At 56.0% G+C, this 57671-nt stretch carries 47 protein-coding genes (1 of these 47 running past the window's edge); 16 read left to right on the top strand and 31 right to left on the bottom strand.

Going from position 1 to position 57671, the window contains the following annotated elements:
- The 4 genes from fabF to IC37_RS21000 all read right to left on the bottom strand — a co-directional run.
- Window positions 1-687, bottom strand: the 5' portion of a protein-coding gene (gene fabF, locus IC37_RS21015) for a beta-ketoacyl-ACP synthase II (protein ID WP_030128718.1). It extends 588 nt beyond the left edge of the window; 687 of the gene's 1275 nt are visible here — the first part of the coding sequence; its start codon is at window positions 685-687; its stop codon lies beyond the left edge, outside the window.
- Between the two features lie 32 nt (window positions 688-719).
- The gene (locus IC37_RS21010; RefSeq protein WP_030128719.1) at window positions 720-1514 is read right to left on the bottom strand and encodes an SDR family oxidoreductase; all 795 of its coding nucleotides are present in this window, start codon (window positions 1512-1514) and stop codon (window positions 720-722) included.
- A 207-nt stretch (window positions 1515-1721) separates the two neighbouring features.
- Complete coding sequence (locus IC37_RS21005; RefSeq protein WP_030128720.1) at window positions 1722-2057, bottom strand: helix-hairpin-helix domain-containing protein; 336 nt, start codon at window positions 2055-2057, stop codon at window positions 1722-1724.
- Window positions 2058-2169: 112 nt separating this feature from the next.
- Window positions 2170-4164, bottom strand: coding sequence for a nucleoside-diphosphate sugar epimerase/dehydratase (locus tag IC37_RS21000; RefSeq protein ID WP_030128721.1), 1995 nt, complete (start codon window positions 4162-4164; stop codon window positions 2170-2172).
- A 655-nt stretch (window positions 4165-4819) separates the two neighbouring features.
- Between IC37_RS21000 and IC37_RS20995 the strand changes: the two genes are divergently transcribed.
- The 8 genes from IC37_RS20995 to IC37_RS20960 all read left to right on the top strand — a co-directional run bounded on the left by IC37_RS20995 (window position 4820) and on the right by IC37_RS20960 (window position 16282).
- Entirely contained in the window at window positions 4820-5641 is an 822-nt protein-coding gene (locus IC37_RS20995; RefSeq protein WP_030128722.1) for an ABC transporter permease, read from the top strand.
- Complete coding sequence (locus IC37_RS20990) at window positions 5631-6911, top strand: ABC transporter ATP-binding protein (protein ID WP_033864842.1); 1281 nt, start codon at window positions 5631-5633, stop codon at window positions 6909-6911. Before IC37_RS20995 ends, IC37_RS20990 begins: the two co-directional genes overlap by 11 nt.
- Window positions 6908-9949, top strand: coding sequence for a glycosyltransferase (locus IC37_RS20985; protein ID WP_081729276.1), 3042 nt, complete (start codon window positions 6908-6910; stop codon window positions 9947-9949). The genes IC37_RS20990 and IC37_RS20985 overlap by 4 nt, the downstream gene beginning before the upstream one ends.
- A 163-nt stretch (window positions 9950-10112) precedes the next feature.
- Entirely contained in the window at window positions 10113-11207 is a 1095-nt protein-coding gene (gene wecB, locus IC37_RS20980) for a non-hydrolyzing UDP-N-acetylglucosamine 2-epimerase (protein WP_030128725.1), read from the top strand.
- Entirely contained in the window at window positions 11207-12313 is a 1107-nt protein-coding gene (locus IC37_RS20975; protein WP_030128726.1) for a glycosyl transferase, read from the top strand. The genes wecB and IC37_RS20975 overlap by 1 nt, the downstream gene beginning before the upstream one ends.
- Window positions 12314-12444: 131 nt before the next feature.
- Window positions 12445-13416: a glycosyltransferase family 2 protein gene (locus tag IC37_RS20970; protein ID WP_030128727.1), complete on the top strand. Its 972-nt coding sequence runs from the start codon at window positions 12445-12447 to the stop codon at window positions 13414-13416.
- Between the two features lie 22 nt (window positions 13417-13438).
- The gene (locus tag IC37_RS20965) at window positions 13439-13777 is read left to right on the top strand and encodes a hypothetical protein (RefSeq protein WP_030128728.1); all 339 of its coding nucleotides are present in this window, start codon (window positions 13439-13441) and stop codon (window positions 13775-13777) included.
- Window positions 13778-13813: 36 nt separating this feature from the next.
- Complete coding sequence (locus IC37_RS20960) at window positions 13814-16282, top strand: hypothetical protein (protein WP_030128729.1); 2469 nt, start codon at window positions 13814-13816, stop codon at window positions 16280-16282.
- A 48-nt stretch (window positions 16283-16330) separates the two neighbouring features.
- Here IC37_RS20960 and IC37_RS20955 read toward each other — a convergent pair whose 3' ends face one another.
- From IC37_RS20955 to mtnA, 17 genes are all read right to left on the bottom strand, one after another.
- A complete protein-coding gene (locus IC37_RS20955) occupies window positions 16331-17356 on the bottom strand; it encodes a glycosyltransferase family 4 protein (RefSeq protein WP_030128730.1) in 1026 nt (341 codons plus the stop codon).
- The gene (locus IC37_RS20950) at window positions 17353-18357 is read right to left on the bottom strand and encodes a UDP-glucose 4-epimerase family protein (RefSeq protein WP_371916343.1); all 1005 of its coding nucleotides are present in this window, start codon (window positions 18355-18357) and stop codon (window positions 17353-17355) included. The genes IC37_RS20955 and IC37_RS20950 overlap by 4 nt, the downstream gene beginning before the upstream one ends.
- Entirely contained in the window at window positions 18312-19235 is a 924-nt protein-coding gene (locus IC37_RS20945; RefSeq protein ID WP_030128732.1) for a glycosyltransferase, read from the bottom strand. The genes IC37_RS20950 and IC37_RS20945 overlap by 46 nt, the downstream gene beginning before the upstream one ends.
- Window positions 19236-19284: 49 nt before the next feature.
- Window positions 19285-20175, bottom strand: a complete 891-nt coding sequence (gene rfbA / locus IC37_RS20940) for a glucose-1-phosphate thymidylyltransferase RfbA (protein ID WP_030128733.1) — start codon at window positions 20173-20175, stop codon at window positions 19285-19287.
- Window positions 20172-21065, bottom strand: a complete 894-nt coding sequence (gene rfbD, locus IC37_RS20935) for a dTDP-4-dehydrorhamnose reductase (RefSeq protein ID WP_030128734.1) — start codon at window positions 21063-21065, stop codon at window positions 20172-20174. Before rfbD ends, rfbA begins: the two co-directional genes overlap by 4 nt.
- Window positions 21062-22138, bottom strand: coding sequence for a dTDP-glucose 4,6-dehydratase (gene rfbB, locus IC37_RS20930; RefSeq protein ID WP_030128735.1), 1077 nt, complete (start codon window positions 22136-22138; stop codon window positions 21062-21064). Before rfbB ends, rfbD begins: the two co-directional genes overlap by 4 nt.
- 210 nt (window positions 22139-22348) lie before the next feature.
- Window positions 22349-22588, bottom strand: a complete 240-nt coding sequence (locus tag IC37_RS20925; RefSeq protein WP_030128736.1) for a lipopolysaccharide assembly protein LapA domain-containing protein — start codon at window positions 22586-22588, stop codon at window positions 22349-22351.
- Window positions 22589-22615: 27 nt separating this feature from the next.
- A complete protein-coding gene (ihfB, locus tag IC37_RS20920) occupies window positions 22616-22912 on the bottom strand; it encodes an integration host factor subunit beta (protein WP_003369729.1) in 297 nt (98 codons plus the stop codon).
- A gap of 150 nt (window positions 22913-23062) precedes the next feature.
- Complete coding sequence (locus IC37_RS20915) at window positions 23063-23341, bottom strand: hypothetical protein (protein ID WP_030128737.1); 279 nt, start codon at window positions 23339-23341, stop codon at window positions 23063-23065.
- A gap of 254 nt (window positions 23342-23595) precedes the next feature.
- Window positions 23596-25287, bottom strand: a complete 1692-nt coding sequence (gene rpsA / locus IC37_RS20910) for a 30S ribosomal protein S1 (protein WP_030128738.1) — start codon at window positions 25285-25287, stop codon at window positions 23596-23598.
- 119 nt (window positions 25288-25406) lie between these two features.
- A complete protein-coding gene (gene cmk, locus IC37_RS20905) occupies window positions 25407-26096 on the bottom strand; it encodes a (d)CMP kinase (RefSeq protein WP_030128739.1) in 690 nt (229 codons plus the stop codon).
- Window positions 26093-28300 (bottom strand): bifunctional prephenate dehydrogenase/3-phosphoshikimate 1-carboxyvinyltransferase, encoded by a 2208-nt coding sequence (locus IC37_RS20900; protein WP_030128740.1) that lies wholly within the window; start codon window positions 28298-28300, stop codon window positions 26093-26095. Before IC37_RS20900 ends, cmk begins: the two co-directional genes overlap by 4 nt.
- A gap of 28 nt (window positions 28301-28328) precedes the next feature.
- Window positions 28329-29441, bottom strand: coding sequence for a histidinol-phosphate transaminase (gene hisC / locus IC37_RS20895; RefSeq protein ID WP_030128741.1), 1113 nt, complete (start codon window positions 29439-29441; stop codon window positions 28329-28331).
- A gap of 12 nt (window positions 29442-29453) precedes the next feature.
- Complete coding sequence (gene pheA / locus IC37_RS20890; RefSeq protein ID WP_030128742.1) at window positions 29454-30548, bottom strand: prephenate dehydratase; 1095 nt, start codon at window positions 30546-30548, stop codon at window positions 29454-29456.
- Complete coding sequence (gene serC, locus IC37_RS20885) at window positions 30548-31633, bottom strand: 3-phosphoserine/phosphohydroxythreonine transaminase (protein ID WP_030128743.1); 1086 nt, start codon at window positions 31631-31633, stop codon at window positions 30548-30550. Before serC ends, pheA begins: the two co-directional genes overlap by 1 nt.
- A 261-nt stretch (window positions 31634-31894) precedes the next feature.
- The gene (gene gyrA / locus IC37_RS20880) at window positions 31895-34564 is read right to left on the bottom strand and encodes a DNA gyrase subunit A (RefSeq protein WP_030128744.1); all 2670 of its coding nucleotides are present in this window, start codon (window positions 34562-34564) and stop codon (window positions 31895-31897) included.
- Window positions 34565-35010: 446 nt separating this feature from the next.
- On the bottom strand, window positions 35011-36087 hold the full coding sequence (mtnA, locus tag IC37_RS20875; protein ID WP_030128745.1) for an S-methyl-5-thioribose-1-phosphate isomerase: 1077 nt from the start codon (window positions 36085-36087) through the stop codon (window positions 35011-35013).
- A 107-nt stretch (window positions 36088-36194) separates the two neighbouring features.
- On the opposite strand from mtnA, the gene IC37_RS20870 reads away from it, so the two are divergent.
- The 5 genes from IC37_RS20870 to IC37_RS20850 all read left to right on the top strand — a co-directional run bounded on the left by IC37_RS20870 (window position 36195) and on the right by IC37_RS20850 (window position 41195).
- Window positions 36195-37529 carry a TRZ/ATZ family hydrolase gene (locus tag IC37_RS20870; RefSeq protein ID WP_030128746.1) on the top strand — a complete coding sequence of 445 codons (1335 nt, stop codon included), beginning with the start codon at window positions 36195-36197 and terminating at the stop codon, window positions 37527-37529.
- Window positions 37530-37600: 71 nt separating this feature from the next.
- Entirely contained in the window at window positions 37601-38299 is a 699-nt protein-coding gene (ubiG, locus tag IC37_RS20865; protein ID WP_008005938.1) for a bifunctional 2-polyprenyl-6-hydroxyphenol methylase/3-demethylubiquinol 3-O-methyltransferase UbiG, read from the top strand.
- Window positions 38300-38303: 4 nt separating this feature from the next.
- Window positions 38304-38975, top strand: a complete 672-nt coding sequence (mupP, locus tag IC37_RS20860) for an N-acetylmuramic acid 6-phosphate phosphatase MupP (RefSeq protein WP_030128747.1) — start codon at window positions 38304-38306, stop codon at window positions 38973-38975.
- 178 nt (window positions 38976-39153) lie between these two features.
- Window positions 39154-39894: a YciK family oxidoreductase gene (locus IC37_RS20855; protein WP_030128748.1), complete on the top strand. Its 741-nt coding sequence runs from the start codon at window positions 39154-39156 to the stop codon at window positions 39892-39894.
- A gap of 374 nt (window positions 39895-40268) precedes the next feature.
- Complete coding sequence (locus IC37_RS20850) at window positions 40269-41195, top strand: GGDEF domain-containing protein (RefSeq protein ID WP_030128749.1); 927 nt, start codon at window positions 40269-40271, stop codon at window positions 41193-41195.
- 140 nt (window positions 41196-41335) lie between these two features.
- On the opposite strand, the gene IC37_RS20845 is transcribed toward IC37_RS20850, so the two are convergent.
- Window positions 41336-42097, bottom strand: a complete 762-nt coding sequence (locus tag IC37_RS20845) for a TenA family transcriptional regulator (RefSeq protein WP_371916342.1) — start codon at window positions 42095-42097, stop codon at window positions 41336-41338.
- Between the two features lie 76 nt (window positions 42098-42173).
- Window positions 42174-44633 (bottom strand): EAL domain-containing protein, encoded by a 2460-nt coding sequence (locus tag IC37_RS20840; protein ID WP_030128751.1) that lies wholly within the window; start codon window positions 44631-44633, stop codon window positions 42174-42176.
- A gap of 208 nt (window positions 44634-44841) precedes the next feature.
- Between IC37_RS20840 and IC37_RS20835 the strand changes: the two genes are divergently transcribed.
- The gene (locus IC37_RS20835; protein ID WP_030128752.1) at window positions 44842-49014 is read left to right on the top strand and encodes a deaminase domain-containing protein; all 4173 of its coding nucleotides are present in this window, start codon (window positions 44842-44844) and stop codon (window positions 49012-49014) included.
- Window position 49015: 1 nt separating this feature from the next.
- Here the strand turns inward: IC37_RS20835 and IC37_RS20830 are convergent, their stop codons facing one another.
- The 5 genes from IC37_RS20830 to IC37_RS20810 all read right to left on the bottom strand — a co-directional run bounded on the left by IC37_RS20830 (window position 49016) and on the right by IC37_RS20810 (window position 53592).
- Window positions 49016-50833 (bottom strand): ABC transporter ATP-binding protein, encoded by a 1818-nt coding sequence (locus IC37_RS20830; RefSeq protein WP_030128753.1) that lies wholly within the window; start codon window positions 50831-50833, stop codon window positions 49016-49018.
- Complete coding sequence (locus IC37_RS20825; protein WP_177409420.1) at window positions 50826-51428, bottom strand: DsbA family protein; 603 nt, start codon at window positions 51426-51428, stop codon at window positions 50826-50828. The genes IC37_RS20830 and IC37_RS20825 overlap by 8 nt, the downstream gene beginning before the upstream one ends.
- A gap of 39 nt (window positions 51429-51467) precedes the next feature.
- On the bottom strand, window positions 51468-52409 hold the full coding sequence (locus IC37_RS20820; RefSeq protein WP_030128755.1) for a rhodanese-related sulfurtransferase: 942 nt from the start codon (window positions 52407-52409) through the stop codon (window positions 51468-51470).
- Window positions 52410-52758: 349 nt separating this feature from the next.
- On the bottom strand, window positions 52759-53058 hold the full coding sequence (locus IC37_RS20815) for a BolA family transcriptional regulator (RefSeq protein WP_008005913.1): 300 nt from the start codon (window positions 53056-53058) through the stop codon (window positions 52759-52761).
- A 12-nt stretch (window positions 53059-53070) separates the two neighbouring features.
- On the bottom strand, window positions 53071-53592 hold the full coding sequence (locus IC37_RS20810) for a DUF2059 domain-containing protein (protein ID WP_008071591.1): 522 nt from the start codon (window positions 53590-53592) through the stop codon (window positions 53071-53073).
- A gap of 192 nt (window positions 53593-53784) precedes the next feature.
- On the opposite strand from IC37_RS20810, the gene IC37_RS20805 reads away from it, so the two are divergent.
- Window positions 53785-55179: a class II fumarate hydratase gene (locus tag IC37_RS20805; RefSeq protein WP_030128756.1), complete on the top strand. Its 1395-nt coding sequence runs from the start codon at window positions 53785-53787 to the stop codon at window positions 55177-55179.
- A 131-nt stretch (window positions 55180-55310) separates the two neighbouring features.
- Here the strand turns inward: IC37_RS20805 and IC37_RS20800 are convergent, their stop codons facing one another.
- Window positions 55311-56270: a DMT family transporter gene (locus IC37_RS20800; protein WP_030128757.1), complete on the bottom strand. Its 960-nt coding sequence runs from the start codon at window positions 56268-56270 to the stop codon at window positions 55311-55313.
- A gap of 200 nt (window positions 56271-56470) precedes the next feature.
- Between IC37_RS20800 and IC37_RS20795 the strand changes: the two genes are divergently transcribed.
- Window positions 56471-56665: a DUF6316 family protein gene (locus IC37_RS20795; protein WP_030128758.1), complete on the top strand. Its 195-nt coding sequence runs from the start codon at window positions 56471-56473 to the stop codon at window positions 56663-56665.
- Window positions 56666-56923: 258 nt separating this feature from the next.
- Here IC37_RS20795 and IC37_RS20790 read toward each other — a convergent pair whose 3' ends face one another.
- Window positions 56924-57286 (bottom strand): Mor transcription activator family protein, encoded by a 363-nt coding sequence (locus tag IC37_RS20790; protein WP_030128759.1) that lies wholly within the window; start codon window positions 57284-57286, stop codon window positions 56924-56926.
- 31 nt (window positions 57287-57317) lie between these two features.
- Window positions 57318-57671: hypothetical protein (locus tag IC37_RS20785; RefSeq protein ID WP_371916341.1), on the bottom strand; the 354-nt coding region annotated here is incomplete at its 5' end.

The following is a 57671-nucleotide window of genomic DNA, read 5'->3' as shown; positions in this document are numbered from 1 at the left end:
AGAGCGCTCCGGCGTGTCGTTGTAACCGCTGGACAAGGCTCGAGCCGCCGCGAACCCGGCGAGACTGACACGATCGATCGCCGCCTCCGCCCCGCCACACACGGCAATGTCCGCCTCGCCACATCGAATCAGCCGCGCCGCGTCACCAATCGCCTGAACCCCGGCCGCACACGCCGTTACCGGAGCCCCCAAAGGGCCCTTGAAACCATGCTCGATTGACACATGGCCCGCGGCGAGGTTGACCAGAAACGAAGGAATGGTGAACGGCGACAAACGTCGCGGGCCACGGCTGTCGGTGGTGCGCACCGCATCGGCAATCGCGCCGAAACCACCCACGCCCGAGCCGATAATGGTGGCAGTGCGTTCCTGGGCGTTGGCGTCCTGCGGTTGCCAACCGGCCTGCTCCAGTGCCTGACGCGCTGCCTCCATGGCAAACATAATGAAACGATCCATCTTCTTCTGCTCTTTGGGCGGCGTCGCCCGATCCGGATCAAAACCCGCCTCGGGATCTTCCGCCAGGGACTGCACCGCGCCACCGACCTTGGTCGATAGGTCGGCAATCACATCGTCCGGCAACGCCCGCAACCCGGAGCGCCCGGCCAACAGACGCGCCCAAACCGTTTCGACGCCGCTACCCAACGGCGACACCAGGCCCATGCCCGTGACTACCACTCGACGATTACTCATAGCGCAAATACCTCAAGCCGATTCATGGCGCCTCACTTGTAACGCGTGGCGGCCGTGCTTCTGGACAGATTCGGCGCCATCGCATGACGCGCCGCCATAAAGGCCTCCCACTCGGAGGCATTCGGCAACGAAGGAATGGTGATCAACTCACCCTGATCCAGACCCGACAATGCCGCGTCAACCATCTCCCCCGCCTCCATGATCATGTCCGCCGGAATCTGGGACGCATCGATACCGGAGCGCTCCAAAATCTCGGTGCGTGTTACGCCCGGCAACACCGCTTGAACCTGGACGCCGGTGCCCGCAAGCTCCGCGTTCAACGACTGAGTCAGGCTCAACACGTAAGCTTTGCTTGCGCTGTACGTCGCATTGAACCGCTCCGGAAACAACGCCACCACGGAGGCGATGTTAATGATCGTCCCGCGACCCGCCTTGGAAAAACCGGCCGCCTCCGCCGAGGCCAACCGCGTCACTGTGGTGACGTTCAGTTGAATCAATCGCTCCAGCTGATCCATATTCGCATTGGCGAGCAAACCGTCCGCCGCGACACCGGCGTTGTTCAGCAACAGACTGATACTCGAATCGCTGCGCAGACGCTGCTCGAGTTTCAGCACATCATCCTTTAGCGTCAGATCCGCCTTCAGCACTTCCACCTGAACACCATGCGCGGCGCGCAACTTGCTCGCGGCGGCCTCCAGCCGTTCCAGATCACGGGCCACCAGCAACAAATCAAAACCACGCGCCGCCAACCGCTCCGCGTAAACCGCACCAATGCCGGAAGAAGCACCGGTGACGAGGGCCGTACCTTGGGTCTGGACAGAATTCATGACAATGCTCCATGGGGATGCTTGAGGAAGGCAAAGCGCCTGAATGTCAGAGCACTTCAGCAAATGATGAATTTATTATAGGCATAATTTAAGCGCCATATGATAGCCGTAATTTTTCACCCTCCGATGAAAGGCGTCACATCACCCTCTGCGGCAATAAGCAAAAAGGCCGGTCAATGACCGGCCTATTGGCATGGACTTACAAGCTTAGTTCACTTCCAGTTTCTCGCGATTCTTGTCCAGAATGGCTTTGCCGATCCCTTTCACTTCCAACAATTCGTCGACAGACGAAAATGGCCCATTACTCTCACGATACGCAACAATCGCCTTGGCCTTGGCCTCACCAATCCCGGACAACTCGCGCTGCAGAGTCGGCGCATCAGCCCCATTGAGATCGACCTTGGCAGTTTGAGCCTTGGCGGCAGCATCCAGCATCAAGGGTGCCTTGGCAGCCTGCGGCGCCGCTGTCGGTGCAGCAATGGCCGCAATAGAAGCGCTGGTGAGCAGGGCAAAAACCAGAGAGTAGAAATAGCCAGTACGCATAAATGAAGCTCCATGACATCGATTGAGAAAGCAGCTTTTCCGAAGCTGCCTCCTAAACTTAGGCGATGTGATGGAGCTGTCAAAAATGTGTCCGTTACAGGATGTGAAACAATCAGGGCTCGAGACGACGTTGCTGGTGGATCCAGTCGACAATTTCCCCATCAGGGGTGTAGCCGCTGACCGTTTCACGCAGGAGCTGGCGCACGCGGGAGTAATCATCCTGCTCGACAGCCAACAACAGCTCGGTCAAACGGCCCTTGAGCACGTCCCAGGGCAGGTGGTCTTCATTGGCGGTCATGATCATCGGATGCGGCGTCGCAGCAACGTTATCCCCGATCAGCAACTCTTCGTAGAGCTTCTCGCCCGGACGCAGGCCCGTGAACTCAATGGAAATGTCACCGTGCAGGTTCTTTTCCGAGCGGATGCTCAAACCGGACAGATGAATCATCTTCTCCGCCAGTTCGATGATCTTCACCGGTTCCCCCATGTCCAGCACGAACACATCACCGCCCTGCCCCATGGAACCGGCCTGGATCACCAGTTGCGCGGCTTCAGGGATAGTCATGAAATAACGGGTGATTTTCGGGTGCGTGACCGTCAGCGGACCACCGGACTTGATCTGGCTATGGAACAACGGAATCACCGAACCGGACGATCCCAACACATTGCCAAAACGCACCATGGTGAAACGGGTTTTATTGACCCGGGAAACATTGGCCTTGTCGCCAAACAGCACGGGGGCGATTTCACGACTGAGGGCCTGAAGGGTCAACTCCGCCAGACGCTTGGTGCTGCCCATGATGTTGGTCGGGCGTACGGCTTTATCGGTGGAGATCAGCACGAAGTTGGCCACACCCGACTGCAAGGCAGCCTGAGCGGTGTTCAACGTGCCGATGACATTGTTGAGCACGCCCTCAGCGATATTATGCTCGACCATTGGCACATGTTTATAAGCAGCCGCGTGATAGACAGTATCTACGCGCCAAGTCTTCATCACATCGAGCAGTTTGTGCGGGTGACGGATGGAACCGAGTATGGGCAACAACTTGACCGACACCGACTCACGGCAGCCGCGCTGCTCCAGTTCCGACAGGATGCTGTAAAGATTGAACTCACTGTGCTCAAACAGCAAAAGCGTGGTCGGGCCAAGCAAGAAGATCTGCCGGCACAGCTCCGAACCGATCGAACCGCCGGCGCCAGTCACCATCACTGTCTTGCCTTTGATACAACGTTCAAGCAAATCGGCCTGCGCTGGCACGGCGTCGCGGCCCAGCAAGTCCGCAATATCCACTTCCTGAATGTCCTCAACCTTGACCCGGCCGCTGGCCAGATCGGTGAAGTTCGGCACGCTTCGTACGTGAAGGGGATAAGCTTCCAGGAGATTGAGGATTTCCCGGCGTCGTGCGCGGGTGGATGACGGTAGGGCCAGGAGGATTTCCTGGGCGCCGGTGACATCGATCATCTGTTGAATGTGTTTGGGTTTGTAAACCTGGAGGCCAGAGATAGAGCGATCGGCGATGCTGGAGTCGTCGTCAATGAATGCCACGGGGCGCATCACCCGTCCCATGCGCAACGCAGCAACCAACTGATTGCCTGCCACGCCTGCGCCGTAGATTGCGACTTTGGTGACACCATCGTCGCGGCTGGTGAACGGCACGTGCTGGGCGGCGGTGAACCAGTCGCCCATGAAGTACTGGCGCATGCACAGGCGCAGGCCGCCGATGATGACGAGGCTTAGCCACCAGTAGTTGAAGATGATGGAACGCGGGACGACGGCTTGGTGGTTGCTGTACCAATAGACGACAACCGCGAGGATCAGCGATGACAGGCTAACCGCTTTGATAATTGCAATGAGCGCATCGTTACCGAAGTAACGCATAACGGCCCGATACATGCCAAAGCGTATGAAAAGCGGGATGGCAACCAGCGGCGCACAAACAAAAAGCCAGAAATGAACCCGTAGCGGGTTGTACATATCATCAATGCCAAGACGAACTATGAAGGCCAGCCAGAGCGCAATCCACACCAGAATGCAGTCAGTTGCCACTTGAAGCAGCCTTTTTTGCCGACGAGGCAGGCTCAGCAAAAAAACTCTAAAATTATCCATAAATATTCAGTCGTTTCCGACGACGCCCCCTCGCAAAATCCGATGCGTTATTGTACGTAATTGAAAATTCACAGCTACGGAAAATTTGATTGTCACGGCTTGAAACAATGAAGAGTTTTCAAGAATGGTTGCCATTTGCTGACCCGTCGATGCTTACCTGCATTAGTCTGACCAGGCACTGCCGATATCGTTGCGCAAGCACTTGTCCAGACAAAACTGCGATCCATGCCCCTCGCGCCGCAGTCGATGCCTGCCGGTTAAAAAGAATATAGTCGGATATCGCGAGGTCGAGGCAGTCTCTCTTCGGCACCCGCACACTCGCCGAAACCCTTGGCAAATGCTGCAAAGACGACAGGCAGAAGCCGGAGCGCCAATAAACAGAGGACTGGGCATTGAAAACGGCGATTACAGGGTGAAAAAGCATGGGCCAATACGATACCATGCGCGACACGGTTGAGACGTTGAGCTCACAGGCTTGGCCAAGCCGTTGAGCAGCATCCTCGTCCCTATCAAGGCGAAAAAACGCATGGATTGGCATAGTAAGCAACACTTTGGAGGCAGTTCCTAACCTTGCCCGACAAGTAATTGACATTCCCGCGCCGTCCAGATTCAACGTTTATCGGCCACCAGCACAAGAAGTCGAGTCAAACTACTGATGCAAAATTACTCAGCACATCCTATAGAAATGATAAGTAGCTTCTGGCGCAACAAACGCCTGATAATGCAGCTAAGTAAGCGCGAAGTGCTTGGCCGATACCGCGGTTCTACTTTGGGTTTGTCGTGGTCTTTCTTCAACCCTATATTGATGTTGATTATTTACACCTTTGTTTTTTCGGTAGTGTTCAAAGCCCGCTGGGGTGTATCAGAGACAGAAAGTAAAACCGACTTTGCAATTATTCTCTTTGTCGGGCTTTTCATTCATGGCCTGTTTGCCGAATGCATTAACAGATCCCCAGGACTGATAACGTCCAATGTCAGCTACGTCAAGAAGGTAGTGTTCCCCCTTGAGGTATTACCGTGGGTTGCCTTTACTTCGGCACTGTTCCATGCCGCCATCAGCCTGATCGTACTGTTGCTCGCCCAGCTCATCATTAATCACAGTATTCCGGTCACTGCACTGCTGCTGCCAATCGTCGTATTGCCGCTTTTTCTGGGCATTATGGGAATGAGTTGGCTGTTCGCCTCCTTGGGCGTTTACCTGCGAGACATCAGCCAGATAACGGTAATGTTTTCCACCGTCATGCTGTTCATGTCCGCTGTCTTCTTTCCGATAACCGCCCTGCCGGAAAAATATCAATTCTGGATTCGGATCAATCCATTGGCTTACATCATCGAACAAAGTCGCAATGTGCTGATATTCGGCGAGCTGCCAGACCTCAAGACCTGGATCGTTATGTTCATCATTGGCACCGTGGTTGCCTGGTGTGGCTTTGCCTGGTTTCAAAAAACACGCAAGGGGTTCGCCGATGTACTCTGAGTCTGCGATCAAGGTTGAAAACCTCAGCAAGTGCTATGAAGTCTATGACAAACCGCACAAACGACTTTTGCAAATGCTGTTCAGAGGAAAACGCAAATACTTTCACGAGTTCTGGGCCCTGAAAAGTGCCTCGTTCGAAGTAAAAGCGGGCGAAACCGTCGGTATTATTGGAAGCAATGGCTCCGGCAAGTCCACGCTTCTGCAAATGCTCTGCGGCACCTTGAACCCAAGCTCAGGTGAAATCAGCGTACGCGGCCGCGTCGCAGCGCTGCTGGAACTCGGCGCCGGTTTTAACCCGGAATTCACAGGTAAAGAAAACGTCTACCTGAATGCCGCGATTTTGGGTCTCACTCTCGAAGAAATCAATGCATCTTATGCGGCAATAGAAGAGTTCGCGGAAATTGGCGAGTTTATCAATCAGCCGGTTAAAACCTATTCATCGGGTATGTATGTTCGGCTCGCATTTTCCGTAGCCGTGCATACGAAGCCCAGTATCCTGGTGGTCGACGAAGCTCTGTCCGTCGGCGATGCACGGTTTCAGGCCAAATGCCTGGACCGTATCAAGCAGATGAAAGATTCCGGGGTCAGCATCCTTTTTGTGTCCCACGATGTGGCGGCTGTTCGCACACTATGTGATCGCGCATTGTGGCTGGACAAGGGGTGCGTCCGCGCACTGGGTGACGTGTTCCCCGTGACAGCCCAATACACCGAGCACCTGTTCAATCGCACGCCCGACAAAAGCGTCGAAGCAATCTCGATCGAGACAGTACCTCAGCCTCGAGAGGCGCAGCAGCCCATCAACCATTGGGGCTCGCATATTGGCATCATCGATTCTGCCGGGATTTATGACGCCGCGGGCGTGCGAAAGAATTTGTTCACTGACCACGAGAAGATGATTGTGAAAGTCAGATTTCACACCCATCAACTGAAGTCCACTGAAGGGCTATCGGTGTCGTTTTCCCTCAAGAACCTCTCGGGCAGCGACCTGATCGTTGGCAGTACCTGGAATGAAAGACTGACTTTTACCCAAGATAGTGGAGCCGGCCAAGAAGTGATTTTCGAGGTCGATAACTATTTGTGCTCGGGGGACTATCTGTTAGTGGCAGCGATCGAGAATAGAACTTCAGCGGCAATTCATTACTACGAATATCTGGAAGGTGCACAGTATTTCTCTTCATCCTTCATCAGTAATTCATCAGGGCAATTCATGCCCAGAATCTCGATTGCCATTGAAAATAATGCAGTGAGTAAAGGAGCACTTACACCATGAAAAAACCTACTGATAGCGCAATTGAACCTGGTGAAGTCAACTCCAAAACCTACTGGGATTATCGCTTCTCCAACGATTGGGAAGAAAATTTTGGCAGAGAACAGAGTATTTTCTTCAGTGATGTAGCGGCCAACAATATTCCGTCGTGGCTCATCACCTTGATCAGCACTCAGAATCTGACAATGTGCGACTGGGGTTGCGCCCAAGGCGATGGTACTCAGAATCTGGCAAAACGCCTGAATCTGCCAGGTCTTGTCGGTGTGGATTTTTCATCCGAGGCCATCGAAAAGGCAACAGCCGCCTATCCGCAATGCAAGTTCCTTTGCGATAACTTTCTGAGCGAAAGCTCCAGCGAAACCTGGGACGTACTGTTCTCGTCCAACACGCTTGAGCATTTCAACTCGCCTTGGGAAGTGCTGAGCCAGATTTCCTCGAAAGCGAAGCAATTCATTGTTCTTCTGCTTCCATTCAGAGAACAGGAACTGATCGACGAGCATTTTTATTCGTTCGATTTTGACAACGTGCCCGCTCATTTCGGTAGTTGGTCACTGACCCATAGCAGCATCGTCGACACTTCGAAAGACGAGCCCAATTACTGGCGCGGCGAGCAAATCCTTCTCGTCTACTCGAATCTGGATAATCAGCAGAGCGCAAAACTCTCGCTGAAAAACATTCACATCGAGACAAACAGCGCGCATTCGGAAGAACTGGCTATCCGGCTCGCAACCATGCAACAGCAAGTCGAAACACAATTAAATGAACTGGAAGAAGCCAGACAGGCGCTTGAGATCAACCAGGCAGAACTTGCCCGCAAAGAGGCAGCCCTGATTGCGAGCGAGGAAGCGAACCTGACCACAAATAAACAACTGCAGTTGGTAGAAACGCAGTACAGCACCGTGATCAATAGTCATTCGTGGAAAATCACCAAACCACTGAGACTGGCACTACGTATCGCTCGCCATGGAATTAAAGAAAGCGACAAACGCGCGCTGAAAAACAAGGCCCGAACCCTTTATCACAAACTGCCGTTACCGGACGCGATGAGAAAAGCCCTGCGCCGATCGTATTCGGCAGCCATTGAGGCGCCTATCTCCGCGGTAAAAGGACAACTGCTGAATGGCAGCCTGTTCGATCTGCCGGAGCTGCGACCCGCACCGCAGCAGAAGGGTCTTGCCGACTATATTTTTTGGGGTGTCATTGACTGGCACTTCCGCCACCAGCGACCACAGCAACTGGCTCAGGCGCTGGCGGGTGCCGGTCGCCGGGTGTTCTACATTTCGGTCAACCTGGTAGACGACCCGCGCTGCGGCTTCAACGTCGAACAACTCGATGCACACGGTCGCCTGTTCCAGATCAACCTCTATGTCAAAGGCGCGCCGGTGATCTACACCACCGCACCGGGCGTGGATATTGCTGAGCAACTCAAAGGCTCGATTGGCCAGGTGCTGGACTGGGCAAACACCAAACAAGTAGTGTCACTCATCCAGCATCCATTCTGGTATGAAACCTCGTCCATGCTTCCAGACAGCGAACTGGTTTACGACTGCATGGACCACCACGAAGGTTTCGGCAACGTATCCGAAGAGGTCCTGTCGATCGAACGAGCGCTGATGCGTAACGCCGACATCACCATTACCACGTCTACCTGGCTGGATGAAATCGTTGCACAACACACTGACAGCCGGGTTCTGATCAGGAACGCAGGTGAGTTCGACCACTTCGCCTTCAAACCGGCCAACGTGTATGTGGATCCTCTAAATCGCAAGATAATTGGCTATTACGGCGCTATCGCTGAATGGTTCGATCTGACACTTCTGGAAAACGTCGCCAAGGCCTTCCCGGAGCACTGCATTCTGATGATCGGTGCCGACACCGTGGGCGCCCGCACGCAGCTGGCACATCTAAGCAATGTAACCTTCACCGGCGAAATGCCTTATAGCGAACTGCCAAAGTACCTTCACGCGTTTGACGTTTGCCTGCTGCCTTTCCAGGTAATCCCATTGACGCTCGCAACTAACCCCGTCAAGGTTTATGAATATCTGAGCGCTGGCAAACCTGTCGTTTCTGTCGACCTGCCGGAAATCAAGCAATTCGAAAATCTGGTGCATGCCGCCCCGACGACCGATGCATTCATCAGCGCTATTAACGAAGAGCTGAATGCTGTCAACTCGACGGAGCGTATACAGGCACGCCAACAGTTCGCCAGAAACCAGACTTGGGGTCATCGCGCAGAACAAATGATCAAGCGGATCGAACTGGACCGCACAGTGCCTCGCGTCAGTGTCATCGTAGTAACGTATAACAACATTGAACTCACCAAGGCTTGCCTCGCCAGCCTGGACGAGCACTCCAACCATGAAAACCTGGAAATCATCGTCGTCGACAATGCGTCTGCCGATGGTACGCCGGATCTGTTGAGAGAATGGGTCACCCAGGCCCCGAACCGCGAAATCATTCTGAACGATGACAACACTGGATTTGCTGCCGGCAACAACCTCGGCCTTGCCAAGGCAACGGGCGAGTATCTGGTGCTGCTCAATAACGATACCTACGTCACTCCTGGCTGGATCCGCACGCTGTACCGTCATCTTCAGCGGAACAAGAATATCGGTATTATCGGCCCGGTGACTAACAACATTGGTAACGAAGCCAAGATCCAGATCAGCTACCAGAACATGGAAGAGATGCTTCTGGAGTCAGCCAAATACACCCACAGCCATATCGGGAAAGTGCAGAACATTCATACCGCAGCGTTTTTCTGTGTGATGTTTTCCCGCGAGATCTATGAAACTGTCGGCCCACTGGATGAAGCTTTTGGCCGAGGCTTTTTCGAAGACGATGATTACTGCAGAAGGGTCGAGCAACTCGGCCTGAGCATTGCCTGTGCCGAAGACGTGTTCATTCACCACCACCTGTCGGCGTCGTTCAATAAACTCAGAAGCGCTGACCGCCAGGCCCTCTTCGAGCAAAACAAAGCCACGTACGAAGCAAAATGGGGCACCTGGACACCTCATACCTACAAGAATGTTGAGAAATGAGTGAGTCAATTACTGTGCTTTCGTCTCTCGGGGCGGACTGGCTGATCTGGGCGGTATCGTCATCATTGTGACCATCCCCCTTACTTTCGTGCTGACCCGTTGGTTCCTGCGCCGCACGTAGGCCTTGTCACCACGCTAAATTTTTGCAAAGGAAATTCTGAATATGAAAATCATGTGCACTGTCGGCACACGGCCAGAAGCTATCAAAATGGCTCCGGTCATTCTGGCCTTGAAGCAACAACCCTGGGCAGAAGTTCGGGTTCTGGCGACCGCACAACATCGACACATGCTGGATCAGGTGATGACATTCTTCGGTATCGTGCCCGATATCGACCTGAACATCATGAAGCCTAACCAGACGCTGACCGAGTTGACCGCCCGGCTTTTGCTCGAACTGGATAAGGTGTTGCTTGAGGAGAAGCCCGACGTCGTTCTGGCTCAAGGTGACACGACAACAGTCTTCGCGATGGCCCTCGCCTGCTTCTACCGCCGTATACCATTTGGGCATGTGGAAGCCGGCCTGCGCACGTGGGATATGCAGAACCCCTTCCCGGAGGAGGCAAATCGCGTATTGGCCGGTCGACTGACCCGTTGGCATTTCGCTCCGACCGAAAGCTCGAAAGCCAACTTGCTACGCGAAGGCATCCCGGATCAGGACATTACCGTAACCGGCAACACCGTAATCGATGCATTGCTGATGACCGCCGCCAAGGACTTGACCCTGGGGATTGACCTGGACGACAGCAAACGCCTGATTCTGGTGACCTCTCACCGTAGAGAGAACTTCGGTGCACCATTCCGGGAGATTTGCCGGGCACTCAAGACGCTGGCAGAGAGCAACAGCGACGTGCAGATCCTTTATCCGGTGCACCCTAACCCGAACGTCAAGGACGTTGCATATGAGGTTTTGGGCAACACCCCGAACATTATTCTGTGCGAGCCACTCGATTACGCACCGTTCATTGCCGCCATGAAGAAGGCCTATCTAATCATCAGTGACTCTGGTGGCGTTCAGGAAGAAGCCCCGGCCCTGGGCATTCCGGTTCTGGTCCTGCGGGATGAAACGGAACGACCTGAAGCCGTGGACATGGGCGTCGTCAAGCTGGTAGGTCCTAATCACGACCCGATCCTGAAAGAAGCCCAAACCCTGCTGGATAACCCGGCTGCTTATAAAGCAATGGCCCGAGGTGTTTCTCCTTATGGTGATGGCAAGGGCGCAGAACGCATTGTGGCGGTGCTGAAAGAGTACTGCGTTTAATGCGTCTGGTTTATTTGTCACCTGTGCCGTGGGCAAGCTTTGCCCAACGGCCGCAAAAATTCGTTCGCTGGTTTCACCAGAAAACAGCGGGCGAAGTGTTGTGGCTTGATCCTTATCCAAGCCGTTTCCCACGCTTGAATGACTTCAAGAAAATTGGCGTCAGCGACAAAACCGAAAGCGATGATCTGGAACCCTGGTTAAGCGTATTGAAACCAAGGGCGTTACCTATCGAACCTTTACCGGCGTCCGGACTGATAAACGGACGACTTTATTGGTCCGAACTTCTAAAGACGGTGGAAGCATTCGCCCAGGATCAAGAAATTCTATTGGTCATCGGCAAACCAACAGCCCTTGCACTGCAAGTATTGAAGCTATTGAAAGGTCATCCATCGGTGTACGACGCCATGGATGACTTCCCGACGTTTTTTTCGGGAATATCGAAAGCGGCGATGGCTCGGCGAGAACGACAGATCGGCAGCAATACCACTGTCGTTCTCGCGTCCTCGACAAAACTGCGAAAAAAATGGGAGAGCCATAACCCAAACGTCAAGTTTGTGCCTAATGGACTCGACGTTGAGCTTTTGCCTCCCGCGAAGACCCAGTTTCACAGCAATCAAACAAAGATCTTCGGTTATCTGGGAACAGTGGGTGCCTGGTTCGATTGGCAATGGATGATTCATTTGGCCCAATCATGCCCCAACGACAGTGTTCATATCGTCGGCCCCGTGTTCAACCCTTGCAATGTGAAACTCCCCAGCAATCTGAAACTGTTTCCACCGTGCAGCCATAAAGATGCACTGCTGACAATGTTGTCGTTCGACGTCGCGGTCATCCCGTTCCTGAAGAATGAACTGACGTCATCCGTCGACCCGATAAAATATTACGAGTACCGGGCGCTGGGTTTACCCATCATCTCGACAGGTTTTGGTGAAATGGCCTACAGAGGTGAGCAGGAAGGGGTTTATCTGTGTGACAACGCAGAAGAAATGATCCCCGCGGTAGTCAAGGCGCTGGATTACACAACGACCAGCAGCTTCACTGACAGTTTCAAAGTAGAAAACAGTTGGGAATCCCGGTTTGACGCATCCGGCGTGATTTGTGTTTAGTCCGCTCAGCGACAACGGCTGGAGCGAACATCGGCTGTACTGTTTTACCCGGTAAACGAAGTCTGAAGGTTTCGCCTTAGACTTCCATTCAGTCAGGTACGGGGTCAATCAAAAATTCACAGGAGTTTAACGTGGCAGCACAACAAAAAATTGCAGTGGTTATCCCCTGCTTTAAAGTAAAAGCTCAAATATTGAATGTCATCTCAAATATTGGTCCTGAAGTTGATCGCATTTACGTTGTGGATGATTGCTGCCCACAAAACTCTGGCGCTTATGTTAAAGAGAATTGCAATGATGAGCGTGTAGTTGTGCTGTACAACCCTATAAATCTGGGTGTAGGCGGGGCAGTCATGAATGGCTATAGTTCCGCCATCCAAGACGATATATCAATCATTGTCAAAGTAGACGGTGACGGTCAGATGGACCCAAACCTGATCAAAAAGTTTGTCGCCCCTATTATAAATGGTGAAGCTGACTATACTAAAGGCAACCGTTTTTTTGACCTTGAAGAGATACATGCAATGCCAAAGATGCGCTTGTTTGGCAACGCGGTTTTATCATTCATGACCAAACTCTCTTCAGGCTATTGGGACCTATTCGATCCTACCAATGGCTTTACAGCGATCCATCGAGACGTCGCAAAGCATTTGCCATTCAGCAAGATAAGTAATCGTTATTTTTTTGAAACGGACATGCTTTTCAGACTTAATACCTTGCGAGCAGTCGTCATCGACATACCAATGGACGCAAAGTACGGCGATGAAGAAAGCAATCTGAAAATATCCAAGATCGTTGGCGAATTTCTACTTAAACATACAAGAAACCTGTCAAAACGGATTTTTTACAACTACTATCTTAGAAATATGTCACTCGCCTCGCTGGAGCTTCCCTTGGGACTTTTTATGTTGCTGACCGGAACTTTTTTCGGGATAAGTCATTGGATCACATCCATTGCATCAGGTGTACCTACTGCAGCAGGCACTGTAATGTTATCGGCACTCCCTATCATTCTCGGCACGCAACTAGTTCTAGCCTTTATCGGTCATGATATTTCATCGGTGCCCAAGCGACCATTTCACTTAAAAACGCAATTTCAGCGTTAATAAACTCAGGAACATCACGAATATGACTTACATAGTCGCCATGATTTGCGTTTTCGGCATCGCAGCTGGTCAGATTTTATTTAAAATGAGTGCATCATCACTTCATAAAACAGGCAGTTTCTTTGACATTACAACCGCCACTCTCATTTGTTCCGCATTCGCGCTTTACGGAATCACCACAATAGGCTGGATATGGGTATTGCAGAAATCCGACCTTGGACGAATCTACCCTCTAATGGCATTGGCGTTTGTTTTAGTACCTATCGGAAGTTATCTGTTCTTTCAAGAGAGATTCAATCCACAATATTTTGTCGGTGTCACTCTGATCATCGGCGGCATTATCGTCGCAGTAAAATCATGATACTCCCAACTCTTAAAAAGCCTTGGCAGTTTTCAGATGTCTAAAATTACATCACTTTCCTCACAATTAATCACTGGCGTGCTATTGATCTCCGCCTTAAGCATTCCCGCTTTGGTGGCACATTACTCGCCCACACTTCCTTTTTATTGGAACATACCACTACTTTTAGATGCCGCATGCTGGACACTTGGCGTACTTTTAATCTCTGCGCTCTTAAAATTCAAGAATTTTGGTTATTCGAACCTAGCCTTAGTAGCACTACTACTTTCATATTTTGCCGTAGGCATAGGTATCGCAAGTACACTGACAATCATTTACTTCATCATATCCTCTTACCTGCTCGGTAGACTGGCTCTACTATTGGTATCAACTGAAACACTGGCGGTAGCACTATTCGATCGTGCACTTCTTGTTGGGATTTGTCTCTACGTTTGCGTCTTCAGCGTATTAATCCATTTCCCGGTCAACCATCAGGTCATCTACCTCGCAATCCTAGGTATTCCTTTTCTATTTCTGAAGAAAAAAGACGCAAGAAGTTTACTACTGAGTGCGTTACGCGATACTGCCTCAACCACACTCGCCACGCTTCAGCAGATGTCCTTCCGAACGGTAGTTGCTCTGGTTTTATTCATCGGCTACGTTTCCAGATTTAGCTTTTTCCCCTCTATCGGATTTGACGATAACGTATTACATCTAAGGATGTGGACGGAACTGACTCAATACCATTTCTACAGTTTCGATATCGAACACCAGATCTGGTCTGTCGCTCCATTTGCCATCGACCTACTGCATTCGATCATTTCGCTGGCGTCAAACTCCGATGCGAGAGGGGCATTGAATATAGCAATGCTGGGGCTACTCCTCCGTGCAGTATGGATGATATCTTCCAGTTTTCTCGACAAACATTTCGACAAGACTCTCCTCCTGCTTCTGCTCTGCAGCACACCTATCCTCTCGACTCTCTTGACCTCGCTGCAAACTGAGTTACTTCTGGCACTGCTGGTGACCATGGGGGTAAAAGTACTGCTGGAAGAAAGCACAGGGGATGCCAGTACCAGATCGCTCTCCATTTTGGCTGCAGCATCATTATGCGCGGCAACCAAACTGCCCGGAATGGTTTTGGGTTTTATGCTACTAATAGCATACGTGCCATTATTTCTGCGTGAAAAAATACACTTTAAAGCTGACAACAGACATCATCAGCCTGCGCTTTATACACTATTGATACTTACACTAACTTTTACCGCAATTCAGTCATATATCTATTCTTGGTTCGCATCAGGCAACCCACTATTCCCTCTATATAACGAAATATTCAAATCACCGTATTTCGACATACGAAACTTTTCGGATCCGCTATATCAGAAAGGATTTTCAGTAAAGAGCTTCTGGTCGATTTTTTACAACACAAGCACTTACTATGAATCAAAAAATTTTGTTGCCGGCTTTCAATATCTATATCTGTTGCCAATCGGCCTGATCACACTGATTGCCAGCAAAAAAATAAACACGCAACTCAAATTGACCCTCATAGTACCTACACTGGGCTTTGGGCTTGTCATGTTTTCAGCCTCTCAGTATTGGCGTTATCTGTTCCCTATCGTGCCGCTTGCGAGCGTGATTGTAGGTTTTCTGCTTTATCGGCCCCGTAGTGTTTCCGACGGTTCGACGAATGCAACGTGGGTCATCAGAAGTGTTTTCATGTTTTTTATCGCAGCGAACATTTTCTTCTTTCCTGGCGTTACGTGGTTTTTTTCCCACCCCACACAGTTGTCCTATACAACACAAGGCAAGGCAACGATTACCGACATCGTCGCTCCTTCTAAGTCACTCACAACCTATCTTAGCAAAGATGCCAAAAACCCCACCGTGTTATATGATCCAAATGCAACGCTAGGAGCGACACTACTCGGAAAACCGATTTATACGAACTGGTACTCTCCGAAGCAGAGAGACGAATATGATCGAATCAAAACCAAGGCAGATATTGCTACCCTGTTTGAGCGCAATCACATTGAATATGTCGTCTGGGACTCTACCCTATCGGTTACTCTAGCAAATCGAAATGCAATGCTTGATTTTTTGACGCTGCACGGCCAGCCTATCTACCAAGTCGGCCCGCTCATCGCGTACAAAATTTCAACAGATGAGGTTAGCTACAAACCATTCTTTGATATGCGCACTCAGGCTCCCAATGCGACGCCCACGCATTCATTGATGGCTGATACCACTCCGAAAGTAATCGCAACAATATCGATCAGCAATGCGAGATCTGCAAAATATGACGTGACCTTCGAGTGCTCCGACTCAAGCGGTTCGTTTATTGCCCAAATCAACTGGAATGTGCCTCCCGTCTACTACAAGCTCATTCCGTGCGTGAAAGGTCGAGTAAACTTCACAGAAACCCTGCCTATTCCACAGGGTGCAACCAATGGCAATATTTATGTCACCGCCAGAGATCGAGAAAGTGTTGACGTAATAGATTTAAGTATTGGACTTAACTAAAAAAACGCCGCACCTATAAGGTGCGGCGCTTTTTTTTCTCAGTGAAATTCAGCTCTCATCACTATGCTCTATTACTCCTGCGGTGAATACATAGCATAGTGCAGCTAATGGCAGGTAAGCCAACAACAGGCCGGCAGCCCCAGGCATCCCCCCTTTAGCGACAATGATTGCTATAGGCGTCAGCCATAGCAAGTTAATAGCTACAACACACAGGGTAACAACCTTATGACTGGCGAAGCGACGCGATGCATACTGATATGCGTGGCTACGATGCGCCTGAGATACTTTATCGCCCCGAGCAAATCGTCTGATCAATGTCCATGTGGCGTCGACAATAAAAACCCCTAGCACTATCATCCAGCTCCAGAACAGCTCGGGCGCCGTCCAAGCCGCTTGTATCGCTAACGCGGCCAAAAGAAAACCGAGGAATCCACTTCCTGCATCCCCCATGAAAATTCGCGCAGGCGGAAAATTCCAGCATAGAAATCCAGCCACTGCGGCAGCTAATATCACTGGAGCCCAGACCAGTTCCATGTGGGCGCTGAACCAGTACGCCGCGCACATCCCCAAGCAGGCACAAATGGCTTCGGCACTGGCCAGACCGTCGATACCATCCATGAAGTTGTAAAGATTAAGCATCCAGACCAGGTAAACCAGAGCCAGGCCGTTGCCGATCCACCCCAAATCAACCGCAGTGCCAAAAAACGAAACAGCAGGCAACCCGTTCAACCAGAAGAGGGCCCACATGGCTGCGATAAAATGTCCTAACAATCGCCATCGAGCCGCAATATGTCCGTGATCATCTGCAAAGCCAATCACGGCCACCAGCAAACACGCGCCCAACACGCCGTAAAGGATGGCCGGGGCAAGCAGTCCAAGCCCGCCAAGGACCGGGAAAGCTAAAGCCAAAGATACGACGATGGCCACCCCTCCCCCCCGCGGTGTCGGAACACTGTGAGAACTGCGCTCATTGGGAATGTCCATCAAACTTCTGGCTAACGCATATCGACGCAAGATGAGCGTTAACCCCCAAGACACCACGAATACGACAAGTAACAACCACCAATAACTCATTTCGTCTGCTTTTCCAGAAAATGGCCAGCGGCCTGTCGCATGGCTTTATCCATGCTGATCGGGGGAGTCCAACCCAACAGCATTCGATTTTTACTGATATCGACCTGAAGCGAACCGCAGATACGTTCTGCGACGGACTGCCTGTTAAACATCAAGGCGGTGAACTTCAACAACCACATGGGCAATGGCAACAACCAGGTCTGCTTGTCCAAAGCAGTCGCCAGTCGCCGTAGTAATTGGGTCGTGGACAGATCTTCGCCATCGCTCACCAGAAATGTCTGGTTGGCAGCCTGCGGATGGTCAATACAGGTCACGACTAGATCCACCAGATTTCCTATCGACACCAGGCTACGCTGGTTATGGATGGCCCCCAATGGCAGCGGAATGCCCTTATTGAGCCAACTCAGCATGCTCTGGAAGTTGGCTTTCACCCCAGGGCCATAGACAAGCGGCGGGCGAACGATCACGATTTCCATACCGGTTTCCTGGCCCAGCCCCTTCAGCGCCTCCTCAGCCTCATATTTCGACAGACCATAGGGGTCGGTCGGGTGCACGGGGTCGTCCGCCTTGAAGGGCTCACCCAGAACAGTGCTTTCGCCATTGACCTTCACCGAACTGATAAAAATGAAACGCGTGACACCTGACTCAGCGGCAGAGCGGGCAAGCCTGAGCGTGCCTTCAACGTTGACCTTACGGTACTCGGCCAAGACATCTATAGCAGTCTCATTCATCACATGAACCCGAGCAGCCGCATGGATGACGACATCGACCTCACTCAGAGAGGGCAGCACCCCTCCATCAACAAGATTGAACGACTTGACCGGACATAGGCCATGTAACCGGGTGGTACCACGAACAGCGGCTATCGGGCTGAACTTTTTATCAATCAGCAGCCGGAAGACAAGTGCCTCGCCTACAAATCCGCTTGCCCCTGTAACCAGAACGCTTGGGACTCTCACTTGGCTTTGTTCCCTATTAATGCGGTCGTCCAGCAGATACAAAAGAAAAAAACTTTATCGCGCATCCGGCGCCGGCACCTCCAGGCATTCAAAGACAGTTTCATGAGTTGCCGACGGCCCAACTGCAACCAATCCTTCACGAAAGGCTCGCTGTCCTGCCCCACCAATTTGGTAATTAACTGAACCTGATTAAACCACCAACCGTCGTGAATCGTTTTGTAACGAGAAATCAATGGGCTCAAACCCTTGTTGGCACCTACCTGATTACGCTCATGCTGGCGATAGTCCATGGATGGCAACGGGTCGATATACCAGCGATAGCCATGACTGCGGGCAAAAGCGTAGCAATACCAGTCATGCAAAGTGACTTCCTGCAGATGCTGCCAATTTTCAAGCATCACCGCTTTCAAGGACTCTGCCAGCTTTTTGCTAAACACATAGGTACAACCCGGACCCGCCGCTTCGAACAGGTAGTCCCATTCAACCTGGGGTTGAGCCTTGTCTAACAAGTGGGTTCTGCCATCCGACCAAAAAGCCGTAACGTTGCTGGAGTAGGCATCGACTTGGCGAGTTTGAATGGCGTCGACTGCACGCTGCAGTTTGTCTTTGTGCCAAATGTCATCCTGGTCGGCAAAGGCAATAAAATCGAAGGAGCCGAAGTCGACATCACGAATCAATCGAAAGAAGTTACGCGAGGCCCCGCCGAATCTACCGGCGTCTGGTAGAACGACTACCTGGTGATGCTCTGCCGCATAAGCCGCGCACCAGGTTGCTGTACCGTCAGTGGAGGAGTCAATGCTGATGTGTACGGTAACGTCTACGTCAGACTGACCAAGGATCGAGGCCAGTTGCTCTTCGATCCAATGCATACCGTTGTAGGCAGCCAGTAAAACTGCAACCTTGGGAGATTTTACTGGCATGCCATTCCTGCTTGCATGATTTGAACACTGGAGAGAGATAGCTCTCGTGTTAGCGAGAAGGCGAGTCCAGCAGTTTCTGCAGGTACTGACCGTAGCCAGTCTTCTTCAGAGCGTCAGCTTGAGTACCCAGCTGCTCGGCACTAATCCAGCCATTGTGATAAGCAATCTCTTCCAGGCAAGCCACTTTCAGGCCCTGGCGCTGCTCAATGGTGTGCACGAAGTGACTCGCTTCCAGCAGCGAATCATGGGTACCGGTGTCCAGCCAGGCGAAGCCACGACCGAGCATTTCGACGTTGAGGGTCTTCTGCTCGAGATAGGCACGGTTAACGTCGGTAATTTCCAGCTCGCCACGTGGGGATGGCTTGATGTTCTTGGCGATCTCGACGACCTGATTGTCGTAGAAGTACAGGCCGGTCACCGCGTAGCTGGATTTCGGCTTCAGCGGCTTCTCTTCGATGCTAAGGGCACGGCCGGCAGCGTCGAATTCGACGACACCAAAACGCTCTGGATCCGATACGTGATAGCCGAATACGGTCGCACCATGCTCTTGAGTGCAGGCGGAACGCAGGTTCTCCGAGAAGTGCTGACCGTAGAAGATGTTGTCGCCGAGGATCAGGCAGCAAGGATCTTTGCCGATGAATTCTTCGCCAATGATGAAGGCTTGTGCCAGACCGTCTGGACTAGGCTGCTCAGCGTAAGTCAGCTTGATGCCGTATAGGCTGCCATCGCCCAGCAATTTGCGGAAGTTCGGCAGGTCTTCAGGGGTGGAGATAATCAGGATTTCGCGCATGCCGGCAAGCATCAGCACCGATAGCGGATAGAAGATCATCGGCTTGTCGTAGATCGGCAGCATCTGCTTGGACACGCCGAGGGTCAACGGGTGCAGACGAGTGCCCGAACCACCAGCGAGGATGATGCCTTTACGATTTGTCGTGGTCATTTATTCAGGACTTCCATAAGCATTCGGGTGACACCACTTTTCCAATCCGGCAAGTGTAGAGAAAAATTGTCGCGCAGCTTCTGCGTATTCAACCGTGAGTTCAGAGGACGACGCGCCGGTGTTGGGTAAGCAGTGGTGTCGATCGGATTGATCGCCGTAACGGCGAGTTCTTCGCCGTTGGCCTTGGCAAAACCGATCACATGGCTGGCATAGCCGTGCCAGGACACTTCGCCGCTGGCCGCCAAGTGATACAAGCCCGCCAGTTCAGGGCGCTGCAGGACTTGCTGAATGGCCAATGCCGTCACGTCGGCGATTAGGTCTGCACCGGTTGGGGCGCCGATCTGGTCGGCAATGACGCTCAGGGTGTCGCGGTCCTTGGCCAGGCGCAGCATGGTCTTGGCAAAATTATTGCCGCGAGCGCCATAGACCCAGCTAGTGCGGAAGATCAGGTGCTTGCAGCCCGAAGCGGTAATCGCCTGTTCGCCGGCCAGTTTGCTGGCGCCGTAGTGATTCACCGGGGCGACGGCATCTATCTCTTGCCATGGCTTCAGGCCTTCACCGCTGAATACGTAGTCCGTCGAATAGTGAATCAGCCAGGCACCCAGGGATGCAGCCTCTTCCGCCATGACCCCACTAGCCTGACCGTTCACACGGTCGGCCAGCTCAGTTTCGGACTCGGCCTTATCGACGGCGGTGTAGGCCGCAGCGTTGACGATGACGTCAGGCTTGACCTGGCGGATCGTCGCGCGCAGTGCGTCGAGGTTAGCCAAATCGCCGCTCAAACCATCGACCGGGTGACGGTCCAGGGCGATCAATTCGCCAAGCGGTGCAAGGGCGCGTTGCAGTTCCCAGCCCACTTGGCCGTTTTTTCCCAACAGAAGGATTTTCATGCTTTGTCCGTACGATCCGTGTAGTTCTGGTCGATCCATTGCTGGTAGCTGCCGCTCTTCACGTGAGCTACCCACTCAGTGTTGTTCAGGTACCACTCGACAGTCTTGCGGATACCGGTTTCAAAGGTTTCTTCCGGCGTCCAACCCAGCTCGCGCTGGATTTTGCTGGCGTCGATCGCGTAGCGCTGGTCGTGGCCCGGGCGATCCTGAACGTAGGTGATCAGGCTGGCATGTGGGCGATGAGCGGAGTCCGGACGCAGTTCGTCGAGCAGTGCGCACAGGGTATGCACCACTTCGATGTTTTGCTTCTCGTTGTGGCCGCCGATGTTGTAGGTCTCACCGATCACGCCTTCGGTCACGACTTTGTAAAGTGCGCGGGCGTGGTCTTCGACGTAGAGCCAATCGCGGACCTGATTGCCTTTGCCGTAAACCGGCAGCGGCTTGCCTTCCAGTGCGTTGAGGATGATCAGCGGGATCAACTTCTCAGGGAAGTGGCACGGGCCGTAGTTGTTCGAGCAGTTGGTGACCAGGGTTGGCAGGCCGTAAGTACGAGCCCAGGCGCGAACCAGGTGATCGGAGCTGGCCTTGCTGGCCGAGTACGGCGAGCTTGGCTGATACGGCGTGGTTTCGGTGAAGAGGTCTTCCGGACCTTCGAGGTCTCCGTAGACTTCGTCGGTGGAAATATGGTGGAAGCGGAAGTTGGCTTTGCGCGCATCATCCAGTGCCGCCCAATAGTGGCGTGCTGCTTCCAGCAAGGTGTAGGTGCCGATGATGTTGGTCTGGATGAATTCAGACGGACCGGAGATCGAGCGGTCAACGTGGGACTCTGCGGCCAGGTGCATGATGGCATCTGGTTGGTGTTCACGCAGGACACGGTCCACTTGATCACGGTCGCAGATGTCGACGCGCTCGAACACATAACGCGAGTTCTGGCTGACTTCAGCCAGCGATTCAAGGTTACCGGCATAAGTTAGTTTATCGACGTTAACGACAGAGTCGGTAGTGTTGGAGATGATATGACGAATGACTGCCGAGCCGATAAACCCGGCGCCGCCGGTTACTAGAATTTTCACGCGAAACCATACCCTTAAGTTGCTGACAGGGCCGCCAACCGCCGCACTGTCTAATCCATGAATGCAAAAGCCGTCAAATTCGCCGAGGTCTGAACCGTTTCGGGAATGCCCTATCGACCAAGCGCAGCATTTTACAGCTTAATGAAGGTTTTACTAATGGATATGGACAAGCTGTGCGCAAATCCGATGCGTGCAACGGGCTTGTCGCAATCAGACAAGGCGCTTGCGTGAGGCTCTGGACGTACGCCCCAGAAACCAGCCAAGAATCGGCCCGATCACCATTCCAATCAGCAGCGCAATCACCATGATCAGTGAAACTGGCAACTGTGGGCCTGCCCAGCCCAGAAACAACAGTGACACGCCTTGCTGGTTCTCAAGAACGAACGCCAGGATCGTTAGAACGAGAAACAGGACAAATACAGCGAGAAGTACGCGCTTGAGGTTATGCATCAGCGGTTCCTTGATGTGCAGCAGCTGTCAAAGCCCTTCCTCCTCATCCTCGTTCACACGATCACGCAGTTCTTTGCCTGGCTTGAAATGCGGAACGAACTTGCCGTCGAGGCTGACGGACTGACCGGTTTTAGGATTGCGACCAACGCGCGGCGCGCGATAGTGCAGAGAGAAGCTGCCAAACCCACGGATCTCGATTCGATCACCAGTGGCCAGACATTGGGACATTTGCTCAAGCATGGTCTTGATGGCCAGTTCCACATCCTTGGATGAGAGCAGCCCTTGATGGGTGACAATTCGTTCGATCAACTCCGACTTCGTCATATTTTTCCCTTCTTTTTCAAGCAGCTAGGAAAAGCGCTTCAAAGGTTTTAGCATGCCCGGAGAAATTTGAACAGCCCGAGTTTTGACATATCTTTCCCTGCAATGAGGTGCCCGATTTCAGAGCATCGGAACATTGCTCAAACCCAGCATTCATCTACAGATAACCAGCATTGTGCGCGTCAGATAACCCGCGGGATTGAAGCCGAAAGGGAACTCATCTTCCTCCTTAGCGTCATCGGACCTTACGACGACTTTATAGCCTGCGCCCTTGCATTCCCTGGCAGCTCGCTTGTGGCACTTTTCCCATCCGGAGCCCAATCCTGAACAATCGATTTCTATACCACTGACTCCGCGTACCGCATGAGTCTTGGCGCTAGTGGTACAACCTGCCAATGTCAGTACTGCTATCACGACAATGAGCTTGTTCATTCGCTTCCTTATGCCAGGCGCATTGCCCAGCGGTCGTTCACTTCAGCCTAAGCCTAGCCTTGAATAGACGATTGACCTGTATGAAGTTACAGACAGCTCATGTAGATCATTGGTTTCACGAAAGAAATAAGGCGGCGAACAAACCGCTTTTCGCAGGAGCCAGCGGTGGCGCCATCCCTACGCTTGGGATTCACCAAATCGCAGACACAAAAAAGGGCGACCGAAGTCGCCCTTTTTCTATGGTCTGACAGAACTTAGTTCTGTTTTTCCATTTGTGCACGCAACAGGTCGCCCAGAGTGGTAGGACCAGCAGCGATGCTATCCGAAGGCTTGTCTTTCAAGCTCTGGATGGCTTCTTTCTCGTCTTCAACGTCTTTCGACTTGATCGAGAGCTGGATTACACGGCTCTTGCGGTCAACGCTGATGATCTTGGCTTCTACTTCTTCGCCTTCTTTCAGAACGTTGCGCGCGTCTTCAACGCGGTCACGGCTGATTTCGGAGGCTTTCAGAGTCGCTTCGATATCGTCGGCCAGAGTGATGATGGCGCCTTTGGCGTCAACTTCTTTCACGATGCCTTTAACGATGGCGCCTTTGTCGTTCTCTTGAACGTACTCGGAGAACGGATCGCTTTCCAGTTGCTTGATACCCAGGGAGATGCGCTCGCGCTCTGGGTCAACCGACAGGATAACGGTGTCCAGCTCGTCGCCCTTCTTGAAGCGGCGAACGGCTTCTTCGCCCACTTCGTTCCAGGAGATGTCGGACAGGTGAACCAGACCGTCGATGCCGCCGTCCAGACCAATGAAGATACCGAAATCGGTGATCGACTTGATGGTGCCGGAGATTTTATCGCCCTTGTTGAACTGGCCAGAGAAGTCTTCCCATGGATTGGACTTGCACTGCTTGATGCCGAGGGAGATACGACGACGCTCTTCGTCGATGTCCAGAACCATGACTTCCACTTCGTCGCCGACTTGTACGACTTTCGAAGGGTGGATGTTCTTGTTGGTCCAGTCCATTTCGGAAACGTGTACCAGACCTTCAACGCCTTCTTCCAGCTCAGCGAAGCAGCCGTAGTCGGTCAGGTTGGTTACACGAGCGGTAACGCGAGTGCTTTCTGGGTAACGGGCTTTGATAGCAACCCATGGATCTTCGCCCAGTTGCTTCAGGCCCAGGGAAACACGATTGCGTTCGCGATCGTACTTCAGAACCTTGACATCGATCTCGTCGCCAACGTTGACGATTTCGGAAGGATGCTTGATGCGCTTCCAAGCCATGTCGGTAATGTGCAGCAGGCCATCGACGCCACCCAGATCGACGAATGCGCCGTAATCGGTGAGGTTCTTGACGATACCTTTGACTTGTTGGCCTTCCTGCAGGGATTCCAGCAGAGCTTCGCGCTCGGCGGAGTTCTCGGCTTCGAGGACGCTGCGACGGGAAACGACAACGTTGTTGCGTTTCTGGTCGAGTTTGATGACCTTGAATTCCAGCTCTTTGCCTTCCAGGTGCGTGGTATCGCGCACAGGACGGACGTCAACCAGGGAACCTGGCAGGAACGCACGGATGCCGTTAACGTCGACAGTGAAGCCGCCTTTAACCTTACCGTTGATAACGCCCTTGACCACTTCCTCGGCTGCGAAGGCAGCTTCCAGAACAATCCAGCATTCAGCGCGCTTGGCTTTTTCACGGGACAGCTTGGTTTCACCAAAGCCGTCTTCAACCGAATCCAGCGCTACGTGAACTTCGTCACCAACGTTGATGTTCAGTTCGCCAGCGTCGTTGTAGAACTGCTCAAGCGGGATGAGTGCTTCAGACTTCAGGCCAGCGTGAACGGTTACCCAGCGAGCCTGGTAATCGATATCAACGATAACACCGGTGATGATGGAGCCTGCCTGAAGGTTCAGGGTTTTTAGGCTTTCTTCAAAGAGTTCCGCAAAGCTTTCGCTCATTTTAATTCCTGAGTATAAGGGCGAAGAATACGCCCATCTCCACATCCCAGACGACGTGGGTTACGTTCATTTAAAGAAACACCGCAGGACTATGACTGGTCCCCTGAGGCGCTTCTTGGTCACCCGGCGATATCGCGGAGTGCGATCTCGCTCATGATGCGTTCCAGCACCTGATCGATGGATAATTCCGTGGAATCCAGCTGTATGGCGTCAGCCGCCGGTTTAAGCGGGGCTACCGCTCGCTGGGTGTCACGCTCATCGCGCGCACGTATCTCATCTAGCAGACTCGACAGACTAACACCATCGACTTTGCCCTTCAACTGCAAGTATCGACGGCGTGCACGCTCCTCGGCACTGGCAGTGAGGAATATCTTCAACGGCGCCCCGGGAAATACCACCGTGCCCATGTCGCGGCCATCGGCCACCAGACCCGGCGGTTCCTGAAAGGCCCGCTGGCGCTGGAGCAGCGCATCGCGCACGGCGGGCAACGCAGCGACCTGCGAGGCACCCGAGCCGATACTTTCGGTACGAATGACGTCGCTGACTTCGTCACCTTCCAGAATAATGCGCTGCAGTTGACCGTCGGTCGCCGCGATGAATTGCACATCCAGATGAGCGGCGAGCTTTTTGAGCAACTCCTCATTCGTCAGGTCGACGCCATGGTTATGCGCCGCGAACGCCAGCAATCGATAAAGCGCACCGGAATCCAGCAGATTCCAGCCCAGGCGCTTGGCCAGCATGCCGGCGACAGTCCCCTTGCCAGAGCCGCTTGGCCCATCAATGGTGATGACCGGTGCGATGTTGTTCACGACTGAGCCTCTTGTGCAACACGGATACCGACCTGCGCGCACAGCGCAAGGAAGTTCGGGAACGAGGTCGCGACGTTGGCGCAATCATGGATGCGGATCGGTGCAGTGGCGCGCAAAGAAGCCACGCTGAAGGCCATGGCAATCCGGTGATCACCGTGACCGTGCACTTCGCCGCCGCCGATCTGGCCGCCATCAATGATGAGGCCGTCCGGGGTTGGTTCGCACTTGACGCCCAGCGCCAGCAGACCGTCCGCCATGACCTGGATCCGGTCCGACTCTTTCACGCGCAGCTCTTCGGCGCCGCGCAGCACGGTGCGCCCTTCGGCACATGCAGCGGCCACAAATAGCACCGGGAACTCGTCGATCGCCAGTGGAACCAGCGCCTCAGGGATCTCGATACCTTTGAGTTTAGCTGCCCGTACGCGCAGATCCGCTACCGGCTCGCCGCCAACTTCACGCTGGTTTTCCAGGGTGATGTCAGCGCCCATCAGGCGCAGGATGTCGATCACGCCAGTGCGGGTCGGGTTGATGCCGACGTGTTCAAGCACCAGCTCCGAACCTTCGGCAATCGACGCCGCCACCAGGAAGAATGCCGACGACGAAATATCGCCCGGCACTTCAATGTGGGTCGCGGTCAGCTTGTGGCCGGACTCCACCGACGCGGTCGCGCCGTTGACGGTCACCGGGTAGCCGAAGCCGCGCAACATGCGCTCGGTGTGGTCGCGAGTCGGTGCCGGCTCGGTGACGGTGGTCTTGCCTTCGGCATACAGGCCCGCCAGCAACAGGCAGGATTTAACCTGCGCGCTGGCCATTGGCATGGTGTAAGTCAGACCTTTGAGCTTGTTGCCGCCACGAATGGTCATCGGAGGACGACCTTCAGCAGCAGTCTCGATCACGGCGCCCATTTCGCGCAGCGGATTGGCCACGCGATTCATCGGGCGCTTGGACAGCGAAGCGTCGCCGGTCAGCGTGCTGTCGAAGCTCTGCGCAGCCAAAAGGCCAGACAGCAGACGCATCGAAGTGCCGGAGTTGCCCAGATAGATCGGGCCCGGCGCAGGCTTCAGGCCATGCAGGCCGACGCCGTGGATGGTCACACGACCGTGGTGCGGACCTTCGATGACGACGCCCATGTCACGGAAAGCTTGCAGGGTCGCCAGAGCGTCTTCGCCCTCGAGGAAACCTTCCACTTCGGTGACGCCTTCGGCCAAGGAGCCGAGCATGATCGAACGGTGGGAAATCGATTTGTCGCCCGGTACACGAATCCGCCCAGTCAGGCGGCCACCAGGTTGTGCCAGGAAAATCAGATCGTTGGAATTCATAGCGTCCACATAGGCCCGGCGGGCCAGGATTTTACTGAAATGCTCGCGGGCAACCCGGGCGCGCGTGAACACGCCCAACAATTGGTGCCCATCCCCTGCATCGACCGCGTCGCGCAAGGCGTCGAGGTCGCTGCGAAATGTATCGAGTGTGCGCAGGACAGCTTCGCGGTTGGCGAGGAAGATGTCGTGCCACATGACCGGGTCGCTACCGGCGATTCTTGTGAAATCGCGGAAACCGCCCGCAGCGTAACGGAAGATCTCAAGATTTTCATTGCGTTTGGCCAACGAATCGACCAAACCAAACGCCAGCAAGTGCGGCAAATGGCTGGTCGCCGCCAACACTTCGTCGTGACGCTCGACCTGCATGTGCTCGACGTCGGCGCCCAATTCACGCCACAACCGGTCGACCACCGCCAGCGCGGCCGGATCGGTTTGATCCAGCGGTGTCAGAATCACTTTATGGCGACGGAACAGCTCGGCATTGGAGGCTTCCACCCCGCTCTGCTCGGAACCGGCAATCGGATGCCCCGGCACGAAACGCGCCGGCATGCCGCCAAACGCCTCGGTCGCCGCGCGCACCACATTGCCCTTGGCGCTGCCGACGTCGGTCAGAATCGCCTGCCCCAGATCCATGCCCGCCAACAGTGCGAGCAACTTCTCCATGGCCAGGATCGGCACCGCCAACTGAATCACGTCAGCGCCCTGGCAAGCAGCCGCCAGGTCTTCTTCGCAGCGATCCACCACGCCCAACTCGACCGCCAGCTTGCGCGACTGCGGGTCGAGATCGACCCCGACCACTTCGCGGCACAGACCACTTTCACGCAAGCCTTTGGCAAATGAACCGCCGATCAAGCCCAGGCCGACCACCACCAGGCGACCGATCATAGGTTGCGCAGATTGCAGTGCAGTGACATCAACCACGAGCCATAACCTTGGTCAGCGCCTCGAGGAAGCGGCTGTTTTCAGCCGGCAAACCGATGGTGATACGCAGGTGATTCGGCATGCCGTAGTTGGCCACCGGACGCACGATCACGCCTTCGCGCAGCAACCCCTCGAACACCGGAGCCGCAACGCGCCCCAGATCGACACAGATGAAGTTGCCTTTGGATGGGATCCAGCTCAGCCCCAACTCACGGAAACCCGTTTGCAGCTGCTGCATGCCGGATTCGTTCAGACGACGGCTTTCGGCCAGGTATTCGACGTCTTGCAGCGCTGCACAAGCGGCGGCCAGTGCGAGGCTGTTGACGTTGAACGGCTGACGCACGCGATTGAGCACATCGGCGACGATGGCCGAGGACAAACCATAGCCGACCCGCAGCGATGCCAGACCATAGGCCTTGGAGAAGGTGCGCGAGACCAGCAGGTTCGGGTAGGCCGCCAGATAGTCCAGGCCATCGGGCAAGTCGCTGCCTTCGGCGTATTCGATGTAGGCTTCGTCCAGCACCACCAGCACATGAGCCGGTACGTCCTGCAGGAAATCATCCAGCGCTTGGGCGTCGAACCAGGTCCCGGTCGGGTTGTTCGGGTTGGCAATGAACACCACGCGGGTATCGGCATCGATCGCAGCCAGCATGGCCGACAGATCGTGGCCCCAGTCTTTGGCCGGGATCACTTTGGCCTGGGCGCCAACGGCCTGGGTCACGATCGGATAGACCGCAAACGCATGCGCGCTGAACACCGCGTTCAGGCCTGGCGCCAGATAGGCACGCGCCACCAGCTCCAGAATGTCATTGGAGCCGTTGCCCAGCGTCACCTGGTTCAGCTCGACGCGACACTGATCGGCGAGCAGGGTCTTGAGCGCAAAACCGTTGCCGTCCGGATAACGGGTCAGCTCGGTCAGCGCTTCGCGAATCGCTGCCAGCGCCTTCGGACTGGCGCCCAACGGGTTTTCGTTGCTCGCCAGTTTGACGATATTGGCCGGATCGAGGTTCAGCTCACGGGCCAGTTCGTCCACGGGCTTGCCCGGAACGTAAGGCGAAAGTTGTTGCACGCCCGGCTGTGCCAGAGCGAGGAAGTTGCCACTCATTTGCTACCGCCCTTAGAGAACTGCTTTCGGGTAGGAACCCAGCACTTTGAGTGCCACTGCTTCCTGACTGATCTTTTCCAGCACACCTTTGATCAGAGGATCGCGATGGTGGCCGACGAAGTCGATGAAGAACACGTAGGTCCATTTACCGCTGCGCGACGGACGGGTCTCGATGCGCGTCAGGTCGATGCCGTTATCGTGGAACGGCACCAGCAGTTCGTGGAGCGCACCGGGTTTGTTGCTCATGGAGACGATGATCGAGGTCTTGTCGTCGCCGGTCGGCGGTACTTCCTGGCTGCCGATCATCAGGAATCGCGTGGAGTTATCCGGGCGATCCTCGATTTTCTCGGCCAGACGGGTCAACCCGTACAGGCCTGCCGCCATGTCGCCGGCAATCGCCGCCGAGTTCCACTCACCCTTGACCCGCTTGGCCGCTTCGGCGTTGCTCGAAACCGCCACGCGCTCGACATTCGGGTAATGGGCGTCCAGCCACTTGCGGCACTGAGCCAGGGACTGGGCGTGGGAATAGATACGGCTGATGCTGTCGGTCTTGGTGTTTTCACCGACCAACAGATGATGGTGAATCCGCAGTTCGACTTCGCCGCAGATCACCATGTCGTGTTCGAGGAAGCTGTCGAGGGTGTGGTTGACCGCGCCCTCGGTGGAGTTTTCCACCGGGACCACGCCGAAGTTCACCGCACCGGCCGCCACTTCACGGAACACTTCATCGATCGCCGCCATCGGCTTGCTGATCACTGCGTGGCCGAAGTGCTTCATGGCCGCGGCCTGGGTGAATGTCCCCTCAGGGCCGAGGTAAGCCACTTTCAGCGGCTGCTCGAGGGCCAGGCACGAGGACATGATTTCGCGGAACAGCCGCGCCATCTCTTCGTTGCCCAGTGGCCCCTGGTTACGCTCCATCACACGCTTGAGCACCTGAGCTTCACGCTCAGGACGATAGAACACCGGCACTTCGCCTTCGGCCAGCGAGGCCATCTTTACTCGCGCAACTTCCTGGGCGCAGCGTGCGCGCTCACTGATCAGCTCCAGGACTTTTTCGTCCAGAGCATCGATGCGCAGGCGCAGTGCCTTGAGTTCTTGCTCAGACATTAACCGTGTTCCTTCTCGAACTCTGCCATGTACGAAACCAGTGCGTTGACCGCAACGATATCGACGGCGTTATAGATGGAGGCACGCATGCCGCCCACAGAACGGTGGCCCTTGAGGTTCAGCAGGCCGCGTTCGTCGGCACCCACCAGGAACGGCTTGTCGAGACGATCGTCGGCCAGACGGAACGGCACGTTCATCCACGAGCGGTCCGACTTGTTGATCGGGTTGCTGTACAAGCCGCTGGCGTCGATGAAATCGTACAGCGTGCGCTGTTTCACTTCATTGAGCTTGCCGATGGCTTCGACGCCGCCCTGCTCTTTCAGCCACTCGAACACCAGGCCGGACAAGTACCAGGCCAGGGTTGGCGGGGTGTTGTACATCGAGCCGTTATCGGCCGCAACCTTGTAGTTGAGCATGGTCGGGCAAATGGAACGGGCGTGACCCAGCAGGTCTTCGCGAACGATGTTCACGACGACGCCGCTCGGGCCGATGTTTTTCTGGGCGCCGGCGTAGATCATGCCGAAGCGCGAGACATCCACCGGACGCGAGAGAATGTCCGAGGACATGTCGGCGACCAGCGGTACATCACCGGTTTCCGGGATCCATTGGAATTCCAGGCCGCCAATGGTTTCGTTCGGTGCGTAATGAACGTAGGCCGCGTCTTTCGACAGGTTCCATTCATTCTGACCGGGAATCGCGAAATAGTCGTAAGGCTTGGCGGTGGCGGCAACGTTGACGTGGCCGTAGCGCGAAGCTTCTTCGATGGCTTTCTGCGACCAGATACCGGTGTCGATATAGTCGGCGGTACCACTTTCCGGCAACAGGTTCAGAGGAATCTGAGCAAATTGCTGGCTCGCGCCACCTTGCAGAAACAGCACTTTATAGTTCGAGGGGATATTCAGCAGATCACGCAGATCCTGCTCGGCCTTGGTGGCAATGGACACGAACTCATCGCTGCGATGGCTCATTTCCATGACCGACAGGCCCTTGCCGTGCCAATCAAGGAGTTCACCCTGGGCGCGCTTCAGGACAGCTTCGGGAAGCGCCGCAGGACCGGCACAGAAGTTATAGGCTCTCTTGCTCACATCCAATCTCGCTCTGATTTGGTGGTATCACGCAATAAATCATCAGCCGACACAGACCTCATGGGGGTGACAGCCTTTGTGGGAGCTGGCTTGCCTGCGATGGCATCACCACGGTCTACAAGATACACCGCGGTGCCTGCATCGCGGGCAAGCCCGGCTCCCACAAAAGCCCTTCCACACAAAAATCTTCTTAGGTGTCGAATTTTCAAAAGGGACAAACAACAAGGGGGCGAATCTTCATCCGCCCCCCTGCTTGCCCGCTTACTCTTGCGGCTCTTCGTCAGCGGCGGCGTCGAGTTGCTGGTCTTCGGCAACGTCGTCAATCACGACTTCACCGTCGAACACCGCACCCTCTTCACCGTCGAGCCCTTCGCCTTCCAGCTCTTCGCCTTCGACTTCCGACGGCTCTTGAACCCGCTCCAGGCCCACCAGCGTTTCATCGCTGGCCAGCTTGATCAGGGTCACGCCTTGGGTGTTACGACCCAGGCTGGAGACTTCGTCGACACGGGTTCGAACCAAAGTACCCTGGTCGGAAATCAGCATGATTTCTTCGCCGTCGAGCACCTGGACTGCGCCGACCAGACGGCCGTTGCGCTCGTTGCTGACCATGGCAATAACGCCCTGACCGCCACGCTTGTACTCAGGGAACTCGGTGATCGCGGTGCGCTTGCCGAAACCTCGCGCCGAAGCGGTGAGGATCTGGCTGCCTTCTTCCGGGATCAGCATGGAAATCAGCTTCTGACCTTCCGGCAGACGCATACCGCGAACACCGCGAGCGGTACGGCCCATGGCGCGAACGTCGGTTTCCTTGAAACGAGTGACCTTGCCACCGTCGGAGAACAGCATGACTTCGCGCTCGCCATCAGTAATAGCGGCAGAGATCAGCACGTCGCCTTCGTCCAGCTCCAGCGCGATCAGGCCGACGCTGCGTTGACGGCTGAAGGATTCCAGCGGGGTCTTCTTCACGGTGCCTTTAGCAGTGGCCATGAAGATGAAGTGACCTTCGGTGTATTCCTCGACCGGCAGCATGGTGGTGATGTATTCATCACTGTCCAGTGGCAGCAGGTTGACCAGCGGACGACCACGGGCCGCGCGGGACGCCTCAGGGATTTCGTAGGTTTTCAGCCAATACACTTTGCCTTTGCTGGAGAACAGCAGCAGCGTGGTGTGGCTGTTGGCGACCAGCAGGTGAGCGATGTAGTCCTCATCCTTGACGCCGGTGGCCGACTTGCCTTTACCGCCACGACGCTGAGCCTGGTACGCAGCCAATGGCTGGGTCTTGGCATAGCCACCGTGGGAAATGGTCACGACGCGCTCTTCTTCCGGGATCATGTCGCCCAGGGTCAGGTCGAGACGGGCATCGAGAATCTCGGTGCGACGCACATCGCCGTACTCGGCGCGGATCACTTCCAGCTCTTCGCGGATCACTTCCATCAGACGCACGGCGCTATTGAGGATGCGGATCAGCTCGCCGATCTGGTTGAGGATCTCTTGATACTCGGCCAGCAGCTTTTCGTGTTCCAGACCGGTCAGACGGTGCAGACGCAGTTCCAGAATGGCTTGCGCCTGCTCTGGCGACAGGAAGTACTTGCCGTCGCGCAGACCGTATTGCGGATCGAGGTTTTCCGGGCGGCACGAATCGGCGCCGGCACGTTCGACCATCGCAACCACGGCGGTAGATTCCCAAGGCGTGCTGATCAGCGCTTCCTTGGCTTCCGACGGGGTTGGCGAGGCCTTGATCAGGGCGATGACCGGGTCGATGTTCGACAGGGCAACCGCTTGACCTTCCAGAATGTGGCCACGTTCGCGCGCTTTGCGCAGCTCGAACACGGTACGACGGGTAACCACTTCGCGACGGTGACGAACGAAAGCTTCCAGCAGGTCCTTGAGGTTCAGGATCCGCGGACGGCCGTCGATCAGCGCGACGATGTTGATACCGAACACCGCTTGCAGCTGGGTCTGGGCGTAGAGGTTGTTGAGGATCACCTCAGGCACTTCACCGCGACGCAATTCGATCACGACGCGCATACCGTCCTTGTCGGACTCGTCGCGCAGCTCGGTGATGCCTTCAAGCTTCTTCTCTTTGACCAGCTCGGCGATCTTCTCGATCAGACGGGCCTTGTTCAGCTGGTAAGGGAGTTCGGTGATGACGATCTGCTGACGACCACCGACCTTGTCGATGTCTTCGATCATCGAGCGGGCACGCATGTAAATGCGCCCGCGACCGGTGCGGTAGGCTTCGATGATGCCGGCGCGACCGTTTATGATCGCGGCGGTCGGGAAGTCCGGGCCGGGGATGTATTGCATCAGCTCGTCGACAGTCAGCTCAGGGTTGTCGATGAGCGCCAGGCAACCGTCGATGACTTCACCGAGGTTGTGCGGCGGAATGTTGGTCGCCATGCCCACGGCGATACCGCTGGAGCCGTTGACCAGCAGGTTGGGAATACGGGTCGGCATGACCGCGGGGATCATTTCGGTGCCGTCGTAGTTCGGCACCCAGTCCACGGTTTCTTTGTGCAGGTCAGCCAGCAGCTCGTGCGCCAGCTTGGTCATGCGCACTTCGGTGTATCGCATGGCCGCGGCGTTGTCGCCGTCCACCGAACCGAAGTTGCCCTGACCGTCTACCAGCAGGTAACGCAGCGAGAATGGCTGCGCCATCCGGACGATGGTGTCGTACACCGCGGTGTCACCGTGCGGGTGATACTTACCGATCACGTCACCGACAACACGGGCAGATTTCTTGTACGGCTTGTTGAAGTCGTTGCCCAGCTCGCTCATCGCGAACAGCACACGCCGGTGCACGGGCTTCAAGCCATCGCGCGCATCCGGCAGTGCCCGCCCGACAATCACGCTCATCGCGTAGTCGAGGTAGGACTGCTTCAGCTCGTCTTCGATATTGACCGGGAGGATTTCTTTGGCCAGTTCGCCCATGAGAAGCCTGATTCCTTTTTCTGGTGAAACTTCGTCACATCCATATGGGACGAACGAAGCTCGCCGATGCAGACTGAGTGCCATGCACCGACTTACGACAAATCAACGAGTTATGCCATGGATCTGCGCAGTAAAGGCAGCCACATCAGGCTACCCTGGAAACCGCCGGATGTTATCACAAGAGCCGCCACGCACCTATCCCCCAGATGCGCATGGAGCATAGTTAGTTGACCGGTGACAGGCTTGAAAGGGACGAGAGGGGCTTAGAGCCGTGTTGAATGGAGAATCAGGGGCCTGATCAGCGATATTTGTTGACTGTCAGGGCCTCTTCGCGAGCAAGCCCGCTCCCACATTGGATCGGTGTCGCATACAAATTCTGCGACCGACTCGGCCCAATGTGGGAGCGGGCTTGCTCGCGAAGGCAATTTATCAGACGCCAAAGAGCCTTAATGCAACCGCTTACGGCACATCAACTGCGCCATTTTCGCCGTGTCCGGCCGTTCGACGATGCCTTTTTCGGTAACGATCGCGTCGATCAAATCCGCAGGCGTCACGTCGAACACCGGGTTGAACGCATCGACATCCGCCGCCACCCGCTTGCCGCCGACTTCCAGCAACTCGCGGCCGTCGCGCTCTTCGATGGGAATCTCGTCGCCGCTGGCCAGATTCATGTCGATGGTCGAACTCGGCGCCACCACCATGAAGCGCACGCCATGGTGCATGGCGTTGACCGCCAGTTGGTAGGTGCCGATCTTGTTCGCCACATCACCATTGGCGGTGATGCGGTCGGCACCGACGATCACCCAAGTCACGCCTTTGGTTTTCATAATGTGCGCGGCGGCGGAGTCAGCATTGAGGGTCACGGGAATGCCTTCATTGGCCAATTCCCATGCGGTCAATCGCGAACCTTGCAGCCATGGCCGGGTTTCATCGGCATAGACGCGTTCGACCATACCTTCGATGAAAGCCCCGCGAATCACCCCCAGCGCCGTGCCGAAGCCGCCGGTGGCCAGTGCGCCGGTGTTGCAGTGCGTGAGGATCGCCTGGGCGTTGCCCTGATGCTTGCGGATCAGGTCGACACCCAGTTGGGCCATGGTCAGATTGGCTTCGCGATCACTTTCATGGATGGCGATGGCTTCGGCTTCCAGCGCCGCCAGAGGGTCTGCATCTTCCTTGAGGCGGTCCAGGCGGTCACGCATGCGACTCAAGGCCCAGAACAGATTCACCGCCGTTGGACGGGAATCAGCCAGCAACGCGTAATCCTCTTCCCACGCTGCCTGCCAGTCACCACCCTCGGCAATTCGGGTGCGGGCTGCCAGCACCATGGCATAAGCGGCACTGATACCGATGGCCGGGGCGCCGCGCACCACCATCGAGCGAATGGCCTCAGCCACACCCGCAGCGCTGGTGTAGGCGATCCAGGTTTCCTCGAACGGCAAAATACGCTGATCCAGCAGGTACAGTGCGCCATCACGCCAATCGATGGCCTTCACCTTCTCCGCAGCCAACAGTCGATCGCGCATCCACTTACCCCGCACTCATGAACAAAAGCCGCCGATTATAGCGATCCCCCCGCGAAGACGCTCGGGTATACTTCGCCATCCTTTACAAAAGCCGGAACCGATTCTCGATGCCGACCCCCACCGCTACGCTCGACCTATTATTGCTGCCAACCTGGCTGGTACCCGTCGAACCGGCTGGCGTGGTCCTTAAAGAGCATGCCCTGGGCATCCGCGACGGTCGTATCGTATTTATCGGCCCGCGCGCAGCAGCCTTGAAGCTTAACGCAACCGAAGTCCGCGAATTGCCGGACATGTTGCTCAGCCCCGGCCTGATCAATGCCCACGGGCATGCGGCAATGACGCTGTTCCGCGGTCTGGCCGACGATCTGCCGCTGATGACCTGGCTGGAAAACCACATCTGGCCCGCTGAAGCCAAATGGGTAGACGAGGCTTTCGTACGCGACGGCACTGATTTGGCCATCGCCGAGCAGATCAAAAGCGGCATCACCTGTTTCTCCGACATGTATTTCTTGCCGAAGGTCGCCTGCGAACGCGTACATAACAGCGGCATTCGCGCCCAAATCGCCATTCCGATCCTCGATTTCCCGATTCCTGGCGCCGCCACGGCAGATGACGCCATTCGTCAGGGCGTCGAATTATTCGGTGATCTCAAGCATCACGAGCGGATCAAAATCACCTTCGGCCCCCATGCACCCTACACCGTGGGTGACGAAACCCTGGAAAAAATCCGGGTTATCGCTGAAGAACTGGACGCCTCGATTCATATGCACGTCCATGAAACCGCTTTCGAAGTGCAGCAGTCGGTCGAGCAAAGCGGCGAACGCCCGTTGGCCCGCCTCGGCCGCCTGGGCCTGCTCGGGCCGCGCCTCCAGGCCGTTCACATGACCCAGATCAGCGATGAAGACCTGGCGCTGCTGGTAGAAAGTAACACCCATGTGATTCATTGCCCGGAGTCGAACCTGAAGCTGGCCAGCGGATTCTGCCCGGTGGAGCACTTATGGCAGGCCGGGGTCAATGTGGCGGTCGGCACCGATGGCGCGGCCAGCAATAATGACCTCGACCTGCTCGGCGAAACCCGCACTGCTGCGTTGCTGGCCAAGGCTGTTGCCGGCTCCGCTACCGCGCTGGACGCCCATCGCGCCCTGCGCATGGCCACGCTCAACGGCGCCCGCGCGCTGGGAATCGAAGCTGAGACGGGTTCGCTGGAAGTCGGCAAAGCGGCGGACATCGTTGCGTTCGACCTGTCGGGCCTGGCACAGCAACCGGTCTATGACCCGGTTTCGCAACTGATCTATGCCTCCGGCCGCGATTGCGTGAAACACCTTTGGGTCGCTGGCAAGCAACTGCTCGACGACCGCCGCCTGACCCGTCTGGATGAAGCGCAACTGTGCGCTACCGCCAGGGCCTGGGGCCAGCGCATCAGCGGCCATACCGAATCGTAAGCACCGAATTGTAAGCACCCTGGACCGAAACCGGGGCAACAGGATTTTTCAAGTTTTAGAGGACTGACACCATGAGCAACGTCGACTACGCCGAAATCGCCAAATTCGAAGCCCTGGCCCATCGCTGGTGGGACCGCGAAAGCGAGTTCAAACCGCTGCACGACATCAACCCGTTGCGGGTCAACTGGATCGATGAGCGTGTCAATCTGGCTGGCAAGAAGGTCCTCGACGTCGGTTGCGGCGGCGGCATCCTCAGCGAAGCCATGGCTCAACGCGGCGCGACCGTGACGGGCATCGACATGGGCGAAGCGCCGCTGGCGGTTGCTCAGTTGCATCAGCTGGAATCCGGCGTGAGCGTCGAATACCGGCAGATCACCGCCGAAGCCTTGGCCGAGGAAATGCCCGAGCAGTTCGACGTAGTTACTTGCCTGGAAATGCTTGAACACGTACCAGATCCGTCGTCGGTGATCCGCGCCTGTTTCAAAATGGTCAAACCGGGCGGCCAGGTGTTCTTCTCCACCATCAACCGCAACCCGAAGGCCTATCTGTTCGCCATCGTCGGCGCCGAATACATCATGAAGCTGCTACCGCGCGGCACCCACGACTTCAAGAAATTCATCCGTCCTTCGGAGCTTGGCGCCTGGAGCCGCATGGCCGGTTTGACCGTCAAGGACATCATCGGCCTGACCTACAATCCACTGACCAAGCACTACAAACTGGCGGCCGACGTGGACGTCAACTACATGATCCAGACCCTGCGCGAGGAGTAAGCCGATGCGTATCAGAGCAGTCCTTTTCGACATGGATGGCACCCTGCTCGACACCGCGCCGGATTTCATCGCCATCTGCCAGGCGATGCGCGCTGACCGTGGTTTGTCGCCGATGAACGACAAACACATCCGTGACGAGATCTCCGGTGGCGCCAAAGCGATGGTCGCGGTGACTTTCTCGATGGACCCGGAGTCGCCGGGTTTCGAGGAGCTGCGTCTGGAGTTTCTGGAGCGCTACGTCAAAGGTTGCGCGGTTCACAGCAAGCTCTTCGACGGCATGGGCGAATTGCTGGCCGACATCGAGAAGGCCAACCTGATCTGGGGCGTCGTCACCAACAAACCGCTGCGCTTCGCCGAGCCGATCATGCAGCAGCTGGGGCTGGCCGAGCGTTCAGCGCTGCTGATCTGCCCGGACCATGTGAAGAACAGCAAACCGGATCCGGAGCCGTTGATCCTGGCGTGCAAGATGCTCGACCTGGACCCGGCCAGCGTGCTGTTTGTGGGTGATGACCTGCGGGATATCGAGTCCGGCCGCGATGCGGGCACCAAAACGGCTGCCGTGACCTATGGCTATATTCATCCGGACGATAACCCGCGGCATTGGGGCGCGGATGTAGTGGTCGATCATCCGCTGGAGTTGCGTCAGGTGCTTGATAGCGCCCTTTGTGGCTGCTGAGAACCGGTTTCAAGCTTCGGGTATGTGGCGTGAATGCTGACGCCTTCGCGGGCAAGCCCGCTCCCACAGGGTTCTGGTGGCGAATACAAATTGTGTAAACACCCTCGACTCTTGTGGGAGCGGGCTTGCCCGCGATTGGCCGCGCCGCGATCTGTCTTCTGTTTTTGTGAGGTTTTTTATGTTTGATTATTCCGCCCACCCCGAATTGCTCAAGGACCGGGTCATCCTGGTCACCGGCGCTGGCCGTGGCATCGGTGCTGCCGCCGCAAAAACCTACGCGGCCCACGGCGCCACCGTGCTGTTGCTGGGCAAGACCGAAGCCAACCTGACTCAGGTCTACGATGAAATCGAAGCAGCCGGGCATCCAATGCCGGTGGTGATCCCGTTCAATCTGGAAACCGCCCTGCCCCATCAATACGATGAACTGGCGGCCATGATCGAGACCGAGTTCGGCCACCTCGACGGTTTGCTGCACAATGCATCCATCATCGGTCCCCGGACCCCGATCGAGCAGTTGTCCGGCGAGAACTTCATGCGCGTCATGCACGTCAACGTCAACGCCATGTTCATGCTCACCAGTACCCTGCTGCCGCTGCTCAAGCTGTCTCAGGACGCCTCGGTGGTGTTCACCTCCAGCAGCGTCGGTCGCAAGGGTCGTGCGTACTGGGGCGCTTACGGTGTTTCCAAGTTCGCTACCGAAGGCCTGATGCAAACCCTGGCCGACGAAGTGGACACAGTGGCACCGGTACGCTCCAACAGCATCAACCCCGGCGCCACCCGCACCAGCATGCGCGCTCAGGCCTACCCCGGTGAAAACCCGCTGAACAACCCGACACCCGAGGAGATCATGCCGGTCTACCTTTACCTGATGGGGCCGGACAGTACCGGCATCAACGGTCAGGCGTTCAACGCTCAGTAACGCCCGTGCGTCGCTTTTGTGCCGCGACAGATTCCCGTCGCGGCGTTCAAAACCGTAGTAACTACCTCTGTTTCAAGTCAAACAAATGTCACCGCACCCACTGACACCCCTCGTGAAACCCTCCACCTTTTTGATTTAGAACACTTTTTTATCCGACTGAACCGAATGGCACGACTTTCGCTCTAATTTTGTTCAGACACGCCGTGTGAAAGCAGACGAGGCGGAGCTTGAGCCGGGAGGTTACTAATCTTCGGCAAAGCGGACTAAACTCGTGCCAAATGTCCTACGGGACTGATGGACCAGTATGACGCGCAGCCCAAAGCCGCTCTCACCCAGCCTGTAAGACAGCCTTACTGCTTAGGGGCTCACGCCATATGAAATCACCTTCCCAGACCAACGCAATTGACTTCGACAATGCCAAATTGCAACGCCTGGGCTTTGGTCAGCAGCCTCCCCTCCTGGAGCGACCCGCCAGTCTTGCGCAGTTGCGCCAGGAGCTGGGCCTGCAACTGCAAACCAGTCTTGAGCCGCAACGCATTCTCGGGCTTTTCTTCCGCGAAATTCAGCACCTTGTGCCGCTGGATGCCTTGAGTTATGAGCATCAGCCCAGTGACTTGCGCCTGCTATTCGGCGCGCGGGGTCATCATTCAATCAGCTACAGCCTCAGCCATGAAGGTGAGCAATTGGGTGAGCTGGTGTTTCGTCGCAATCAACGCTTCAGCGAACAGGAACAGGGCAATTTGGAGTCATTATTGTCCACCCTGCTCTTCCCCATGCGAAATGCCCTGCTCTACCGAGCGGCGACCCAAAGTGCATTGCGTGATCCGCTGACCGACACGGGCAACCGCATCGCTATGGATCAGACGCTGCATCGGGAAATCGAGATGTCGCGGCGACACTCGCAGCCTCTTTCACTGCTGATGCTGGACATCGATCACTTCAAACGCATCAACGACACTTACGGGCACAGTGCCGGCGATGACGTGCTGAAAGCCGTCGCAGCCTCGATCAAAAATCAGTTGCGCAACGTCGACATGGTGTTCCGGTTTGGTGGCGAAGAATTCCTGATTCTGCTTTCCAACACCAGCCGCGAGGCCGCGGCCATGGTCGGTGAAAGGCTGAGGTTTGCGGCGCAAGCCCAGGACTATGTGGCCGAGGGCAAGATGATCGAGCTGACGGTCAGCATCGGTTGCTCGACGCTGTTGCCCGGCGAATCTGCTGAGAGTCTGCTGCGACGGGCCGACAGTGCCCTGTATGTGGCCAAGCGCGAGGGGCGTAATCGCCTGGCGATGGCGGGCTGATATTTCAGCAACGCTGCATAACCCATGTGGGAGCGGGCTTGCTCGCGAAGGCGGCTTAACATTCAACAGAGATGCTGAATGTCAGACCGCTTTCGCGAGCAAGCCCGCTCCCACATTTGGTTTGTGTTGCTTTCAGAGGATCAGCTTTCGGCCAACGCCATCCGCTCACGGGCTACCGGGGCTTTCCCTGCCAGCTCCAACTGCATGCAACGTTCCAGGAACAGATACATGTAGTCGTAACTCTTGCAGACAGCCTGGCGCAATTCCACTTGCAGCGCTTTGCTCGGGTTCATGCCTGCCAGGGTGCAGATGATTTCCAGCGCTTCCCACGGGTGGGCATCGTCATACTGGGCGTGCATCTTCAACCACTTCATGGCCCGCTTGCGATCCTCCTCGGGGAATGAAGCCGCGTAGACACCATTGGAGCAAACCAGGGCCGACCACTCTCCGGTCGCCCCTTCGATGGCGTAGTTGGTGGCGGCAATGGCCACGATCAGCGAATCCGACGAACTGGTGTGCCAGCACCAGTGGCTCAAGGCGTGAAGCTCAGGGGCCACCAGTTGGGCTTGCAGATCTTCCAGGCTGATACCGTGAGCACGGCTCCAATGCACCCAGTAATCGGCATGGTTCAATTCGACGCGAATGTTGCGCATCAGCCAGCGACGCGCCATGTCTTCGCCAGGGGAACGCGCAAAACGGGTCTTTGTCAGGTTCTGTGCCATGTATAACGCGAACTGTTCGACCACCGGCCAGCCACCAATAAGGTACTGACGCATGGTTTTTGCGCTGAGTTTGTTATCTCGCATGCGTTGATACAGTTCGTGTCCGACTACCCGGCGCTTGCTCTCGCTGCAATCCTGGATCAGTTGCTGAGCCCAGGCGGGATAACTTGCAGCTTCCATGAGTGGTCCGGTTCTGTTGAATGTGTCGATCACTGTCGCGCTCCTTTTGATTGTGATTTTTAGATCGGCAAGAGTTTCAACGGAACGTGCCTGGCGCCTTGAACAATAAAGGTCGGGGCCGGGCAGGACGACTTTGCAGACTATCCAGGGTAAACAGATGCGGGCGTTCAATCACATACCCTTGAGCGTAATCCACCCCGATCTCCAGCAATGCCTGCTCGATCTGAGGTGTTTCAACGAACTCGGCAATCGTGCGCTTACCCATGACATGACCGATGTGATTGATCACTTCGACCATAGCGCGGTTAATCGGGTCGTCCAGCATATCCTTTACGAAACTTCCGTCGATCTTCAGGAAGTCTACAGGTAAATGTTTCAAGTAAGCGAATGAGGACATACCGGCGCAAAAGTCATCTAGCGAAAAATGACAACCTAAACCTTTGAGTTCATTGATAAATCTAATCGCACTGCGCAAATTTGAAATGGCGCTGGTTTCTGTGATTTCAAAACAAATCATTTCAGGCGGAATCGAGTATGCAACAAATTGTTCACGGAGGAAGTCCAGAAACGCCTCATCTCCGATAGTAATACCTGACAGATTTATCGCACACATGGCCAACGGCCCTTCGCGCTCTTGCTCGATGCATTGGGCAATGACCTTGAAAACGTTCTCCACCACCCAACGGTCAATCGACGTCATCAAACCGTAACGCTCGGCGGCCGGAATGAAACTGTCCGGCAAGATCATGCGCCCCGCTTCGTCATGCAGGCGCAGCAGGATTTCGATATGCCCGCGGCCCTGCTCGCCCGCGCCAAGGGGTGCGATTTCCTGCGCGTACAGACAGAAGCGGTCTTCTTCCAACGCCACGTGCAGGCGCTGCACCCAGGCCATTTCGCCAAAGCGCAGGGACAGCTCCGAGTCGTCGGCGTGATAGACCTGAACCCGGTTTCGGCCCTTTTCCTTGGCCATATAGCAGGCCATGTCAGCGGCACGCAGCGAAGCTTCAAGGGTGGCCGGGCTCTGGGCCACATGCATCAGACCGATACTCACGGTGGTCACGAACGGCCGGCCTTTCCAGACAAAGTGCAGGTTCTGCACGTTCTGGCGCAGGCCTTCGGCGATTTTCTCGGCCGCTTCCGGCGCACAGTTTTCCAACAGAATGCCGAACTCGTCGCCACCCAAGCGCGCCAAGGTGTCACCTTCGCGCAGACCTGATTGCAACAACGCACAGATATGCCGCAACAGTTCGTCGCCCGCCGCATGACCGCAGGTGTCGTTGACCAGTTTGAATTGATCCAGATCGAGAAACATCAAGGTGTGACGCCCCGCTTGGCGCGTCAGGTTATGCAGGGCCTGTTCGAGGCGATATTCGAACTCGCGGCGGTTGGCCAGTCCGGTCAGGGCGTCATGAGTCGCCTGCCAGGACAGCGTGGCGATGTATTGCCGCTCCTGGGTCATGTCATGCAGCACCAGCACGGTGCCACTGACCTTGCCCGCGTTGCGGATCGGCGCGCCGACCAGAGTGACCGAAACCGTGCTGCCATCCAGGCGCTGGATCAGTTTGGAATGCTCGCTGCCACCGCTGAGCTGACCGTTCAAAATGTGCTCGATCAAGGTAAAACCGTCAGCCTGAGCGTTCTCGTCCAGCAGATTGAACAGCGCTGCCAACGGCAACCCCACCGCCTGTTCGGCCTTCCAGTGAGTCAAGGCCTCGGCAGCCGGATTCATGTAGGCGATCGCGCCCTCGACGTCCGTGGTGATCACCCCGTCGCCAATCGATTGCAGAGTGATCTGCGCCCGGTCTTTCTCCAACTGCAAGGCATCGGCGAAGGCATGACGCTGCTTGAGCAGTTTGTGGGTACGCAACAGGGCCAACACAATCAAACCCAGCGCGGTGGCGAGGTTCGTCACCAACAGCAGCCGGAGAATCAACCGCGAGCCTTCACCCAAGGCATCGCTGAACGCTTTGGCGGCAGGCGTCACGCCATCGTTGATGGCAAAAATCTGGTCTTTCCAGCGTTTGACATCGGCATCGGTGACTTGGCTATCGGAAAAGCGCTGATGCATCTCGCGCGCGACATCATCGAGTCGCACCAGGTACGCATCACCGACTGCCCAGAGTTCGATGGCTTTTTCAAGGTAACTGAAGTGCCGGAAATTGAGGTACAGCCAAATCAGGCTGGAAACGTCGTCCGGGTGATTGCCGCCCTTGAGGATCGCGATTCGCGCCGCCTCGATATTCGGTGGCTGATGATCCAGCGCCAGACGCAACTCATGGCCACCCTGAGGTACCGCAATCGCATTCTGATATTTGAGAAAAATCGTTTCGTCGCGACTGTCGGCGTAGAGATTGAGGTAATAGATGGCGTCTTTCTGGCCCTTGGACCACAGGCTTTCACCGCCGACGTAGCCGCGAACCGCCGAAAGAACGTAAAGGCTGACGCCCCCCAACAGTGCCTGAAATAACACGACGGCGATAAAAGGCCAGACGATGCCCAACAACCGAGGGGTTCCGAGAGTCCTTTTTTGCTTCATGGGGTTCCTTGCATGAGCACTGCCTGATCGTCCTTCTTTATCAGGCCATCCTCTCTAGACTAGGAGGCGTTCCCGGTTCCGGCAAGCGGCGGATCGGCCACAGTGCGTCCCGGCATATATATGTACAGCCACAGCAGATATGAAGATCGATTTACTGGGTACTTCAGGTTTTCCCTCCGTACGGGAACTCGTTCATAAGGAGTACGACATGACATCGACAGCTTTAACTGCACCCGACACAGCCGCCAACGCAGAGCTTCGCGCCAGACAAACGCTGGGACTTGATGACGGCCCGGATATCGACGCATTGATTCCCCAACCTACCGCCCGGGACCGAAAACAGTTCAAGGCCTTGGTACTCACGACACCTGCCCTTGCGCAATCCACGACCATCGACCTGTACAAGGCAAAAGGCATCAATGCCCAAATCGTCGACACTGTAAAAAACTTCATGACCGGCAAGTCCTCGTTGATCCGTCACCTGAGCGGTGATGTATTGCGTCTCGCGTCTCCCGAGGAAGTGCGCGCGACGCCCTCGGTATTCCTCCTGCGGATACTGAACTCCACCGAAACGCTCGATCTGGCAGAACGACTGTTCAAAAAGCTCAAGTGGTACGGTGTACTGCCCGGCGAACAGACGCCGGCCGCCGTACGCCATCAATTGGTTTGCAAAGCTATATGCCTTTACCTTCAAGCGCCATCGGCCGACGAGCCGCAAGAGCTCGCCGGCTTCCGCTGGCAAGACCCGTCAAACTGGGGAAAAAGTTATCAGACCCTGCGCAGCGATTTCGAACAACACTTGCTGCACACCCGGCGTGTCATCACGACCAAGGAGGCGATATTACTGGCGCACGTATTCCAGACCCGGCTTTCAAAGGATTTCGCCGTACGCGATATCCCATCCGAACTTCGTTACAAGAGTTCAGTGGTGTGGGTGAACTTCATGCACGGAGTGCTGCTGGCCGATGAGCTCGGCTTGAATCGATCGCAACCATTGTCCTTTCAACAGCTCGTAGACCTGCCGCTGGAGCACAGCGTCGGCGCCTCGCCCGAACAACTTGAGACCATTGCGCGACTGCGGTTGAGTCCTGCTCTGGAATGGGCGGTCTGCATGGGTGTCGTAAAGTCGCGCACGGCATCGGACTACGACAAGGAAGATATCGAGCGGGCGATGACGGCACTGGAAAGCCAAAACAAAAGCCTCAGCAAAGCCGTGATGGCGCTGGATATACCACCCCCTGAAAGAATGAAGATGGCCAAACAGCTGAAAGACGATCTGTTTGGTGCTGATACGTTCGAATCGGATGGGCGCAGGTTCTTGCCTGAGGTGCGACCAAGCGCTTTGGGGTTCAAAGACATGCCGACCTTGAAGCTGTCAGGACACAGGTTTCTGGACCTCTATGCAGACGGTCAATTCGATGACGGACAAACATGGTCTATCACCAACTCCGATGGCAAAACGCGAACCAACCAAACGTTCAGGATCGATGACAAGCGAAATTACCATGCCATGGGAAAGGACCACCATGGTGTTTCCAGACCGATCTTTTTCGGGCGACCCCTCAAGCTATCTGGCAAGACGTTGCCGGACATCAACGCGCAGTTTGAAACCGGCTTCAGGAACTATCTCACCACCATCAGAGCAGCCTATCAGGCTCTGATCGTCAGTCTACTGGCCTCATTGCCACTGGCTGACCGGCGGGCGCTGGAACAAGGTGCCGTTCAGGTGCTGAGCCTGCGCTCACGAGATGGGAGGTACGGACGATCAGAAAATAAGCGAGCAAGAAAGGGTTTCGTTTTAAAGGTGACCCACCAGAATGAAATCACCTACTACGAACTCATTCCGAGTGCCGGCGTCATTCGTCTACGAACCGGATTGAGGTCTTCGATAATCGCAGGGGAAAACGTCGAATTTCCATTGCATGCCTCAATCCCCGGACAAACCTATGATCCTGAGCGCAATCTCAGCACTTCGCTCCTGCTCGACTGGACCGCTCATTCAAAAGGCAATGAGCCCGCGAAACGGGCATCCTGCATTGGATTTCTCGATGTGGTGGGACATATGCCGGCAGTTGTACTACCCGACTCAACCGCGATCGGCGGTGAAGTAACCGCGCTGACATCCCGACTGAATACCGTGGCCCACTACATTGCATCGAACTTTCTCTACGTCGATGAACAGCAGTTGCGTGACCAGGCTCGCGGGATGACGCAATTCGACATAATGAGAGCTGAAGGTGAGCAACGGCGGGAAACATTCGTAGCGTTTGTCAAAGGATTCGTACCTTTCTGGGGCAGCATTGAAGATCTTATGTCGGGCGGTACCACGAACAAAATCCTCGGAGGGGTCGGACTCTTGGTTGATCTGGCCTCGTTCCTCTGCCCTATCGGAAAATTCATATCGGGTTCGGTGCGTTTGATCAGGCTTGCAGCAGGAGCATCACGCATGGCCGCCAAAGCCAGCCTGCCGTCTTTTTCAACGTTGGCCGGCAAACTTCTGACTACTTCGCTGAGAAACCTCAACCCGCTTGACGGCATTCCGTCGCTGTTGAAAACGATGGGAAGCGGCGCCAGGAATGGGCTGCTCGCAGCTGGCCGCATAAGTCTTGGCAGCATCAAGAAACTGACAGGACAGGCCGACAGCTACCGCCTGGTCCACAACATGCCCCAGGCAATCGATCCCGGGCGCTGGAGACCGCTGGCAAACGGTGATCAACTGGCGACAATCAATGGGGTTGATGATGTACTCATGCGCAATACCGGCCCGACGGGTTTGAAACGATTTCATCTCGTCGACCCGGTGACATCCTTGCCTTATGGCCCACGTCTGCACAATAACCACCGAAACCTTGTGCAGGGCCGCTCAACCTTCAAGACCCTGCCTCCGACCGAATCCCACGTGCTGGCAGAACTTCCGGAACACGCCCATATCCGTGAAGTACTTGAGGTCGATGGGCGAACCACGCTGTTTGTTGATGATGTCCCCTATCGTCTGGACGGCAACCAACTGCGCCGCGCCGACCTGATCGATGATCAGGCGATGCTCAGATCCTTGCCTTGTCGGGTACGGCGTAGCCCGGGTGCCGATGTATGCGCGACCAAATTCGTCACCCGTGATCCGGCACCGACGCCGGCCATTGGCAGTTTCGACGAAAACAAAGGCTGGGCGCCGTGGTTCGGAGACAGTATCTATACGCCGGCCACTGCGGATCGGGCGATGTTACTTAAAACCTTGAAGAAAAAAAGTCGGCTCCCGGCTACGGTGGAGTTCCAAAAAGGAATTTATGGGAGGATCAAAGTGAGTCTTCCCTACGGGAACCAGAATCAATTTGATACCTTTCAGGCTGGTGCCACCATCATCCCGGCGATAGATGATTCGAAGCGCTATGTGTTCACCCGGCTGGACGCTGGATCTTTTTACGTCGCCGAACTGGCACAAGGTCAAAGCATAAGAGACACGCTGAATTTCAAGAAAGCTTCCACATTGCCGGAAGATCTCAAAGCAGAATTGCTGACTGTCTACACCGGATCGTTGAATGCCAACAATGTGGCAAGGATTCACGGTACGGAAGCGGTGGAACGTGCGTTGAAAACAATGCAAGAAATTGCCATTCCGATTGGCGGCCATGTAAATCCACCCGATACGCTCAAGCTGCTCAAGGTCGATACCAGTCCGGGGGAGGCGGTCCTGTTTGATCACTCAACTCGAATGATTGTCACCCGACTGCCAGACGGTGCGAAAAACTGGTCACGCAGCAAGGAGGCACCGGAAGTGTTCCGCCAGAGGACGATAGAAATATTCGATACGTTGTTCCTTGAACCGACTATCAAACCGAGGAATGTGGACAGCGCCCTACGGATCGACAGCACGATGAAAAAGCTCCAGAACCTGGTCCCTCGAAGCCAGCGCACTCGCAACCCGAGAAACATCGCGTACGCCGAAGTAACCACCGCGGGGGGAATGCGGGAAGTTTATGTCAGCGTTTCAGGAGCGCAGGGGACGACTGGGAGTTTGCCATTGTTCAAACAAAACCTGGGGGCAGATCATGTGAAGGTCGGAGAAACGACGTACTTCAATATTGATCTCAATCAGCCACACCCCGGCACTTCTCTGAACGTGACACCCGAGGGCAAACTTCTGGCCGTGCCACACACCATAAAAGACATCGACACCTATACACCGACATTGACCAGCGCACCGACCTCACTGGACAGCGAGAGCAAGTTGATCGGTGTAATCCGCGAGAAATACCCCACCCCCCAATCGATCAAATCAGTCGACGTCGCCACCACCATGCCACCTTGCAACTCGTGCTCGGTAGTAATGAAGGAATTCGGTTTCGACGGAGGGGAAAACGCCCTTAACGTCCTGTGGCACTGACCTAATGCTGCTGCAAATGCCCATAAAGCCTGGCGTACAAACCCCCATCAGCAATCAATTGCTGATGGTCGCCATCCTCGGCAACTTGCCCACCATCGAACACCAGCACCCGGTCGGCCTGCTTCACGGCCGACAACCGGTGCGCAATGATCAGCGTGGTGCGGTTGCTCAAGAACCGCGCCAGTGCCTGGTGCAGGTTGTATTCGGTGGCCGCGTCCAGGGCGGACGTGGCCTCGTCGAGGATGACCACTTTGGGTTCAGCCAACACCATCCGCGCAATCGCCAAACGTTGACGCTGACCACCGGATAGCCGCACACCGGAGCGCCCGACAATACTGTCCAGTCCATTGGGCAATTCACGCACCGTGTTGTGCAGTTGAGCAATTTCCAATGCCTGCCAGCAGGCTTCGTCGCTGCGTTCGCGGCCCATGGTCAGGTTGGCGCGCACGGTGTCGTTGAACAGTGCTGGATGCTGCAAGACCACGGCGACATTTTCACGCACGGTTTCCAGGCCGATCTCTTGCTGAGTCGAACCACCGAAACGGATGGTGCCGGCCAGCGGCGTGTACAAACCCAGCAGCAACTGCACCAGCGTGCTTTTGCCACCGCCGCTGGCGCCGACAATCGCGACTTTTTCACCGGGGGCAATCGACAGGTTCATTTGGTTTAACACCAACTCGTCGCCGTAGCCGAAACTCAATCCCTGAACTTCGATGCCCACCGTGTCGCGCCCCTGGAACGGATCGACACTGCCGGTGTATTGCGGCTCATCGGCGCGGGCCAGCAATTCGTTGATTCGCGACAGTGCACCGCCGGCGGCGTAAAAGGCGTACTGCAGGTTGAGCAGTTGTTCCACCGGACCGATCATGAACCACAGGTAGCTGAACACGGCCAGCATCTGGCCGATGGACAGGTCGGAAAACAGCACAGTGAGCATGGCCGCGGCACGGAAAATATCGATGCCGAACTGGAACAGCAAGCCGCTGGCGCGGTTCGATGCATCGGTTTTCCACTGCGAGTTCACTGCGTAATCGCGCACTTCCCGGGCTCGCTGACCCAACCGCCCGAGGAAAAAGCCCTGGCGATTACCAGCGCGCACTTCCTGGATCGCATCCAGGGTTTCGGTCAAGGCCTGGGTGAAGCGCGAGGTGCTGTCGTTCTCGAGTTTCTTCAGGTGTTTGACCCGTTTGCCCAACTGCACCGTGGCATAGATCACCAGCGGATTGAACAGCAGGATCAGCAGCGCGAGTTTCCAGTGCATCCACATCAGGATGGAGGCGGTGCCCACCAGCGTCAGCATGGCCACGAGGAAACGACTGAGGGTTTCGCCGACGAATTTGTCCAGCGTGTCGAGGTCGGTGACCAGGTGCGTGGTCACCGTGCCGCTGCCCAGGCTTTCGTATTCGCCCAGCGAGATACATTTGAGCCGTTCGATCAGCCGCACCCGAATCCGGTACACGATGTCCTTGGCCAGCGCCGCAAACAATTTCGCCTGCACCACGTTGAACAACAACGCGGCGCAACGCAGCGCCAGGGTCACCAACAACATCAGACCAATGTAACCCGCGGCTTTCTGCCAGACGTCGGGCAGCGCGTGGTTCATGATTTTCAACGCGGCGTCGCCGTGGCCCAGCAGTACTTCGTCCACCAGCAACGGCAACAGCAAGGGGATCGGCACGCTGCACAGCGTTGCCAACACGGCGACGCCGTTGGCGATCCACAGGGATTTTTTATGGTGAAGGGCCAGGCGACGGATTTCCGCCCAGCTCAGACGGTCGACACGTGCAGGGGCTGGAACAGCGTCGGGCAGGTCATGCACAGGCAGCGCGCTCCAGCCAGCGGCCGAGCAACGGTGACAACACACTAAGAGGTTGATAGCCATTGGTCAGCAACGCCAATTGACCATCACGCTCTGCCAGCAAGGTTGGGAAACCGGCAATGCCCAGGTCCTGCACCCAGGTGAAATCGGCAGCGGTCGCGGCGTGCATATCGGCACGGTCGAACGCGGCGGCGAATTCGATGCGCGGCACACCGGCTTGCTCTGCCAGCTCCACCAACACGCTGGCGTGGGTGACGTCGCGACCTTCGGCGTAGAACGCATGCTGGATCAACCCGAGCAGTTTCCACGCGCAATCCGGCGCCAGGCTGCGCGCCGTCACCAGCGCCCGACACGCAGGCTCGGTGTCGTAGACAAACCCGTCGGGCAGCGCGCCTTCAAACTTGAACGGTTGGCCGGTAGCCTCGTGGACCGCCTGCCAGTGCTCAAGGATGTAGCGCCGGGTGGTCGGCTCCAGCGCTGAGCCGCTGCCGGTGCGCAAACCGCCGACGACCAAATGCACGTCCACCCCCGCTGCCTGCGCCTGCTCGACCAGCGCGTTGGCCACTGGCGCAAAACCCCAGCACCAGGAACACATCGGGTCCATCACATAGAGCAGGCGACGTGCAGACATGGTTCAAGCCTCGGAAGGAGTTTGCTTGTAGTTATAACCAATCGGGTGCGGCAGGTTGCGCGCCTTGGCCAGTTCGATCTGCTTCTGCCGGTCGATAGCACTGCGACGGGTTTTCTCGCTCAGCTTATCCCAGCAATGCGGGCAACTGATGCCGGCCACGTAATGCTCGGATGCGCGGTCTTCCACGCTGATGGGCGTACGACAGGCATGACATTGATCGTAGTCGCCTTCGCTGAGGTCGTGGCGCACGGTCACACGGTTATCGAACACGAAGCAGTCGCCCTGCCATTTGGTTTCTTCCTGCGGCACCTCTTCGAGGTACTTCAGAATGCCGCCCTTGAGGTGATAGACCTCATCGAAACCCTGGCTGAGCATGTAGCTCGAAGCCTTTTCGCAGCGAATGCCGCCGGTGCAGAACATCGCGACTTTCTTGTGCACGGCCGGGTCGAAATTGGCTTTGATGTAGTCGGGGAATTCTCGAAAACTGGTGGTCTTCGGATCGATAGCGCCTTCGAAGGTGCCGATCGAGACTTCATAGTCGTTGCGGGTGTCGATCAACAGCACTTCAGGATCGCTGATCAGTGCATTCCAGTTTTCTGGATCGACGTAGGTGCCGACCTTTTTGTTCGGGTCTACACCGTCGACGCCGAGGGTGACGATTTCTTTCTTGAGTTTGACTTTGGTGCGGTAGAACGGCTGCTCATCGCAGTACGACTCTTTGTGGTCGATGTCGTCCATGCGGGGGTCGTTCTTGAGCCAGGCCATCAGCCCGTCAATGCCTTCGCGACTGCCGGACACGGTGCCGTTGATGCCTTCTTCGGCGATCAGCAGCGTGCCTTTGATGCCGTTGTCGACCATTGCTTGCAGCAGCGGCTCGCGCAGGGCGACGTAATCTTCCAGGGTGACGAACTTATACAGTGCCGCCACGACAATCTGTTGTGTCATGGGTAATTCTCCAGGTGGCTACCCTCGTAAAGGGTGAACCGGATGCGAAAAAAAACGCGCCGGGTGAGCGGCGCGTTGCGGATTCTAGCAAAAACGGTGTGATTTTAGGACTGCGAGGTGCCTTTGTGGCGAGGGAGCTTGCTCCCGCTCGGCTGCGAAGCAGTCGTAATGCTGGCGACTGCACTCTTTCAGACAGAGCGCTGTTGCAGGTTTTGGGACTGCTTCGCAGTNTAAATTTATTTGCCGATTTATCGGCATGTTCTCTGCGCGACAGCGCAGCCTCATCGCAGGCTGGGCGGACTCCCTCGCCACAACAGCCCTTCAGCCTTCAGCTCTTCAGCCCGTCACATTAATGTTTGCTGCCGCCAGCACAGGTCGGCGAAGCCGGAGCCGCGTCGATCTGTGCCCATTCTTGCGGCGTGTAGGTATGCAGCGCCAACGCATGGAACTCGCCCATCAGTTCGCCCAAAGTGCCATACACCTTCTGGTGACGCTTGACGCGATTGAGGCCTTCGAACTGCTGGCTGACCACTACCGCCTTGAAGTGAGTCTGTAACCCACGGCTGTGCATGTGGCTTTCATCCAGCACTTGCAGGTGCTCGGGCTGTAACAGCCCCAGCGTCGATTCGATGCGTTGTTGCATGGTCATCCCGAACTCCGCTTAAGGCTTTTTCTTGGCAGGAGCGGCGCCTTTAGGCTCAAGCTCGGCCGTCATGTCAGCCAGCAGTTTGTTGACCACAGGCACCGCGCTTTCCAGCTTGGCTTGGGTCATCTGGGCCGATTGCTGAGTCAGCTGCGGCATTTTTTCCAGGACTTTCTTGCCCAGTGGCGACTGGTAGAACGCAACCAGATCCTTGAGCTCGGATTCGCTGAAATTGGTGGTGTAAAGCTTGACCATGTCCGGCTTCAGCTTGTTCCAGCCAATGGCTGCGTCCAGAGCGGCGTTGGCCTTGGCCTGGTAGGTTTCCAGCAGGGCTTTTTTCGATTCAGGGGCTTTGGTCTGTTCAAAGCGCTGAGCGAACATTTGCTGCACTTGCATGTACACCGGAGTGCCCAGTTTGTCAGCGTGCGCCAGGGTCAGGAAAGCTTCGGCACTGGCGTTGTGGCTGGCGGTATCGGCAAAAACCTGGCCGCTGGCGCAAACCAGTGCAACCGCGGTACAGATGGCACGAAGACGAGTCATCGAGTTTCCTTTTCTAGCAGGCGAGGCAAAACCTCAAGGGCGACCATTCTGCACCTAAAAAAGTGTGTCACTCAACCCCAAGCCTTTTCGCACCTGATTTAGAGGGGTTGAACGGTCAAATTCCAGACTGATGGAACCACGACCGGCGATCACGGCCTAAACTGCGCTATCAGACCGACAGGAGTGTGCATGATGAGCCGTATCGAAACCGACAGCCTGGGCCAGGTAGAAGTCCCGGATGACGCTTACTGGGGCGCTCAGACGCAACGCTCGCTGATCAACTTCGCCATCGGCAACGAGCGCATGCCGCTGGCGGTGCTGCATGCCCTGGCCCTGATCAAGAAAGCCGCGGCGCGCGTCAACGATCGCAATGGCGACCTGCCCGCCGACATCGCCCGGCTTATCGAACAGGCCGCCGACGAAGTGCTCGACGGCGACCATGACGATCAGTTCCCGCTGGTGGTCTGGCAGACCGGCAGCGGTACCCAGAGCAACATGAACGTCAACGAAGTGATCGCCGGTCGCGCCAACGAACTGGCCGGCAATCCGCGCGGCGGCAAGACGCCGGTGCATCCCAACGATCACGTCAACCGTTCCCAGAGTTCCAACGATTGCTTTCCCACGGCCATGCACATAGCAACGGTTCAGGCGGTGCAGCAGCATTTGCTGCCGGCGATCAGCGAGTTGTCTGGCGGGTTGGCGGAGTTGTCCGCGCGGCACATGAAACTGGTCAAGACCGGTCGTACCCATATGATGGACGCCACGCCGATGACTTTCGGCCAGGAACTCTCGGCGTTCATCGCGCAACTGGATTACGCCGAGCGGGCGATCCGCAGCGCGCTGCCGGCCGTCTGTGAGCTGGCTCAGGGCGGCACCGCAGTCGGCACCGGATTGAACTCGCCCCACGGTTTTGGCGAAGCGATCGCTGCTGAACTGGCCGCCCTCTCCGGCCTGCCGTTCGTTACGGCCCCCAATAAATTTGCGGCTCTTGCCGGCCACGAGCCGTTGGTCACCCTCTCCGGCGCACTGAAAACCCTTGCCGTAACCCTGATGAAAATCGCCAACGACCTGCGCCTGCTGGGCTCCGGGCCGCGAGCGGGGTTTGCCGAAGTGAAACTGCCGGCCAATGAGCCGGGCAGCTCGATCATGCCCGGCAAGGTCAACCCGACTCAGTGCGAAGCCCTGTCAATGCTGGCCTGTCAGGTATTGGGCAATGACGTTGCCATCGGTTTTGCCGCCAGTCAGGGCCACCTGCAATTGAACGTGTTCAAACCGGTGATCATCCATAACCTGCTGCAATCGATCCGCTTGCTGGGCGATGGCTGCAGCAACTTCCAGCAGCATTGCATCGCCGGGCTGGAGCCGGATGCCGAGAAAATGGCTGAGCATCTGGAACGAGGTTTGATGCTGGTGACGGCGCTGAATCCGCATATTGGCTACGACAAGTCGGCGGAGATTGCCAAGAAGGCTTACAGCGAAGGACTGACCTTGCGTGAGGCGGCGTTGCAGCTGGGGTATCTGACGGATGAAGAGTTCGAGGCGTGGGTGAGGCCAGAGGATATGCTGGAGGCTGGTAAGCAGGGGTGAATCTGAAAGTGATTTAGTGCCTGACAGTCAGTCTTCGCGAGCAAGCCCGCTCCCACATTTGATCGCATTCTTACAGTAAGAACTCGGTTAAATGTGGGAGCGGGCTTGCTCGCGAAGAACGATAACGCGGTCTAACTGGCTGCCATCCGCACCTTCCGGGCCCTGAGCCCCGCCATCAACGACGGCCCCAACGCCACCAGCGCCGACCCAAATACCACCAACACCGCCCCGCCATAACCCAGGCCATTGATCTGCTCGGCATGCACATACTCCGGCCATAACCAAGCGGCCATGGCTACGGCGGCAAAGGTCACCAGCGGCGTGATCGCCAGCGTCGCACTGACCCGCGAGGCTTCCCAATGGGCCAGGGCTTCGGCAAAGGCGCCATAAGCGATCAGCGTGTTCAAACAGCACGCCAGCAGCAACCAGCCTTGCAGCGGGCTCAGTTGCAGCGCCTCCAGCGGATGCACCCATGGCGTCAGCAACAGCGCGCAGAACAGGTAAATCACCATCATCACCTGCAACGAATTCCACACCGTGAGCAACTGCTTCTGGCCCAAGGCATAGAAGGTCCAGACCGTGGACGCCAACAGCACCATCAGCACACCAGCGGTGTAATCGGTCAGGGAGGTGAGCAGTTCACTCAAGCGCTGATTGAAAAACAGTGCGAAGCCGATCAGCAGCACCAACAGGCCAATCCCCTGCCCCACGCTGAACCGTTCCTTGAACACGAACAGACTGGCGATCAGCAACATGATCGGGCCCATTTGCACCACCAGCTGCGCGGTGCCGGGGCTGAGCAAATTCAGCCCCATCAGGTACAGCACGTAGTTGCCCACCAGTCCGAGTACCGCCATCAGCACCAGCCACCCACCGCGCGGGCCGAGGACTTTGCGACTCGGCAGGCGTTTCGTCGCCGCCAGATAAATGAACAAGCAACCGCCGGACACCAGCAGGCGAAACCAGGTCACCGTCACCGGGTCCATCACCAGCAGCACTTGCTTGAGCTTGATCGGCAGGATTCCCCACAGCAACGCGGTCAGCAAGGCCAGGCACAGACCATAAACCCAGCGACCCGATGAAATATGCATGCTGACCCCGAAGCCGATTGGCGAAAACGGCCATTCTAGGCTCAGACCGGGGCGCGACACAGGGACAGTTGCCAACGGGCCGCGAATGAAACTGTGCAGGCGCACCATAAAGTTGACGATATGCCGTCGATCAGGTGGCCAGGCGTGGCAAGTGGTTCATGCATAAGCTCATTGAAACCGTCATCCGCAGGAGATCGCCCATGTACGGCATGCGCGCCCAAGACAACGCCCCCGCCACCCACTTTCGTTGTGACCGGTTGTGTCGTGTGAATGGAGAGCTGTATTTCACCACGCGGGAACACACGCTGGAGGGTCCGTTTGAAGACCGGGAGACAGCGGTGCGTGAGATTCACGCGTATATCGAGCGGATGCAGTTTTTGTGTATGAGCCGGTAAACCGCGGCGTCTGCATTCGCGAGCAAGCCCGCTCCAACATTTAACCGTGTCCAACGTTGGAATTCGGTAAATGTGGGAGCGGGCTTGCTCGCGAAAGCGGCTGATCAGGCAACAAAATACTTAGGGCTTAACTGTTCAGGCCTGAGATAAATCCCAACGAGTAAGCGAGATAAATCCGGTCCATTCCGGGATAGGCTGGCACAAATTGGGACACCCTGTGCAATAGAGTTGCAGCCAACGCAACAGAAAACGCCCCGTTCAGTCATCAACTGACGGGGCAAACATATCGACCTGACGACGCGCTATCTCATCCTTTCGGACCGCCTTCACGATCTTATAGATCCACTGAAGCGACACCCCCCACTTACGCGCCAGGTCGCTCTGGTTGGTACCGTTGAATTCCTCGTAAATCTGACGATCCCTGCGACTCAACTTGCCCGCCAGCCCCATTGGAAAATAGACATTCTGCCCACCCCAATGCGCCGCCATACGGTCGGCGACCTCCTGGGCCACATGACGGGCAGCCGCTTCCTCCATCGACACCAACTCCTTGAGTGCCGCCGCCACATGCTCAGTCAGATCAATCAGCAGTTCCGGCCCCTTGCTTCGGAAGTCACTCATTCATCCACCACCGCAGCATCAAGGGCCAGGCTCATTTATCCTGCTCCTTCACCAGCGACAACCAGGCAACATCTACGCCGCGAACCTCCACGCTATTGCAGGTAAATTTCCCCGAAGGTACATAGCGGATTCCCTGAAGCTGATTCCCAAACCGGCGCATAAAGAGCCCAACACTGTCCGGCTCAATAAAAATCCTGTTATCCAGAAACACAAACTGCTGAATCGCGATACCGACCTCACGCATCTCCCGAGTCAACTCATTAATAGCCGAAAGCCTCGCCAGAAATGCTTCAGTCAAAATGCTCAACGGCTCAACCAGCGGTGCGGATTCCATGACCATCCGGACACCCATTCCGCCAACATCCGGACATTGATTCCACGCTGA

The sequence above is a fragment of the Pseudomonas sp. QTF5 genome (assembly GCF_000512695.2).
Lineage (GTDB): Bacteria > Pseudomonadota > Gammaproteobacteria > Pseudomonadales > Pseudomonadaceae > Aquipseudomonas.
The sequence above is the reverse complement of the archived record's forward strand: the minus strand, read 5'-3'. Positions and strand labels throughout refer to the sequence as shown.

Bases quoted from the DNA above. Each gene is read 5' to 3' on its own strand.
- IC37_RS20855 (WP_030128748.1), top strand. From the start codon at position 39,154: ATGTTTGATTATTCCGCCCACCCCGAATTGCTCAAGGACCGGGTCATC.
- IC37_RS21005 (WP_030128720.1), bottom strand. From the start codon at position 2,057: ATGCGTACTGGCTATTTCTACTCTCTGGTTTTTGCCCTGCTCACCAGC.
- IC37_RS20820 (WP_030128755.1), bottom strand. From the start codon at position 52,409: ATGACACAACAGATTGTCGTGGCGGCACTGTATAAGTTCGTCACCCTG.
- rfbA (WP_030128733.1), bottom strand. From the start codon at position 20,175: ATGACCACGACAAATCGTAAAGGCATCATCCTCGCTGGTGGTTCGGGC.
- rfbD (WP_030128734.1), bottom strand. From the start codon at position 21,065: ATGAAAATCCTTCTGTTGGGAAAAAACGGCCAAGTGGGCTGGGAACTG.
- IC37_RS20790 (WP_030128759.1), bottom strand. From the start codon at position 57,286: ATGAGTGACTTCCGAAGCAAGGGGCCGGAACTGCTGATTGATCTGACT.
- IC37_RS20800 (WP_030128757.1), bottom strand. From the start codon at position 56,270: ATGCATATTTCATCGGGTCGCTGGGTTTATGGTCTGTGCCTGGCCTTG.
- IC37_RS20810 (WP_008071591.1), bottom strand. From the start codon at position 53,592: ATGACTCGTCTTCGTGCCATCTGTACCGCGGTTGCACTGGTTTGCGCC.
- IC37_RS20815 (WP_008005913.1), bottom strand. From the start codon at position 53,058: ATGACCATGCAACAACGCATCGAATCGACGCTGGGGCTGTTACAGCCC.
- IC37_RS20925 (WP_030128736.1), bottom strand. From the start codon at position 22,588: ATGCATAACCTCAAGCGCGTACTTCTCGCTGTATTTGTCCTGTTTCTC.
- IC37_RS21010 (WP_030128719.1), bottom strand. From the start codon at position 1,514: ATGAATTCTGTCCAGACCCAAGGTACGGCCCTCGTCACCGGTGCTTCT.
- IC37_RS20850 (WP_030128749.1), top strand. From the start codon at position 40,269: ATGAAATCACCTTCCCAGACCAACGCAATTGACTTCGACAATGCCAAA.
- IC37_RS20955 (WP_030128730.1), bottom strand. From the start codon at position 17,356: ATGAGTTATTGGTGGTTGTTACTTGTCGTATTCGTGGTGTCTTGGGGG.
- mupP (WP_030128747.1), top strand. From the start codon at position 38,304: ATGCGTATCAGAGCAGTCCTTTTCGACATGGATGGCACCCTGCTCGAC.
- IC37_RS20805 (WP_030128756.1), top strand. From the start codon at position 53,785: ATGAGCCGTATCGAAACCGACAGCCTGGGCCAGGTAGAAGTCCCGGAT.
- IC37_RS20985 (WP_081729276.1), top strand. From the start codon at position 6,908: ATGAAAAAACCTACTGATAGCGCAATTGAACCTGGTGAAGTCAACTCC.
- IC37_RS20835 (WP_030128752.1), top strand. From the start codon at position 44,842: ATGACATCGACAGCTTTAACTGCACCCGACACAGCCGCCAACGCAGAG.
- ihfB (WP_003369729.1), bottom strand. From the start codon at position 22,912: ATGACGAAGTCGGAGTTGATCGAACGAATTGTCACCCATCAAGGGCTG.
- IC37_RS20975 (WP_030128726.1), top strand. From the start codon at position 11,207: ATGCGTCTGGTTTATTTGTCACCTGTGCCGTGGGCAAGCTTTGCCCAA.
- IC37_RS20945 (WP_030128732.1), bottom strand. From the start codon at position 19,235: ATGCCAGTAAAATCTCCCAAGGTTGCAGTTTTACTGGCTGCCTACAAC.
- mtnA (WP_030128745.1), bottom strand. From the start codon at position 36,087: ATGCGCGATCGACTGTTGGCTGCGGAGAAGGTGAAGGCCATCGATTGG.
- IC37_RS20795 (WP_030128758.1), top strand. From the start codon at position 56,471: ATGTACGGCATGCGCGCCCAAGACAACGCCCCCGCCACCCACTTTCGT.
- IC37_RS20900 (WP_030128740.1), bottom strand. From the start codon at position 28,300: ATGATCGGTCGCCTGGTGGTGGTCGGCCTGGGCTTGATCGGCGGTTCA.
- gyrA (WP_030128744.1), bottom strand. From the start codon at position 34,564: ATGGGCGAACTGGCCAAAGAAATCCTCCCGGTCAATATCGAAGACGAG.
- IC37_RS20840 (WP_030128751.1), bottom strand. From the start codon at position 44,633: ATGAAGCAAAAAAGGACTCTCGGAACCCCTCGGTTGTTGGGCATCGTC.
- IC37_RS20845 (WP_371916342.1), bottom strand. From the start codon at position 42,097: ATGGAAGCTGCAAGTTATCCCGCCTGGGCTCAGCAACTGATCCAGGAT.
- IC37_RS20870 (WP_030128746.1), top strand. From the start codon at position 36,195: ATGCCGACCCCCACCGCTACGCTCGACCTATTATTGCTGCCAACCTGG.
- IC37_RS20995 (WP_030128722.1), top strand. From the start codon at position 4,820: ATGCAAAATTACTCAGCACATCCTATAGAAATGATAAGTAGCTTCTGG.
- IC37_RS20915 (WP_030128737.1), bottom strand. From the start codon at position 23,341: ATGAACAAGCTCATTGTCGTGATAGCAGTACTGACATTGGCAGGTTGT.
- IC37_RS21000 (WP_030128721.1), bottom strand. From the start codon at position 4,164: ATGGATAATTTTAGAGTTTTTTTGCTGAGCCTGCCTCGTCGGCAAAAA.
- IC37_RS20825 (WP_177409420.1), bottom strand. From the start codon at position 51,428: ATGTGTTCCTGGTGCTGGGGTTTTGCGCCAGTGGCCAACGCGCTGGTC.
- IC37_RS20965 (WP_030128728.1), top strand. From the start codon at position 13,439: ATGACTTACATAGTCGCCATGATTTGCGTTTTCGGCATCGCAGCTGGT.
- wecB (WP_030128725.1), top strand. From the start codon at position 10,113: ATGAAAATCATGTGCACTGTCGGCACACGGCCAGAAGCTATCAAAATG.
- ubiG (WP_008005938.1), top strand. From the start codon at position 37,601: ATGAGCAACGTCGACTACGCCGAAATCGCCAAATTCGAAGCCCTGGCC.
- IC37_RS20960 (WP_030128729.1), top strand. From the start codon at position 13,814: ATGTCTAAAATTACATCACTTTCCTCACAATTAATCACTGGCGTGCTA.
- rpsA (WP_030128738.1), bottom strand. From the start codon at position 25,287: ATGAGCGAAAGCTTTGCGGAACTCTTTGAAGAAAGCCTAAAAACCCTG.
- pheA (WP_030128742.1), bottom strand. From the start codon at position 30,548: ATGTCTGAGCAAGAACTCAAGGCACTGCGCCTGCGCATCGATGCTCTG.
- IC37_RS20990 (WP_033864842.1), top strand. From the start codon at position 5,631: ATGTACTCTGAGTCTGCGATCAAGGTTGAAAACCTCAGCAAGTGCTAT.
- hisC (WP_030128741.1), bottom strand. From the start codon at position 29,441: ATGAGTGGCAACTTCCTCGCTCTGGCACAGCCGGGCGTGCAACAACTT.